The 56,394-nt window shown below is 53.0% G+C and carries 39 protein-coding genes and 18 pseudogenes (1 of these 57 cut by a window edge); 36 read left to right on the top strand and 21 right to left on the bottom strand.

What is annotated here, in order from left to right:
• Positions 1-746: 746 nt before the first annotated feature.
• The 4 genes from O3W44_RS25080 to O3W44_RS20470 all read left to right on the top strand — a co-directional run bounded on the left by O3W44_RS25080 (position 747) and on the right by O3W44_RS20470 (position 3,794).
• Complete coding sequence (locus O3W44_RS25080; RefSeq protein WP_442954676.1) at positions 747-869, top strand: tannase/feruloyl esterase family alpha/beta hydrolase; 123 nt, start codon at positions 747-749, stop codon at positions 867-869.
• A 527-nt stretch (positions 870-1,396) separates the two neighbouring features.
• Positions 1,397-1,660 (top strand): tannase/feruloyl esterase family alpha/beta hydrolase, encoded by a 264-nt coding sequence (locus O3W44_RS20480; protein WP_269294606.1) that lies wholly within the window; start codon positions 1,397-1,399, stop codon positions 1,658-1,660.
• A 758-nt stretch (positions 1,661-2,418) separates the two neighbouring features.
• Positions 2,419-2,568 (top strand): hypothetical protein, encoded by a 150-nt coding sequence (locus O3W44_RS20475; RefSeq protein WP_269294593.1) that lies wholly within the window; start codon positions 2,419-2,421, stop codon positions 2,566-2,568.
• Positions 2,569-3,500: 932 nt separating this feature from the next.
• Positions 3,501-3,794: a hypothetical protein gene (locus O3W44_RS20470; RefSeq protein WP_269294592.1), complete on the top strand. Its 294-nt coding sequence runs from the start codon at positions 3,501-3,503 to the stop codon at positions 3,792-3,794.
• A gap of 1,018 nt (positions 3,795-4,812) precedes the next feature.
• Here O3W44_RS20470 and O3W44_RS20465 read toward each other — a convergent pair.
• A complete protein-coding gene (locus tag O3W44_RS20465; RefSeq protein WP_269294591.1) occupies positions 4,813-4,983 on the bottom strand; it encodes a DUF4174 domain-containing protein in 171 nt (56 codons plus the stop codon).
• 438 nt (positions 4,984-5,421) lie between these two features.
• Between O3W44_RS20465 and O3W44_RS20460 the strand changes: the two are divergent.
• Together O3W44_RS20460 and O3W44_RS20455 are read left to right on the top strand one after the other, a co-directional pair.
• Positions 5,422-6,598: pseudogene (locus tag O3W44_RS20460) on the top strand (M20 aminoacylase family protein).
• Positions 6,599-6,610: 12 nt separating this feature from the next.
• Positions 6,611-7,386: pseudogene (locus O3W44_RS20455) on the top strand (transporter substrate-binding domain-containing protein).
• A 121-nt stretch (positions 7,387-7,507) separates the two neighbouring features.
• On the opposite strand, the pseudogene O3W44_RS20450 reads toward O3W44_RS20455, so the two are convergent.
• Positions 7,508-8,175, bottom strand: a pseudogene (locus O3W44_RS20450) (GntR family transcriptional regulator).
• 245 nt (positions 8,176-8,420) lie between these two features.
• On the opposite strand from O3W44_RS20450, the gene O3W44_RS20445 reads away from it, so the two are divergent.
• The 6 genes and pseudogenes from O3W44_RS20445 (at position 8,421) to O3W44_RS20420 (ending at position 12,251) form a co-directional block, all read left to right on the top strand.
• A complete protein-coding gene (locus O3W44_RS20445) occupies positions 8,421-8,768 on the top strand; it encodes a DUF2848 family protein (protein WP_269294590.1) in 348 nt (115 codons plus the stop codon).
• Entirely contained in the window at positions 8,726-8,977 is a 252-nt protein-coding gene (locus O3W44_RS20440) for a DUF2848 family protein (RefSeq protein WP_269294589.1), read from the top strand. Before O3W44_RS20445 ends, O3W44_RS20440 begins: the two co-directional genes overlap by 43 nt.
• Positions 8,974-9,300, top strand: a complete 327-nt coding sequence (locus O3W44_RS20435) for an amidase family protein (protein WP_269294588.1) — start codon at positions 8,974-8,976, stop codon at positions 9,298-9,300. Before O3W44_RS20440 ends, O3W44_RS20435 begins: the two co-directional genes overlap by 4 nt.
• Before the next feature lie 31 nt (positions 9,301-9,331).
• A pseudogene (locus tag O3W44_RS20430) lies at positions 9,332-10,312 on the top strand (amidase family protein).
• Positions 10,312-10,947, top strand: coding sequence for a DUF4286 family protein (locus tag O3W44_RS20425; protein WP_269294599.1), 636 nt, complete (start codon positions 10,312-10,314; stop codon positions 10,945-10,947). The pseudogene O3W44_RS20430 and the gene O3W44_RS20425 overlap by 1 nt, the downstream one beginning before the upstream one ends.
• Positions 10,940-12,251, top strand: a pseudogene (locus tag O3W44_RS20420) (MFS transporter). Before O3W44_RS20425 ends, O3W44_RS20420 begins: the two are co-directional and overlap by 8 nt.
• Positions 12,252-12,847: 596 nt before the next feature.
• On the opposite strand, the gene O3W44_RS20410 reads toward O3W44_RS20420, so the two are convergent.
• Positions 12,848-13,342 (bottom strand): hypothetical protein, encoded by a 495-nt coding sequence (locus O3W44_RS20410; RefSeq protein WP_269294510.1) that lies wholly within the window; start codon positions 13,340-13,342, stop codon positions 12,848-12,850.
• 865 nt (positions 13,343-14,207) lie between these two features.
• Positions 14,208-14,687 (bottom strand): annotated as a pseudogene (locus O3W44_RS20405) (DUF2913 family protein); the annotation flags it as partial.
• Positions 14,688-14,864: 177 nt separating this feature from the next.
• On the opposite strand from O3W44_RS20405, the pseudogene O3W44_RS20400 reads away from it, so the two are divergent.
• Positions 14,865-15,819, top strand: a pseudogene (locus O3W44_RS20400) (Rpn family recombination-promoting nuclease/putative transposase).
• Positions 15,820-15,872: 53 nt separating this feature from the next.
• On the top strand, positions 15,873-16,121 hold the full coding sequence (locus O3W44_RS20395; protein WP_269294508.1) for an AAA family ATPase: 249 nt from the start codon (positions 15,873-15,875) through the stop codon (positions 16,119-16,121).
• A gap of 307 nt (positions 16,122-16,428) precedes the next feature.
• On the opposite strand, the gene O3W44_RS20390 is transcribed toward O3W44_RS20395, so the two are convergent.
• The 5 genes and pseudogenes from O3W44_RS20390 to O3W44_RS20370 form a co-directional block, all read right to left on the bottom strand.
• Positions 16,429-16,728, bottom strand: coding sequence for an NAD(P)/FAD-dependent oxidoreductase (locus O3W44_RS20390; protein ID WP_269294605.1), 300 nt, complete (start codon positions 16,726-16,728; stop codon positions 16,429-16,431).
• 56 nt (positions 16,729-16,784) lie between these two features.
• Positions 16,785-17,545: pseudogene (locus tag O3W44_RS20385) on the bottom strand (NAD(P)/FAD-dependent oxidoreductase).
• Positions 17,440-17,721, bottom strand: coding sequence for an FAD-dependent oxidoreductase (locus O3W44_RS20380; RefSeq protein WP_269294587.1), 282 nt, complete (start codon positions 17,719-17,721; stop codon positions 17,440-17,442). Before O3W44_RS20380 ends, O3W44_RS20385 begins: the two are co-directional and overlap by 106 nt.
• Before the next feature lie 16 nt (positions 17,722-17,737).
• Positions 17,738-18,159: pseudogene (locus O3W44_RS20375) on the bottom strand (RidA family protein).
• Between the two features lie 24 nt (positions 18,160-18,183).
• A pseudogene (locus O3W44_RS20370) lies at positions 18,184-19,320 on the bottom strand (tyramine oxidase subunit B).
• Between the two features lie 227 nt (positions 19,321-19,547).
• Between O3W44_RS20370 and O3W44_RS20365 the strand changes: the two are divergent.
• Positions 19,548-20,378 (top strand): helix-turn-helix domain-containing protein, encoded by an 831-nt coding sequence (locus O3W44_RS20365; protein WP_269294505.1) that lies wholly within the window; start codon positions 19,548-19,550, stop codon positions 20,376-20,378.
• 149 nt (positions 20,379-20,527) lie between these two features.
• A pseudogene (locus O3W44_RS20360) lies at positions 20,528-21,921 on the top strand (APC family permease).
• A gap of 267 nt (positions 21,922-22,188) precedes the next feature.
• Here O3W44_RS20360 and O3W44_RS20355 read toward each other — a convergent pair.
• Positions 22,189-23,298, bottom strand: coding sequence for a class II histone deacetylase (locus tag O3W44_RS20355; RefSeq protein WP_269294503.1), 1,110 nt, complete (start codon positions 23,296-23,298; stop codon positions 22,189-22,191).
• Positions 23,299-23,535: 237 nt separating this feature from the next.
• Here O3W44_RS20355 and O3W44_RS20350 point away from each other — a divergent pair.
• Positions 23,536-25,019, top strand: a pseudogene (locus O3W44_RS20350) (aldehyde dehydrogenase family protein).
• A gap of 27 nt (positions 25,020-25,046) precedes the next feature.
• On the opposite strand, the gene O3W44_RS20345 reads toward O3W44_RS20350, so the two are convergent.
• Complete coding sequence (locus O3W44_RS20345; RefSeq protein WP_269294501.1) at positions 25,047-25,712, bottom strand: helix-turn-helix domain-containing protein; 666 nt, start codon at positions 25,710-25,712, stop codon at positions 25,047-25,049.
• A gap of 357 nt (positions 25,713-26,069) precedes the next feature.
• Complete coding sequence (gene hpaR, locus O3W44_RS20340) at positions 26,070-26,519, bottom strand: homoprotocatechuate degradation operon regulator HpaR (RefSeq protein ID WP_269294500.1); 450 nt, start codon at positions 26,517-26,519, stop codon at positions 26,070-26,072.
• A gap of 342 nt (positions 26,520-26,861) precedes the next feature.
• On the opposite strand from hpaR, the pseudogene O3W44_RS20335 reads away from it, so the two are divergent.
• The 16 genes and pseudogenes from O3W44_RS20335 (at position 26,862) to O3W44_RS20260 (ending at position 44,608) form a co-directional block, all read left to right on the top strand.
• Positions 26,862-28,146 (top strand): annotated as a pseudogene (locus tag O3W44_RS20335) (fumarylacetoacetate hydrolase family protein).
• Positions 28,143-29,597: a 5-carboxymethyl-2-hydroxymuconate semialdehyde dehydrogenase gene (hpaE, locus tag O3W44_RS20330; RefSeq protein WP_269294499.1), complete on the top strand. Its 1,455-nt coding sequence runs from the start codon at positions 28,143-28,145 to the stop codon at positions 29,595-29,597. Before O3W44_RS20335 ends, hpaE begins: the two are co-directional and overlap by 4 nt.
• Before the next feature lie 59 nt (positions 29,598-29,656).
• Positions 29,657-30,730 carry a 3,4-dihydroxyphenylacetate 2,3-dioxygenase gene (hpaD, locus tag O3W44_RS20325; protein WP_269294498.1) on the top strand — a complete coding sequence of 358 codons (1,074 nt, stop codon included), beginning with the start codon at positions 29,657-29,659 and terminating at the stop codon, positions 30,728-30,730.
• Between the two features lie 53 nt (positions 30,731-30,783).
• Positions 30,784-31,164, top strand: a complete 381-nt coding sequence (locus O3W44_RS20320) for a 5-carboxymethyl-2-hydroxymuconate Delta-isomerase (RefSeq protein ID WP_269294497.1) — start codon at positions 30,784-30,786, stop codon at positions 31,162-31,164.
• A 10-nt stretch (positions 31,165-31,174) separates the two neighbouring features.
• Positions 31,175-32,642 (top strand): annotated as a pseudogene (locus O3W44_RS20315) (NAD-dependent succinate-semialdehyde dehydrogenase).
• A gap of 2 nt (positions 32,643-32,644) precedes the next feature.
• Positions 32,645-33,448, top strand: a complete 804-nt coding sequence (gene hpaH / locus O3W44_RS20310; protein WP_269294586.1) for a 2-oxo-hept-4-ene-1,7-dioate hydratase — start codon at positions 32,645-32,647, stop codon at positions 33,446-33,448.
• A 9-nt stretch (positions 33,449-33,457) separates the two neighbouring features.
• Positions 33,458-34,258, top strand: a pseudogene (gene hpaI / locus O3W44_RS20305) (4-hydroxy-2-oxoheptanedioate aldolase).
• Between the two features lie 17 nt (positions 34,259-34,275).
• Positions 34,276-35,649, top strand: coding sequence for a 4-hydroxyphenylacetate permease (hpaX, locus tag O3W44_RS20300; RefSeq protein ID WP_269294585.1), 1,374 nt, complete (start codon positions 34,276-34,278; stop codon positions 35,647-35,649).
• A pseudogene (hpaA, locus tag O3W44_RS20295) lies at positions 35,646-36,516 on the top strand (4-hydroxyphenylacetate catabolism regulatory protein HpaA). Before hpaX ends, hpaA begins: the two are co-directional and overlap by 4 nt.
• A gap of 224 nt (positions 36,517-36,740) precedes the next feature.
• Positions 36,741-38,303 (top strand): 4-hydroxyphenylacetate 3-monooxygenase, oxygenase component, encoded by a 1,563-nt coding sequence (hpaB, locus tag O3W44_RS20290; protein WP_269294584.1) that lies wholly within the window; start codon positions 36,741-36,743, stop codon positions 38,301-38,303.
• Positions 38,304-38,314: 11 nt separating this feature from the next.
• Positions 38,315-38,833, top strand: coding sequence for a 4-hydroxyphenylacetate 3-monooxygenase, reductase component (gene hpaC, locus O3W44_RS20285; RefSeq protein WP_269294583.1), 519 nt, complete (start codon positions 38,315-38,317; stop codon positions 38,831-38,833).
• Positions 38,834-38,876: 43 nt separating this feature from the next.
• Positions 38,877-40,499, top strand: coding sequence for a phosphoenolpyruvate carboxykinase (ATP) (gene pckA, locus O3W44_RS20280; protein ID WP_269294582.1), 1,623 nt, complete (start codon positions 38,877-38,879; stop codon positions 40,497-40,499).
• Positions 40,500-40,656: 157 nt separating this feature from the next.
• Positions 40,657-41,958: an NAD(P)/FAD-dependent oxidoreductase gene (locus O3W44_RS20275; RefSeq protein ID WP_269294581.1), complete on the top strand. Its 1,302-nt coding sequence runs from the start codon at positions 40,657-40,659 to the stop codon at positions 41,956-41,958.
• Between the two features lie 15 nt (positions 41,959-41,973).
• Positions 41,974-42,342, top strand: a complete 369-nt coding sequence (locus tag O3W44_RS20270; RefSeq protein ID WP_269294580.1) for a cupin domain-containing protein — start codon at positions 41,974-41,976, stop codon at positions 42,340-42,342.
• A 249-nt stretch (positions 42,343-42,591) separates the two neighbouring features.
• A pseudogene (locus O3W44_RS20265) lies at positions 42,592-44,084 on the top strand (APC family permease).
• Positions 44,085-44,089: 5 nt separating this feature from the next.
• Positions 44,090-44,608, top strand: a complete 519-nt coding sequence (locus tag O3W44_RS20260) for a DUF3156 family protein (protein ID WP_269294579.1) — start codon at positions 44,090-44,092, stop codon at positions 44,606-44,608.
• A 56-nt stretch (positions 44,609-44,664) separates the two neighbouring features.
• Here the strand turns inward: O3W44_RS20260 and O3W44_RS20255 are convergent, their stop codons facing one another.
• Positions 44,665-45,039 (bottom strand): hypothetical protein, encoded by a 375-nt coding sequence (locus O3W44_RS20255; protein ID WP_269294578.1) that lies wholly within the window; start codon positions 45,037-45,039, stop codon positions 44,665-44,667.
• Positions 45,039-45,620, bottom strand: a complete 582-nt coding sequence (locus tag O3W44_RS20250) for a hypothetical protein (protein WP_269294577.1) — start codon at positions 45,618-45,620, stop codon at positions 45,039-45,041. The genes O3W44_RS20255 and O3W44_RS20250 overlap by 1 nt, the downstream gene beginning before the upstream one ends.
• Positions 45,621-45,638: 18 nt before the next feature.
• Here O3W44_RS20250 and O3W44_RS20245 point away from each other — a divergent pair, with 18 nt between their 5' ends.
• Positions 45,639-46,049 (top strand): LysR substrate-binding domain-containing protein, encoded by a 411-nt coding sequence (locus tag O3W44_RS20245; RefSeq protein ID WP_331283448.1) that lies wholly within the window; start codon positions 45,639-45,641, stop codon positions 46,047-46,049.
• Between the two features lie 420 nt (positions 46,050-46,469).
• Here O3W44_RS20245 and O3W44_RS20240 read toward each other — a convergent pair whose 3' ends face one another.
• Positions 46,470-47,459 (bottom strand): tyrosine-type recombinase/integrase, encoded by a 990-nt coding sequence (locus O3W44_RS20240; RefSeq protein ID WP_269294576.1) that lies wholly within the window; start codon positions 47,457-47,459, stop codon positions 46,470-46,472.
• Between the two features lie 695 nt (positions 47,460-48,154).
• Here O3W44_RS20240 and O3W44_RS20235 point away from each other — a divergent pair.
• A complete protein-coding gene (locus O3W44_RS20235; RefSeq protein ID WP_269294575.1) occupies positions 48,155-48,946 on the top strand; it encodes a hypothetical protein in 792 nt (263 codons plus the stop codon).
• A gap of 554 nt (positions 48,947-49,500) precedes the next feature.
• On the opposite strand, the gene O3W44_RS20230 is transcribed toward O3W44_RS20235, so the two are convergent.
• Genes O3W44_RS20230 through O3W44_RS20220 form a run of 3 tightly spaced genes read right to left on the bottom strand, consistent with a single transcriptional unit; the run spans position 49,501 to position 50,909 of the window.
• Positions 49,501-49,770: a hypothetical protein gene (locus tag O3W44_RS20230; protein WP_269294574.1), complete on the bottom strand. Its 270-nt coding sequence runs from the start codon at positions 49,768-49,770 to the stop codon at positions 49,501-49,503.
• Between the two features lie 53 nt (positions 49,771-49,823).
• A complete protein-coding gene (locus O3W44_RS20225; protein ID WP_269294573.1) occupies positions 49,824-50,363 on the bottom strand; it encodes a hypothetical protein in 540 nt (179 codons plus the stop codon).
• A 30-nt stretch (positions 50,364-50,393) separates the two neighbouring features.
• A complete protein-coding gene (locus tag O3W44_RS20220; protein WP_269294572.1) occupies positions 50,394-50,909 on the bottom strand; it encodes a DUF2913 family protein in 516 nt (171 codons plus the stop codon).
• 417 nt (positions 50,910-51,326) lie between these two features.
• On the opposite strand from O3W44_RS20220, the gene O3W44_RS20215 reads away from it, so the two are divergent.
• A complete protein-coding gene (locus O3W44_RS20215) occupies positions 51,327-51,602 on the top strand; it encodes a hypothetical protein (protein ID WP_269294571.1) in 276 nt (91 codons plus the stop codon).
• Between the two features lie 762 nt (positions 51,603-52,364).
• Here the strand turns inward: O3W44_RS20215 and O3W44_RS20210 are convergent.
• The 3 genes and pseudogenes from O3W44_RS20210 to O3W44_RS20200 form a co-directional block, all read right to left on the bottom strand.
• On the bottom strand, positions 52,365-52,856 hold the full coding sequence (locus O3W44_RS20210; RefSeq protein ID WP_269294570.1) for a helix-turn-helix domain-containing protein: 492 nt from the start codon (positions 52,854-52,856) through the stop codon (positions 52,365-52,367).
• A gap of 903 nt (positions 52,857-53,759) precedes the next feature.
• Positions 53,760-55,140, bottom strand: a pseudogene (locus O3W44_RS20205) (MFS transporter).
• 289 nt (positions 55,141-55,429) lie between these two features.
• Positions 55,430-56,394, bottom strand: the 3' portion of a protein-coding gene (locus O3W44_RS20200; protein WP_269294569.1) for a bifunctional sugar phosphate isomerase/epimerase/4-hydroxyphenylpyruvate dioxygenase family protein. It continues 928 nt past the right edge of the window; 965 of the gene's 1,893 nt are visible here — the last part of the coding sequence; its start codon lies off the right edge, out of view; it ends in the stop codon at positions 55,430-55,432.

Here is a 56,394-nt window from a genome sequence, read left to right as displayed (position 1 = left end):
ACAGCCGCTTCACTGATCAATGCTTTTTCTGCCTGCTCATGCAAGCGAAAGGGCCATAACAGCCGATCCCGCGCCCTACTGTGCATGATGATAGCCGGTTTAATAATCGGAACGGTTTTGCCAGTGAGCAGGCCACATATTTTTCTTACAGAAGCTTATCTGAACACCGACTTTCTCCACAAATAGATTTCGCAGTGAAAATACGCAGTAAATTTATACTTGTCACACCCGGAAATTCAGGAAACCCTATGAAGAACAAGCTTTTTACGGCCTGCAGTTGCCGTCACTGCTGGCGGCTTCAATACCGCCGGATGCGCATGCAGCCGATCTCGGCGATGCCGGAAGCCAGCCACCGGTTGCGACAGCCTGAAATCTACCGACCTGACTGATATCGGCGGTAAAGGCAGCCAGGTAGAGACTACCGCCGCGGGCACAACTGAATAATGCGCAGTGGTGCAAAGCCGAAGGCACGCTGGCCCCGGAGATTCGTTTTCGCCTTTATTACCTGCAAGATCGGCTGGAATCTGCGTTATATGCAGGTAGGCTGCGGCGGCTTGTGTGGCTCCATCAGGCCACAGCCAGGCGCAGCGGGCAGGTTGCGCGCCGCTTAACAGCAACGGCTTTGCCGTGGCGGGCAACAAATATGGGGCAACAGTGAAGAGAAACGACTGGGGAAACAAACGCCAGAAGCGCAGCGATTTTGCCTGGCGTGGGCAACATTTAACGGCACTGGCCGCGAAAACTCATTGCCGCACCATCAAAAACCGGCAGCATTTGCTTACTTTAACGGCTGCTCCGACGGGGGACGCGAAGCCCTGATGGAAGCAGCAGCGTTTCCCGCTGGATTTCAGACCGGCATCATTGCGTAGCCGCAGCCATGAATTTTCAGGTGCAGAACGCGATGTATCACGCCTGGTAGTGAGTAACCGGGACAAAGAGGGCAACTGCGCCACTGGACGTCGAAGGATCTACCATATTGATACATCAGGCGGTGCTGAACAGTGTGATGCGCTGGACGGACAGACAGATTGCCGGCTCCAATTGTTGTTGCTGTCGTCATCCCGACCTGGAGGCGCGCTGCGCTGCCACGCGGATCAGCAGGAGGGCAAAATGCCTGGAGCAAGGAGCAAACTACTGCGCTGAAGAAACTTTGCGACGGGCTCTGCGAGGCAAAACCGGTCGTAAACTGATTGTCAGTGGGCCGCAGTACGGCTCTGAGCTGGCCTGGCAGGGGGTGTGTTTATTCCTGAAGAAAAGCGCCAGCCAGTGATGAGCTCAATGATTTCGCTTTCGCTGCGCTACGTTAATTTTGTCACTAATCCGTCACCTTTCATTTACGCTCAGCGCGCTGGAAGTCCGATCAGAAAACGTTCGATGAGCTGAGCAACCGTACAGCCTGCATGATGCCACTAATCCTGATTTGCGCGCGTTTGCTCAGGCAGGCGGTAAGCTGATCATCTGGCACGGCTGGCCGATCCGCACATTTCCCTCTAATTCAATTGCGTATCACCATGCACTGGGTCAGGAGATGGGCGCATCACAGCGCCGCTTTGAACGTCTGTGTGTATTGCCCGGCGTTTATCACTGCTCAAATGGAGAAGGCCCGAGTCTGGCTGATTTCCTGACGCCAGATGAACTGCAGAAAAGGGCAGGCACCTGATGCTGTCACCACCTGCAGGCCTCACCGCAGCAGCATAACAGCTTCGGTCAGCCTGTCGGCGCGGGCGGTAAAGGTCCTGTAAAAACTGGCCCAGTACAGGCAGAAAGCCTTCGCTGAAAGAACACCCGGATATGAAGCTGGAAACCATCCCGTGCAACGCCGCATCACGTCCTGTGGATCCTCTACCCGCAATATGCGGTATGGAATGGCAAAGGTGATGTGAAACAGGCGGCTTTATTACAAAAAACATTATCCTGTAAATGCACACTATGACTGGGCAGGATCGGGTTTTTATCAACCTTATCAGTTCAGTAATAAAACGGGAAATAATGTAAAAGGCGTCGCGACTGCGGCGCTTTTTTATCTTAAAAAAGCGGACGGTTACCGCTACAGATGCATGCAGAAAATCTTTTGCAGACATTAACGCTTTATGGAAATGCAACGTTTGAGCCGTTTTATCAGGGTGAAAAAGGGGTGTACAGCAATTAAATTTTATATGCAGAGGTGAAGGTCATGATAAAGAAAACCTGCCTGAGTGAATAAATATTAATGACTGGCTTTTCCTTGTCCCTTAATTAATGAAATCGGTATTGTTTTAATCCTGTTATTTCACCTCGCGACAGCAATCACAAAGGCCGCGAAAAAGTACTGTTATTCATCTCCGCCAACCTGCTTCGTATGTCGTTAACTGATAATAAATAAGGTTGCCTGAAAAGGGTGGCTGACTTTTCATTTAGTATGCCAACGGCAGGCGGTAAATGAAAGCAGGATGGTACGCTGAACTCACCAGAAATGAAAAAGAACCTGGTGGATATGTCTTGGCGCATTTACGTCTGACTCAACTGGGCAACACAATTTATTCGTTAGTCATGCCAGTATTATTAAGTCTGGCCATTGATTCAGTCTGAAGCCGGAATATCAGGAGCGGCACTGTTCCGGCTGTTCTGGTGTGGTTTATTCGTCGCCTGGTACTGAGTCACCTGTTTTTTCAAATAGCGGGCAAAAGAAACAGCCTAAAAGAATAACTGAAATCTTTCAGGGCAAGCACCGACATATTACCGTTAACACAAATATCTTACCCAGCGGTATATTTGGTGCCTGCGTATATTATGATTACCTGACTGCACACCTGTTTGCGTGCAGGGAATTAGGTTCGCCGGTCGTGTCAATGCTGCGGGATATTTAGCAACATTTAGGGTTCGCTGGCGGGTCCCTCTCCTTACGGCCGGTTGCGATGTTTTCTTCCGCTGGAAAACCACTATTCTGTTTCTGCTGTGTCAGATGCTCGTTGTCAGTATCCGTATGTTCGCTGACGTCAGTCTGAATATGACGCCTGGATTGGGGTTTTCCCCGGTGCGTTACAGGGCGGTTTGGCTTCAGGCTTAACTCCCGCTTTTTCTGAACGCTGCGCCACCCCGTTGAGACGCACTCAGGCTCCCACTGCCACCGGAAACAGCTTGCGAATCAGGCGTTGCCTGTTCTTTTGCGCCTCCTCGTGTTATCGCTGTCACATTATAAACAAACTCATACCTCAAAGGTAAAACCCACTCTTTATTGGATGAAAGGCAGATAACTTACCTATGTTAAATAAACTGAGAATACGGGTACGCCTGCATAAATAGGGAAGGTCCTATGACAAATCAAATGACGGAACCCTGCCACGATATTGCCCATCTGGTATGTCGAGATTTACACTGACAAATTTGAGGAGAGTCTCGATTTCTTCTGTCAACGTCTATGGTCTTACCGTCTCCGCCCAGGATGAAAAGCATGCCTGGCTGCGTGCCTGGATGACTATGAATTTCATACTCTGGAAGCAACACGTCATCATACAACGGGTGTGGGGCACATCGCTTACCGTGCCAGCTCGGAAGCGGCGCTGATGCGACGTGTTGCGGCTATTGAGGCCAGCAACATGAGGTCATTGGCTGGGGATGACGACCAGGGACAGGGCCGCGCCTTCCGCTTTGCCGATCCTTTGGCCACATATTTGAAATTTACTACGATACCGTACGCTATCAGGCTGAAGCGGGTGAGCGCCCTCGTTAAAAAAAATCTGGCGCAACGTTACCATGGTCGTGGCGCTTCTCCCGCCGCCTCGATCACCTTAACCTGCTGGCAGCAGACGTTCTGAGTTTAAAATTTTATGGAAACCTGTCCGGTTCGCGTGTTACCGAGATGATCCTGTTGGATAACGGCCGTATTGGTGGCCGCTGGTTTACCATCAACAATAAAACCTATGACCCGGCTTGCACTGAAGAGCATGGCGGTGGCAGCGGACGTCTGCACCACGTGACCTGGCCACAGATACCCGTGAAGAGATCCTGCGCGCAGCCGATATTTCCTCGAAAATGGCGCACATTGAAACCGGCCCTTGTACAAGCATGCAATTCAGGGGACATTCTTTCTATGTCTGGGAGCCTGCGGGCAACCGCGTGGAGCTGGCAAACTCAGGCGCTCGCCTGATACCGGCACCGGACTGGCAAACTGTGGTGGACAGAAACCGAGCGAAAAAGGGCCAGGCGTGGGGATTAAAACCATCGATACGTTTCATACACACGGTACCCCACCGGTGCCAACGGATGGCACAGAATGATGAAAGCATTTGTCCAGGCAGGCGAGTGAAAAGCCCGGTATTTGCGGGTCATGGCGCAGCCTGCAGCCTCTGATCCGCTAAGCTTTTGACGATCACCTGTTCGCCGTTAATGAAGCATCAGGCGCGGCGTGTGATGGTCACGGGCTGGCGACACAGTCAGACCATTGCGCAACTGATTTACTGACCTGGGTGCCGGCCTGACATCGCGAATGGCAGGCCGCTGACACCGTAGCGCAAGGAAAGCGCGATCCCGTTGTCGTTATTTCCGTTGCCTTCAGGCATCAGTGATATCTGAAGGAGGGGATTGTCGGGCAGGAAGGCGGGCGGGTACGATGTGGTGAGCACCTTTATGTCATCGCTGATTATCCGCCTGACGGCTCAGTCCTGCTCGCCTTACGCATTGGCATGCTGTCAATAGGTAGAGAGCAACACCGCTGAACTTACCGGTGTTTGCTGTCTTAATTTCATCCCCCATCTTTACCAATCAGCACAACTTCAAAACCCTGGGGCTTAAGTTGAGCGCGGAGCTGTCCCTGAGCAGCAGGAGCGGTATCACTCAGACAATAATGTCGCGGTCAGCCAGCTCAGCTTCGGTCTTTTTCAGCATCGCCATCTGTTGAACATAATTAGCCTTGATCTCAGAAGGCGCAAAGATCACAACGGGGCGATAATGCCATTGGTATTGGTTCAGCGTGGCAGCATCAGGCGCTAAAGAACGAAATATCATGGTTGTCTGCCGCCTGAGCAGCAGGGCATAACAACAGACATAGTGCGAACAAGGGCGCAGGCAAAGCCAGCGTCAAGCCACGCTTATCATGGATTGTGCAGCTAAGCCTGAAGGGATATGCAGCATTGCGTTTATCTCCTGGCGTTCTGCGGCGCTTAACTGAAATGATGAACTGTTATGACGTTCGGTAAACAGGAGGACATCGTATCAAGGCTAGCGCAAGTTAACCGGTCTGACCGCCTGTTAACGCATATTTACGCCCAGGGCCGGATAGTGAGCGCGGTGGAATGAGTAAAGCCGTGGGGCAAAAATCAGGAGCAGGCTCCTCTTCTCTTTGTCATAGCATTTTCCAATATCACCGACTTTAAGATGTTGGCTGCAACAGGGTTGTGCTATTTGTGTCTGAAAACCTGACCGCTAATTTCTTAAGGAAAACAGATGCCCAACCTTGTTATCCCGGAAATCAAATCCCGGGAAGATGAGATGATGGCTATTCGTCGTCATCTTCACGCTCATCCGGAATTAAGCCTGGAAGAGTTCGAAACCAGCCAGCTGGCTGCAGAACTGCTGGAAAGTTATGGCTATCAGGTGACGCGGGCGATCGGCAGAACGGGCGTGGTGGGCTCTTCACCAAAGGACGCGGCGGTAGCAAATTGGGCTGCGGGCCGATATGGATGCCTTGCCCATTCATGAAACCACCGGCCTTGAGTGGGCCAGTAAACACCCGGGCAAAATGTATGCCTGTGGCCATGACGGCCATACGACACTTTTGCTGGCGGCCGCCCACTATATAGCTTCCGAAGCTTCGTCAGTTCAACGGCACGGTGCATCTGATTTTCCAGCCAGCGGAAGAGGCACTTGGCGGTGCCGATCTGATGATCAAAGAGGGATTATTCGACCGTTTTGCTCTGTGATTGTGTCTTTGCACTGCACAACATGCCGGGTATGCCAACGGGAAAACTGGGATTCTACAGCGGCAATTTTATGGCTTCCGCGGATACGGTGAAAATCACGATTAAAGGCTATGGCGGCCATGGGGCGCATCCCGATCGCACCATCGATCCTGTCGTCACTGCTGCCGCATTAATTATGTCGCTGCAAACCATCGTCTCCGCAATGTTACGCCAGGGGAAACGGCGATTGTGACGGTTGGCACGATACAGGCAGGCATTGCATCAAATGTTATTCCGGAAAGTGCTGTGATGGAGCTGACCGTGCGGGCAATGAAACCGGAGGTTCGTGAGCTGCTGATTCGTCGCATCCGGGAAACCGTTGAGCTGACTGCGCAAAGTTACGGCGCGCAAAGTGAAACAGAGGTTTATGACTCTATCCGGTACTGATAAACACAGATGAGCAAACCGCTTTCGCCCGCAATCTGGCCGTGCAATGTTTTGGTGAAGCGGCGGTGGGGAACGACGTTACCCCCACGACCGGCAGTGAAGATTTTGCCTTTATGCTGCAGCAAAAGGCCTGGCAGCTATTTTCTGCTGGGTAACGGTATGCCGGGGGAAAAAGGCGGCTGTATGGTGCATAACCCGGAATATGATTTCAACGATGCAATCATTGCGCCCGGCGCCTCTTTTTCGTCAAGCTGGTTGAAGCTTATTGTCGTTAATGAGTGAGGTTTATTACGAAAAGAACGCTAATTACGCTGCTTGTTCTGGCCTGCAGTTCCCCGGTGTTAACGGCAACGGCAAAAGAGATCCGCTTTGGCGTTGATCCCGGCTTCGCCCCTTATGAATCCAAAAACAGTGACGGCAGGCTGGTGGGATTTGATATCGATTTAGGTAATGCGATTTGTGCGCATCTTAAGGCAAAATGTGTCTGTTGAAGGCGGCTTTGATGCGCTGATCCTTCGCCGCAGGCACGCAACTTTGACGCTATTTTGTCGGCGATGAACATAACGGAAAACGTGAAAACAGGTATCCTTTACCAATAAACTGTACAACGGCCTGACTTTCCTTGTTGCCAGAAAAAAATACCTTTATCCTCCTCATTGCCGGAGGCGTTAAAAGGTAAAACCCTTTGGCGTTGAGCAAGGCTCTATTCAGGAAATGTATGCCCTGGAAACACTGGCAAGCGGCGGGCGTGCAAATTATTCCCTATCAGGGCACGCAAAATCTGCTGCAGGATCTTGAAGTGGGCCGCCTTGATGGCGCTGTGTTATCGGGGGTTATGGCAGATTACAGTCTGTTGCGTAAGCCGCAGGGGCAGACTTTGCTTTTGTTGGCAGCGCGCTTAAAGATGATGATCTTTTGCTGGCGGGTCGGCGATTGCGGTGCGTAAAAACGATGACGCGCTCAAAAACGAACTTAACGGCGCTATTGCCGCCATCCTTGCTGACGGCACCTATAAAAACTGGCCGGAAATTATTTCAGCTTCGATATCTATTCCGGTCAGTAAGCACAGCCCGATCAGCCATGCGTCATGCCTGCGTGGGGAGTACTGACCGCCTTTCAGCCGTAAAAGCGGTCGTCAGCAGCACAAGGTAATCCCCACGCCCGCCGGAGAATGACTCAGCGCATCAGGCCGAAAGCAAGGCGCGTTTAAACGAGTAGATGTGCGCACGTGCCGCGTCGGCAGCACGTCGAATCACCTGATTCCAGCGCCGCAATAATCTCGTTATGTTCCGCGATAACTTCATGCATATGGTCAGCATCAGACAGCGTTGTTGCCCAGAAGCGTTGGCCTGCGCGTGGATCACGCTGAGAATGTCGGAGAGCCGCCGGTTTCCTGCAATATCCGCCAGCATCTGATGAAACGCCCGATCCAGCAACATCATCTCCTCTCTGCTACGGGCCTGCTCGCACGGGCAATCTGTTGATTCAGCTTGCGCAGTTGATGAAGGTGCGGCTCACTGACCTTCTGGCTGGCAAGTTCGACACACAGCGTCTCGTTCACCAGCCGCACCTCGATTAATTCCAGTGCATCGTCTATCGACAGCGGGGCAACCATGACCCCTTTACGAGGAATAATTTGCAGCAGCCCTCCGTCGCCAGGCGGTGAATCGCCTGATTAACCGGGGTGCGGCCCATTTCCAGATCATTCATGACCTGAGCCGTATTTAAATATTCTCCGGTTTATACCGCAGCGTAATGAGCCTGTGTCTGAACGCCAGATAAGCTTGTTCATTCAGCGAAAGGTTTTTGCCGAACTGTCGGGGTTCACATTTTCAGTCATTGACTCACGCATTACGACGTTCCTTTTTGTCTGTGCGACATATTACACAAAAACTGGTATGAAAATCGCTAGATTGAAAACACTGTGAAATTTCACCGTGTTTTTTCAAGCGAGATTAACGCATGCACCTTCAGTTCACATCAGGCGACGCTGTCGCTACCACGCTAGACGTTGAGGTCACGCATTTCATTATTGCGGGCTGGGCAGGCCGATAAGGATGCCGTATTGCACCACATCAGGGGAACTTGAAGCGTTAGGTGTGCCTGCCCCGGTGCAGTGCCGCTTTTTACCGCGTCGCCACCAACCAGCTTACTCAAAAGCAGCGGCTGGAAGTCGTTGGCAGCGAAACATCGGGTGAAGCTGAACCCTTCGTATTTTGCCATCGTGGCGAGCTGTGGGTCTCTCTGACTTCCGATCACACCGATCGCCATCTGGAAACCTTCAGCGTCGCACTTTCTAAACAGGCGTGTATCGCCGGTTGCCCGCAGCGCGTGGCGCATGAGCGAAGTAGTGATCACTGGGATGCACTCGCGCTCACCTCATGGATAAAAGAGCAGGATGAATGGGTGGTTTATCAAAGCAAGGCACGCTGTCGTCACTTCTGACGCCGCAAGAGCTGCTCGGCCGCTATCTGAATGGCAGCACTGCCCAGGAGGGACTCGCCATGTCCTGCGGCACGCTGGGCGCCATCGGCGGCATTTGTCCTGCCAGCGCGTTTCGTATGGCGCTGCACGATCCCGTGCTGAATCGCACGCTTGAGCATCGCTTATTGCACCGGCACGTTGCCGGTGGTGGCATGAGGAGTTCTCAATGACAACACTTTGGCAGGCAAGTCAGCAGTTACAGACAGGCGAATCCGGACCTGAAGCATTCACAGCAGCGGCGCTACAGGCTGTACGCGATCGTGAAATAGCGGGCGAGTGCGTTTTCATAAACCGTTATGAAACGCAAGCCACACAACAGGCCCATAAGGCAGGTGTTCGCTGGAAAGCGCACCATCCGCTGAGTACGATTGACGGGCTTCCCATCAGCATTAAAGATCTGTTCGACGTTGAAGGCGAGGCGACGACAGCGGGTCCCGCCTGTTGTCGGATGCGCCGGTTGCCACGGCAAATGCCAGCGTGGTGGAGAGGCTGAACCGCAGGGGCTGCGATAGTCGGTAAGACCAATGACCGAATTCGCATTCTCAGGGCTGGGGCATCAATCCGCATTATGGAACACCTGCCAATCCTGGCAGCGTGCAGAGAAACGTATTCCCGGTGGCTCTTCATCTGGCGCGGCGGTGGCCGTGGCAGAGGGCATGTGCCTTGGCGCGATTGGCACTGATACCGGCGGCTCGGTTCGCATTCCTGCGGCGCTGTGCGGTCTGACCGGTTTTAAACCCACGGCAGACCGCATCAGCCAGGCGGGCACCTTGCCACTTTCCACCTCACTCGACAGCATCGGCGTCATCGCCCACGATGTGCGTAGCTGCTGGTTGCTTGACAGCGTCATCGCTGAACGACCGCTTCGCGTTAGAACACTATGATCTGTGCAGTGCGCGTTTTGCCATTCCGCAGAGCCGCGTTTTGGACGGGCTGGAACAGGACGTTGCGCAGGCCTGGACGCTGCCATTAAGGCCTTGCGCCATGCCGGTGCCACCCTTGTGGAGATCCCACTCAGTGAGCTGGATGAGCTGAACGCCATGAACGCCCGTGGCGGCATCACGGCTTATGAGGCGTGGCAGTGGCATCAACGCACTGCGCAGGCACAGCCCGATGCTTATGATCCGCACGTGCTGGCGCGTGTGCAGCGCGGCAGCCATCTTACTGAACAGGATGCGTCGGAACTCTGTCAGCAGCGTGAAGCCTGGCAGCAACGTGTTAATGCAGCACTGGCAGGATTTGATGCGTTGATCATGCCCACTGTTCCCTGCATCGCCCCAACCATTGCCTCACTGGATGATCCCCAGCGTTACCGGGAGATCAACGCGCTGATGCTGCGTAACACCAGTGTCATTAACATGCTGGATGGCTGCGCCATCTCGTTACCCTGTCAGCAAACTGGTCGCGCGCCGGTTGGTCTGAGCCTTGCTTCCGTTCATGGCGACGATGCCCGCTTAATCAGCTGGTCTCTCGCCGTGGAAACAGCCCTTAACTGGAGATCATGATGATGACTCAACCCCACGGTATGTTGTTTGTTGCGACCAGCGTTGGCGCTGAAGATGAAGCGGATTTTAACCAGTGGTATGACCATGAGCACGTAGAGGAGCGTGTGGCAATCACGGGATTCCTGCGCGGTACCCGATATCAGGCAATTCATGCCGAACGTAAATACCTTGGTTTGTATGAAACCGACTCGCTGGAGGCCTTTACCAGCGCGGATTACCACGCGGCGTTTACCCGTCAGACCGCATGGTCAGTGAAAAATTTACAAAAGATGATTAATCCCATGCGCCGGGTCAGTGCCGTCACGCATATCCATGGCAAAGGCACAGGTAATAACCTGGCGGTGGTGACGCTCAACGCTGTCGATTTTACTGCATTAACCGCATGGCAGCAGCAAGTCAGCCAAACGCCCGGCTATATCTCTTCCTGTCTGCTCACACCCGATACCGATCTCAGTTCGCCATTGCCGATGGAAAGCAAAGATAACCGCCAGATGTTACCGATGCTGCTTATCCATTGCAGTGACGCACAAGGTTGCGATCGGCTGGCTTCAGCCGCCGCCGAGAGGCTTACTGGCGATGTTCAACACTATGCCCTGAGCTGGCAGTTAACTAAACAGGAGCTGGCCCATGGCTAATACAGATTCTGCTCTGCATCAGACGGTAAGCGATAAGCGCACTAAATCAAAAACAGGTCGCCTGGCGGCGGCCAGTTCAATAGGCACGGCGCTGGAATGGTATGACTTCACCGTCTACAACATCATGGCTGCGCTGGTATTTAATCAGGTATTTTTCCCAGCTTCGATCCCTTAGTGGGAACAATTCTGGCATTTTCGACCTATGCGGTGGGTTATATTTCACGCCCGTCAGGGGGTTTTGTCTTTGGTCATCTCGGTGATGTTGCCGGTCGCAAGGCCGTGCTGATCATTACGCTGATGATTATGGGTATCACCACGGCACTAATGGGGCTGCTTCCTGGCTATGCCGTTTGGGGATCTGGAGTCCCGTTCTGCTGGTGGCGCTGCGCTTTGTGCAAGGCATTGCACTCGGCGGTGAATGGGCCGGCGCGGTTCTGCTGTCAATGGAGCACGGTGATGCCGACAAACGTGGCCGCAATGCCTCGTTTGCCCAGGTTGGCCCCTCTTGCGGAACGCTGATTGGTACTGGCTTTATTACCCTGGTAACGGTCGCAATGAGCGCCGATCAGTTTCAGGACTGGGGCTGGCGCATCCCGTTTCTGCTGAGTTTGTTACTGGTGATGTTTGGCCTGTGGCTGCGTCGTGGTGTGGAAGAGACCCCGACATTTGTTGCGATGCAGGCGGAAAAGAAAACCACACATACGCCGCTTAAAGAGGTGTTCTTTAACTATCCCAAACAACTGCTGATCGCCGGTGGATCGCGTATTGGCTCGGATGTGCTTTATGCGCTGGTCGTGGTCTTTACGCTGACGTATGTCACCACCGTGCTTCATCTGCCGCGCCCACTGGCGTTGATGGCGACTATGCTGGGAGCGGTTGGTAATGCTGTCACGGTGCCGATGTTTGGGGCGCTGTCAGACAAATGGGGACGCCGGCCGGTTTATATCACCGGCGCCCTCCTGGCTATTGTCTGGTCGTTTGTTTTCTTTGTACTTCTCGACAGCACACAACCCACACTGATCGTTCTGGCAGTCGCAGGCGGGCTGCTGATCCACGCGATGATGTACGGCCCACAGGCAGCATTTGTTACCGAGCAATTTCCCAGTCACGTGCGTTATGCCGGATCGTCGCTCGCCTACACGCTTGCCGGTATCGTCGGCGGCGGTTTTGCACCATTGATTATTACTTCTCTTTTTAAAGAGACGGGCAGCACGCTGTGGGTATCGCTGTATGTCAGCCTGGCACTGATGATTACGCTGGTTGCATTGTGGAAAGCAAAAGAAACGGCGCATCGGCCCCACTGAGAGAGATGATGGCAAAGGAGTGCCTGTACTCAGGGGGTTTCTGACCGTGCGCATTCTGCCAGGTGCCAGCGCCTGGCGGGCATAGTCCGCTGCATTAACCGAAGTGGCAGGCTGTTACGACCGGTGCGTTACAATTTGAAACACAACATAGTGCAGTTCTTTCCGCTGTGGTCGATACCTTTGTTACGCCAGCGGAGGAAGTGCGGCGAGCCAACACCAGGGCAAAACCGCCGCCTTCCCCGCACGGCATTCAGTGAAATCGGGAAGAGTCAGTCTATGGCAGTATGTTTTCTGTTGCGCTCCATGGATCTCCTTCTGAAACACTGGATTCAGAAAGTGCCTGGCCAACGTCGATGTATTATTTTAATTTTACCGGGATCGGCTTTTCGGTCTGCTGAAGGCGCTCTGTCTGTGTGTTTTTGATTCTGCTGATAAAGCTGTTCAGCATTTGCTCATGCAACTCAATCACTTCGTCTGCCAGGCCAGAAAGAAGAGAGGGGTGAATAATAATTCTGTATAATACCCGCTACGGCAGCAAAAAATCAGTGATTTCAGGGGTGTTTATCATCCCTGACGATAAAAGCTGAAAGTGTGAATCAACTCTTTGTAACGGCATCAACTGGACTTTTTTCAAACCAAAAGAACTTGTGCTCATTTGGTCTCTTTGGGTTTTCCATCTTTTTGAGCAGTACATAACGCTCGTTGCATGCTTCATAAATAGTCACAGATCCGGGAGAGGCTTTTACGGGTAAGTTAGAGCAATTAGCTAAAGCCTCAGCAAACCCCGTCCCACCTGCCCTGCAGGAAACAAGCCGAACGCTTGTAATATTGTTATCAAGAATTACTGGCTTGATTTTATTATGAAGCTCTTCAGGAGTTGACTGAACTTTGTTTATTAAACTAACAAAAGTGATCCCACCTTTGTCACCATGACCGATAATATTTATGCGGTTACCAGTTTTATTTTTAGGAACATCAAAAAAATACTGATAATCACTATTATGTCCTGTCTCTAATTTAGTGCTGTTTTGTTGCTTTCCTCTAAAACAATAATTTCGAAAATCTGCCAGCGAAACCCTGAACTGCCCCATTAAAATATCTCCTTACAAAGCCTGTACCATCAGGCTTTAGTGAAGAACAGTATACGAATTTTTATAATTTTTCCGTCAAAAACCGCCACTGAGACAGGGAGCGGGATTCAAATTTTCTGAATTACAGAAAATATTTACCAAATAAAATGGAGTGAGTTTTATTACTTTTGATAATGAAACCAGACAGGGTTTTCAGATAGTTTCCGGCGATGCAAGCCGGTGTTGGATAGCTCAAAAACAGTCTTAATTTCGATATCCAGGCAGGCCGTTAAATGGCGGGTATTAGAATGACGATGTTTATCGGTCAGAGGTAAGAATGCGTTTTCTACGGCCGTGCCCATCTCTCCTGTGCGTTTTGGGTTGAGACTTGCCCGGTTTTAGTGGATTAGTAGAGGCGGCCGCTTCGAAAATCCCTGAAAGAAGCGATATCGTTTAGCTTTGACAGTTTTTTATGACCATCGCCGTTCTTTGATAATCTGATATCAGCGACCAGGTATGATGCGGAGCGGTGGCCACTGGCCTGAGATTACAAACAGTATTTATGTCTGGCAGCACCGACCTGTCTGCATGCCGAGCAATTCTGGCTACAGGAGTCGTAGTGCGTCTGACCATAATATGCACTCCTATAGCTTCCAGGAAGTTACACCGTAACGTAAGGCGGATGCTTTATGCTGTCCCTTGGTGGCTTATCTCTTCGTAAAATACAATCCACTGTAATCAGTAAATGCCGTTTTACTGAGCAATTTTAAACATTATCCAGCACGCCCGTTTCTGTGGATGGATTGATTTATCCATTATTTTCAGCGGCTAGCGTAAAAAGGTTTTTGAAATCATCATTGCGTTCTGCAACAAGCTTCCATCCTCAGCGGTCAAAAAGCTGCTCAAGGCCAGCCACGCTCCCTGTCAGGCGCGCCATCAGTGGTTTTATCTGACGGCCTTCGGCGTCAAATCCTGTGGCCAGACTGGTTTGCGAGACACAGATGCTGTTCAGACCGGGATTCAGGTTTACGGCGTAACGTCCCGACCACTCCCTGTCAGTGAGCAACCGGTAAATCCAGCCCATATCTTTTGCGGCTTCCATTACAAAGGTAAGGCGACTGAGAGCATCCTGTCCGTAAGCGTCCCGGAACGGGATTGCCACAGATAGATAGTCCAGCTTGTCAGCCAGCTTCGCATTAACGCCATACTGCCGACCCTGTTTCAGCAACCAGTCAATATCGGGAGCGACATCACGAGAGAAGCGACGCTGCTTCTGAGCAAAAGCCAGCCAGCATGTGAGGAAAAGATTTTCCTGAGCGGCAGAACGTACTGTTCCGTCCTTTCGGGCAAATGCCAGTGCGATCAAGGCACATCAGGCCAGATGACCAGACTTTTCTGTCAATGACACTGCAGATTTTCCCCGTAAACGTACAGAGCGGTTATTTTAACGCAAACAGTTTCGAACATCTGATAAGAGTGGTTCCTCGCACAGCGTTTCTGCTCTCATGTTATTATGTTCGCGTCATTTAATGAGTCAGCACGGATGAAGAAGAAAAACAGCACGCCAACGCCTCACGACGCGACTTTCAGGCAGTTTCTCACGCAGCCGGAGATTGCCCGGGACTTTATGGAGCTTCACCTCCCGGCAGAGCTGCGTGCGCTCTGCGATCTCAGCACCCTGAAGCTGGAGTCTGGCTCTTTCGTAGAGGATGACCTGCGGCAGTACTTCAGCGACGTCATTTACAGTCTGAGGACTACCACCGGAGACGGCTACGTTCACGTACTCATCGAGCACCAGTCTTCCCCGGACCGGCATATGGCCTTTCGCCTGATGCGCTATGCGGTAGCTGCCATGCAACGCCATCTTGAGGCCGGTCATAAGAAGCTGCCGCTGGTGATACCCGTGCTGTTCTATACCGGAAAACGCAGCCCGTATCCGTACTCCACCCGCTGGCTGGATGAGTTCGACGATCCGGCAGTCGCAGAGAAGCTCTACGGCAGTGCTTTTCCCCCTGACAGACATTACCGTCATCCCGGATGATGACATCATGAATCATCGCAGCATGGCGGCACTCACGCTGCTGCAGAAGCACATCCACCAGCGCGATATGGCCACGCTGACCGACCGGCTGGCCACGCTGCTGATGGCGGACTATCTTTCTTCATCTCAGGTGACAGTGCTGATACACTATTTACTGCAGGCGGGAGAGTCGGCCGACTCCGAAGCCTTCGTTCGCGAACTGGCACAGCGTGTGCCGCAACACGGAGACGCACTCATGACCATCGCACAGCAGCTCGAGCAGAAGGGCATTGAGAAAGGACGCATGGAAGGACGCCAGGAGGGGATTCAGCTTGGCGAGCAGCGAGGTATTGAAAAGGGCGAGCGCGAAGCAACCCTGAAAATTGCACGAACCATGCTGCAGAATGGCCTTGACCAGAGTATCGTCATGCAGATGACCGGCCTGACAGAAGACGAGCTGGCGCAAATTCACCACTGAGCAGCTCAGCCATTTTCCTGAGTGCTCTTTCAGGTATTCAGATACGCCTTCTGATGCACCCGGTTCCTTTCGAGAGCAGATGTCTCAAAAATTTCAGAAAATGTTCTTCGCTGTCTTTTTCTTTCCAGCCTGGCAGGAATGTGATCATCGGCGATAACGAGTCCGGCAAGAGCAGTATGCTGCTGGCGCTGGACCTGGTACTGAGCGACAGCCGACATCGGGTTGAATCGCTGGGCATAAAGGCATTTCTTTCTCAGCAAGCATATCCAAGCCAATCCTCTGCATTTAGCTATTATATGTAAAGTTCGCTTAATGCTATTTATGTTAAATTAAGCGTATTAAACTCTGTTTGAAAGAAACTTCAGTATTTTTTCTTACGCTTATCATTCCCATGCCAGCAATACGGTTTATATAACCAAAAAAATCTCAAGCCGGACCATCAATAAATCCCGCTATTCCAGTTTTACATAGAGAAAAATGGGGTTACGGGCGGATGCGCATAAAATAATACCCCACCTAGCGATTTATGAATGCGTCGAGTAAGGGCATGTCAACCAGACATCAGGCGCTTGAATTAAATATACAGTCCAGGCGGCTTATGAACTGCCATTACAGCAGGCGCGCAAACCTGTAAGGAGCTGGATCAACCACAGGAGGATGGTTAGTCACCAAATCCGCAGCTAGCTGTCCAGCGGCAGGTGAAGTACCAAAGCCATGGCCAGAGAAGCCTGTCGCCAGGGTTAATCCCGGTATGGCATCCACCGGGCCAATCACTGGGTTAGAATCTGGCGTGACATCAATCACTCCTGCCCATGATTCGGCCATTTCGGCTTGTTGAAAGACTGGCCAGGCCGCACGTAAATTACGCATTGCTTCATTATTCAATGCCGGATTGGCTTGTGGATCCAGCGTGCGGATTTGCTCAAAGGGCGAACGCCGATCGCTTCGCCAGCGACGCGCCAGGGCTAAATCTTTGCGAAATATTTGCCCAAAGAAATCCGCAAATTGTCTCGCGCGTGACGTAACTGCGGTAGATAGCGCGTCCCGATCAAGAGATGATCGAGCGTCAAGGGCGCATCCAGCGCACCTCGTTGGGTAATAATAAAGCCCCCATCCTGATGTTTGCGGAACGAAAAATCAGGAGCGCCGATTGCGGTATTGGCAGGACCCTGTAACGGTTTAGTGCGCATTACTGAGCAAATAAGCGGTAGTGTTGGCAAGTCGATGCCGTGATTACCTAAGAAGCGACGTGACCAGGCACCGGCTGCCAGTAGAACCTGATCGCATCGAATTTCACCTCGTTCTGTCACCACGCCGCTGACTTTACCATTGCTGGTAGCTAACGCGCGCACAGCGCACCCTCTATAACGTACGCGCCCTTAGCGATAGCGGCTTTCGCAATAGCACTTGCCGCCAGCGTAGGTTCTGCCCGTCCGTCAGATGCGGTAAAAATGCCTCCCGCCCATTTTTCTGCGCCGCCAGGTGCATGCGCTGCAATTTCGGCATTGCTGAGCAGTCGGGTGTCCAGCCCAGCGGTATTGACGCTCTTGAGCCACTTTTCATGCATTGCCATCTGCATCTCATTGCGAGCGATAAACATAATACCCGCCTGACGATAGCCTACATCATAGCCCACACGCGTTGCCATCTCTGCCCACAGGCGATCGGCTGCCTGCGCCAGCGGAATATCATCCAGCGCGCGGCTAGTTTTACGGATCCAGCCCAAATTTCGTGACGACTGTTCCCCGCGATGCGCCCTTTCTCCAGGACGACTACCGGAATATTGCGCTCAGCGAGCGTCAGAGCGGCCGTTAACCCTACAATGCCGCCACCGATGATCACCACAGTGGTAGCATCCGGCATAACATGTGAGGTTGTGACTGGCGTAATAACTGGTGCCATAGCGCATCTCCCGCCCTTACAGAGCTACATTAATTTCCTGAATTTGGGCTTTGCCTGCTCCGCGGTAAGCGGTCACTTCCAGCTCTACTTTATAAACAGTGGATCCCAGCGGTGGACAGGTTACGGTTGATGCCGGATTGATACCGCGAAACTTCTCGCCGATGATAGCCATCACGGCGGGGACATCATCCGGGTCTTGAATAAATACACGCGAGCACACCACATCCTGCAATGTGGCATCAATAGCGGCCAATGCTGTTTCAATATTGGCAAAACCTGCAGCGTCTGTTCGCGCAAATCTGTGGGGATCTCTTTAGTCTGCGGGTTACGACCGGCGGTATTTGACACATAAATCCAGTTATCCACCGCGACAAGACGTGAGTAGCTCGCTTGCTCTTCAAATTTCGAACCGGTTTTAACTTTAATGATGGTAGTCATGATTTTTCTCTTTTAATAAACTGATTAACGTAAAACCGGTGATTCCCACAGGTTGAGTTTTATGCCGATACCTCTCTCGATAGCATTGCGATACAACACTGTGCCCCAGGCCACATCTTCTACCGGCATACCGCCAACCGACATAATGATGATCTCCTCATCGTTTTGGCGTCCAGGCGCATCACCGGCAACGATCTTGCCAATGTCTTCCAGCTGCTCCGCTTGCAGTTTTCCTTCAGCCAACATGTCCATAAAACGCACACCAATAATTGGAATGTAGCGATGCGCGGGTTTAGGCACTTCATCGAACCAGGCGTGATACAGGCCGGTATTATCTAGCACTTTGCGAATGTCAGGCTGCTCCATGCCTGCATCGATATTGCACAAGGCGGGCATTGCCAAAAAGCTCCTCCTTTTACCCACTCACGTTTCACAACTGGATATGTAGCTGGATCCCCACTTCGCCTGAGCTGCAATAGGTGACAATATCACTGTCGCGTACCACCTCTTCCAGCGTATCGACAATCTCTACCTGCTTGATCTGCGGATAGGTTTCCTGCACCCACGTAAGGAAGTTATCAAGGCTAGGCTGCCCTCGCCCTTTCACTTTGATGGTGTCGATACGCGGACACACAGCAATAAACGCTGCAACAGCGGTTTTGCCCATCACACCTGGTCCGAGCAAACCAATCACCCGTGAATCCTTGCGTGCCAGATGACGCGCCCCCACACCGGGCACTGCGCCAGTACGGTAGGCCGACAGCAGGTTGGCAGACATGTGCGCCAAAGGCGCGCCGGTATCGGCATCATTCAGGGTGAACATCAGAATTGAGCGCGGCAGCCCTTTTTCGCGGTTAGCGATATTTGAGCCATACCACTTCACGCCTGCCGTGCAAAACTGCCGCCTAAATAAGCAGGCATGGCCATCATGCGCCGGTCAGCGGTGGGTTTTGGCATTGTAGGGAACGGCGAGTTTTCTGGAAAAGTCACCATGGCACCATGCGAATCATTATTTGCGCCTGCCATGCGATAGTCGCCGTGATACAGCAGGCCAAACATCTCTTCCATGGTATCCACACAGGCGGCCATGTCGGTCACGCCAGCTCGAATCATGTCTTGCTCTGACAAGTAAATAAAATCGATGCGGGTTGAATCATTCATAGGTCGCCTCTTCAATCACTCTTATGGTCTATTTCCTGCTGTATCAATGAATGTCATAAACAGAAATTTCACTGGCTTTTGCCACTTATCGGACAAGGGGCATTTGCTGTGTGAAACAGGAATAGCGCGTCAGATGTCCAGCTGTATTGAATATTTGCGACATGGCGAAAAGCAGGCGTGGCATAAGCTTGCATTCTTGAGACTAAATAGCCCAAGCGGAGCTTGCCATGACCTCACTACCCTTATATCGCCACCGAGGATTTCAACCTGAGCAGCCATGGTTTGTGATGAATGCAGCTCAGCATTACTCGTTGATAGCCTCAGATAATCCTGCGATATCGCATTTCTATAGTTTTGAAGTTGCGCAAAATGCCAGTATGACGTTGGCTATTCCTGACGGCTGCGTGGATATCCTCTTTGATTGTCATGCAGAAAATCCTCAGGCACGCGTGTGTGGCACCACGCTTGAAGCGCGTGGCGCAGATATGCAGCATAATCATCGCTATTTCGGCGTAAGATTTGCGCCGGGCGTAATTCCTGACTTTCTTGACGTGATGGCAGAAGAGATACCCGATCGCGAATTCAGTTTTCTCGATGTAGTACCCGATGCGCGTTTAGCGTTTGAACAGATCGTGCAGGCACAGGATTTTTCCCGGCAAATTATGCTGTTTAATGCTTACTTTACGTCGCGCTTGATGCGTAAAGCCTCGGCGGTGACGTCGGTAATTATTCAGACAATTCGCCGGCTGAATGGCAATATCCGCGTTGATCAACTGGAGGCCTTGACGGGATATACCTGCCGTACCATTCAACGCCAGTTCCGCCATGATACGGGTATGTCGCCTAAGGCTTTTAGCCGCATTCTGCGCTGCCAGTCGGCCATCAACACTATTCACTTACGAGAGGAGTTGTCATTCAGCGATCTGGCATTTGATCTTGGATTCAGTGACCAGTCCCACTTCCTGCGCGAGTTTAAAAAATTTGTCAGCACCACGCCGTGTGACTATCAGCGTCTTATCAGGCATGAAGATTATTTCCATCGCCTTCATTTTCACTGAGCACTAAAAGAGTGCAGCGTTGCACTGTGACGCTGTCCGATTTTTTCTATCTGCCAGCCTCAATGCTGAGAAATGATGCCGCTACCTTATCTGCCTCAGGCTGTCACTCCTGCCTGAGAAAATTCACTTAGCTGTTGAGGGCACTGGCGATGAATACGGATTCCGGCTTACGCAAGAATACGTTGGGTTTGTTTTCCTTAGTCTTTTTGTCGTCGCGGCAGCATCGCCACTGACTGGTGTAGTAGGCGGTTTACCGGTAGCGATTATTTCTGGTAACGGCGGCGGCATTCCAGTTTTTTATATTCTCTCCTGCATTATTTTGATGTTTTTTGCGGTCGGTTTCATCGCTATGAGCCGCCACGTGAACAATGCAGGTGCGTTTTATACTTATATCTCCAAAGGTATGGGCGAAAACTGGGGTGCATCAGCATCTGTATTGGCAGTCATGGCTTATATCTCTATCCAGATTGCCATTGTGGCTATGCTTGGCTTCTTTACAAAATTATTTATTGAAGAACATTTTTCCCTCCATATCCCCTGGTGGGGGTTAAGTATGATCTTTGTTTTAATATGCTGGATGTTAAGTATCAAACGCGTTGAAGTAGGCGGAAAAGTTCTCGGTGTGTTGATGCTGGCTGAAGTAGCCATAGTGTTGTTAACCGATGTGATGCTGTTAAGTAAAAAAGACGGCCCTTATACTTTCGAGTCTTTTGAGCCTTCGGTATTTATGCAGGGTAATCTGGGTATTGCGTTTATTTTCACTATTGCGGCATTTATCGGCTTTGAATCCACTGCTATTTATGCCGAAGAGTGTCGCGATCCGCAGAAAACCGTTCCACGGGCTACCGTCTGCGCCCTGCTACTGATTACCGGTTTCTTCTGCTTCACCAGTTGGTCGCTGGTGCAGGCCTATGGTTTTGACCAGATTGTGGCCATTGCCAGCAAAGATCCCGGTAACTTTGTATTCAACATCACCCGGCAATATGTTGGCCAGTGGGCAGTTGAAACCATGTCGGTACTATTAATCACCAGCCTGTTTGCCGCAGCGTTAGCTTTTCATAACAACATATCGCGCTACCTGTTCAGTATCAGCCGTGATGGATTAATCTGGAAAGAACTAAGTAAAATTCACCCAACAAACGGCACGCCGCATAATGCAAGCCATGCGCATAGTGCCATCATGTTAATGCTGCTGGCGGGCATGGGGAGTGCGGGACTCGATCCGATGGTCCATATCTTTGCAATTGGTTCTGCCGTGGCGACCTTATGCATTCTTATTCTGCAGTTAGGCGTGTCCGCTTCCGTCGTTCTGTTCTTCCAGCGTCTTGACAGCAATCATAGTCGGTTTACGGTGTTTTGGGCTCCGTTACTGTCCATGCTGTGTATGGCCATTACCATTATTCTTGTAGTAAACAATCTGCAATCGCTGAGCGGGAGTGATTCCAGTGCAGTGAAATGGATACCATGGTTTATTGTGGGATGCGCGCTGGCAGGATATGGCATGTCGTTTAAACGCGGTATGAAAGCCGCATATAAAAAATAATTTTTTGCCGGAGGCCTGGACAGAAATTCAAACTCTTTCTGGGCTCTCCATCCCAACAGGTTTACAGAATGATTAGTTAGTCAGTGATGATAAGCCCTTATTACGTTGCTGTCAGACCCTGCCTGGTGAAACGTATATCAGCCACTCAGAATAAAAATCAAGACATAGCATATTTTATTAAGATAGCACCTCACCTGTCCGTTTTTGTCACAAGTAACAGAGCGGGCGTTAGCGTTTCAGCTAGCTTTAGTGAGGCGCTCCTGATAATTACAACTGCAAATTACGCGCATACTCATCTATTAACGCATATTGCACGCGGTTAAAGGTGTCGCGCGGCTGCTGCTGTTCGATAAACGCAAGAAGCGGATCGGCGACATCAGTTTTAATGCCGCTCAACTGCTCCATAACGGCCAGCCCGCAAAACGGCACATAGGCTTCGGAGTATCCGCCTTCATGTACCATTACCAGTCGGCCTGAGCAAAGCGCGCGGGCGGCCTGTTGGACCTTGCGGGTCATGCTACGATAGCTTTCGCTGTGCAACAGCATCCGTCCCAGAGGATCAATGGCGCTGGCGTCATAACCACAGGCGACAATAATGAGGTCAGGCTTGAAGCGTGCCAGTGCAGGCAGTACGATGCGATCCATCGCATAAAGCCAGGCCTCATTACCCGCGCCCGCCATCAGCGGAATATTGATATTAGCACCAGCGCCTTCACCGCATCCCGTATCCATTTCTCCACCGTAACCCGCTGGGAAGCAGCCATCCTGATGAAGCGAAATGGTCAGCACATCGCCGCGCTGATAATAAATATGCTGCGTTCCGTTGCCGTGATGAACGTCCCAGTCAATAACAGCGACCTTACCCACACCCTGGAGCGCTTTGGCGCGTTCGATTGCGATCGGAATGTTGGCCAGAAAACAGAAACCCATTGAAGCGTCCGGCAGGCAGTGATGCCCTGGCGGACGGCTCAGGGCATAGGCCTGGTCGCACTCCCCGTTCAGAACCGCCTCGATGGCGGCGCAGGCAAGACCGGCGGAAAGACTGGCTATCTCGTAGCTTCCCGGCCCCAGCGGCGCCTCGTCACCCAGTAGCCCGCCGCCATGATCGCTGAGATATTTGAAGCGCGTGAGATAGTGAGGCTCATGGACGCGTAAAAGATCGGTTTCGCTGGCCGGCGCGGCCGACATATTGCGTAGATGAGATGACAAACCTGAGACGTCCAGAAGGTTTTTAAACCGTCGTTTAGTTTCAGGGTTTTCGGCATGCGCCGCACCCGACGGCGGCTGAACCCAGCCGCCGACTGGAAGCGTAACAACATGCAGGCCAGTACTGTGCCAGAAACAGCGTTCATCATAAAAGAAGCCGGTTTTATTCATTTTTATCTCCATAAGTCCACTTCCAGTAGCGGCTTTGGCCGCGCTGAAAACTACTACTCATATCGCACTGACGATCCTGTTGTCATCGCCCTAAAGAACTACACGCATTGCCGCCTCAGAGAAAGAACAAAGCTGCTCCGCCTCGTTCTTTTGGCTGATAGGTCTGAGCGCCGTCTCGTGCTGTGATAACCCTGAATGCGCATTGCGCGCCTGGTCTGCTTTTAAAGAGGGTTTTCTATGCCGCAGATTCCATTACTGGCTGAGGTAACGGCATTTCTTGCCCGTGATCATGGAAGTTACATAGAGGGCAAAGCCGTTTTGGGGACGGATGCACCCTTCGACGTTATCAATCCCGCTACAGGCGAGCCGCTGGTTACCCTGCATAGCGCCAGCCTGGCACAGGCGGATGCCGCAATGCGCAGCGCACAGCAGGCGTTTATCAACTGGCGTGATATGCCAACACTACAGCGCGGTACGCTGTTATTGAAGCTGGCTGATAAACTGGCTGAAAAGCGTGAGGAACTTGCGCAGATCGAAACGATTTGTTCAGGCAAAACTATCCAGCTGGCGCGTATGCTTGAACTGGATCAGTCTGTCGCCTTCTTACGTTATTTCGCTGGATGGGCTGGTAAAATTAACGGTGAGACGCTGGATGTCTCATTGCCCTCTTTTGCTGGCGAAAAATATACCGCCTTCACCCGCCGTCAGCCGCTGGGTGTGGTAGTGGCAATTGTGCCGTGGAACTTTTCCATCATGATTGCAGTATGGAAAATCGCGGCGGCGCTGGTGTGCGGCTGTACCGTTGTAGTGAAACCCAGCGAATATACGCCGCTGACGCTGCTGCGGCTGGCGGAGCTGGCAAGTGAGTGCGGATTTCCGCCAGGCGTAATAAATGTGGTTAACGGCCCCGGCGGCGAGCTGGGGCCAGCGCTGATCAGTCATGAAGCCTGCGCCAAAGTGAGCTTTACTGGTTCGGTTGCCACGGGGAATGCAGTCAGCCGCGCCGCCAATGCTCAGGGTAAGCGCGTCACGCTGGAACTGGGCGGCAAAATGCCGCGCTGTTTCTGGGCGACCTCTCGGTGACAGAAATGGTCAATGGCATTCTGGAGGCCGGGTATCTTAATCAGGGGCAAATTTGTGCTGCGGCAGAATGCTTCTGGCTTCCCGTCGACAAGATAGATGCGGTACTGGAAGAACTAAAATTCCGTCTTAACAGCACCGTCATCGGTTCGCCGCTGGATGAGACGACGGCGATGGGCCCGCTGGCAAACCGCGCTCAGCTGGAGAAAATTTCAAGTTTGCTAGCCACTGCGCGCCGCGAGGGTGACGAGATAGTCTGCGGCGGTGAGGCGATAGCTGGAGGCGGATACTTTCTGCAGCCCACTGCCGTACGCGTGGCATCCGCCAGCAGTACGCTGATGAAAGAGGAAACGTTTGGACCGGTAGGCAGTTTTATCGCTTATGAAGACCCAGAGCAGGCGCTGAAAACCATTAATGCCTCTCCCTTTGGTCTGGCGGCAAGCGTCTGGTCACGTAATATCAGTCAGGCGCTGCGTTTCAGCGAGCGCCTGGAAGCAGGCATTGTCTGGATCAATATGCATACCTTCCTCGATCCGGCGGTCCCCTTTGGCGGCATCAAAGGATCCGGCTCAGGACGCGAATTCGGTAGCGCGTTTATCGATGATTACACCGAACTAAAATCGATAATGGTGCGCTACTGAGCCGCTGCGGCGAGCCTCGGCTCGCCGTTAACTTGCCCGCTCGACATACCAGCTGGCATTGACGTTACGCAGCAGCTCTGTGCGGTTGCTGGCGTGCGTTTTGCTAAAGATATTGCGCAGATGGGTTTTTACGGTGGAGAGCGAAATATCCAGCTGACTAGCGATGCGTTTGTTGCAGGCTCCTTCGCGGATCATATCCACAATGAGTTGCTCTTTTGGCGTCAGTCGTTGCTCTCCGCTATGCGGCATCAGCTCGTCGGTCGCGACCTCTACCAGCGACAGCATAGCGCGCAGACGCATTCGCTCCTGCAGGCTATAGACTTTATCGCGCATCAGAGAGAGCCCCGCCACGATTTTGCGGTTCTTGCGCACATAGACTTCAATGGAATCACCCATCGCGTTGGGCTTCATAAACTGGCGATAGTAGGCCGTTTTGCGCGATGCGTCATCCATACCAGCGAAGCTGACCGGCTGAGCCGCATAGCGCTGAGGATGAAAAGGATCGAGAGCGATAAAGTCTCGCATATAGGCCTGATGCGTCTCGTCAGAAATGCCAAAGCGCACATGCTGATAAGGCATCATCTGTTCATTGACCAGATAAAACACACCGATCGAACCGGGAATAAGTTGAGTAAAGTTTTCCAGGCAGCGACAGATAAAGGCATCAGCCTGAATGGAGGCAATCTCCGCCATGTTATGTTCCTCATCATTGCAATCTCTGCTACACCGCTACGCGTAACGCCCTGAGGGTTTGCGCATAAAAGCAGTGAAACAACATTAAATTAACATTTCTATACATACCGCTTTTTTACAGTTGCGCCAGCGCCCTCTTTTCTGAAACCGGAGCTTGATCAGAATTTTTAATTCTGCCCGACTCTGCGTTAAATTAATATAAACAGAATAAATTCAATAAGTTGTAAAGCATACTGGTACTTTTCCCTCAACCTTAAGGACGATAACTCTCGCGCAGCCGGTGCGGTATACACAGGGGCAGGCAATCTACATACCCGGTGGCAGGTGAAAGAGATGTTAAAGAAAATAAGGGCGGGCTTAGCCCGTCAATTCCTGTTCCTCCCTCTCAGAGGCATCGCCCTGCAGCGTGTTGAACTCCTGCAGCAGAATTTTCAGCTGTGCCATCTTAAGCTCGCCAAACTGCGCCTCGATTTGTTGGTAGCCGGCATCAATCTCACGGCTCGCCTGCTGAAAAATTTCGACGCCGCGCGGCGTCAGCGAGGCAAACAGCTTGCGCTGGTCGTTCAGCGGCTTCAGGCGAAAGACCAGCCCATCGCGCTCCAGGCGAGTCAGGATGCCCGTCAGGCTGGGCCGAAGAATGCAGGCCTGCCGAGCCAGCGCATGGAAATCCAGCGAACGATGCTCCGCCAGGATGCGGATAATGCGCCACTGCTGCTCGGTCAACGCATAACGGTTAAGAACAGGCCGGAAAAAACCCATCGCTGTTTCGCGCGCCTGCAGCAAGGCAATGGTCAGAGAATCATGCATATCACGTCACTTTGTCATCGAATGGCTTAAGTGGAAGTCAGTATAGGGACAGCCACAGATGCTGCACAGGATTAAAGAATAACACTGCCAAAATAAGTTAAAACATTAACTAGTTAATAAAGTGATCGCTATCACGAAAGATGAAACAATTATTTAACAATCATAGGTGCCGCCATTAATTAACTAATTGATTAATTTTAAATTATTTTATTATCGTGTGAATTTTATAAAAATATCATTCGCTTACACCCTCTTGATCTCATCAGCTATCACGATCTAATAATTGATCATTAACATATTAACAACTGAATGATGCAGTCCGAACTGCCTGAAGGAAATATGATGAAAAGGTCCGTCTTTGCCGTTGCGTTAAATCATCGCTCTCAGACCGAAAAAATGGGACGAGGTATTCCATCAGTCCCCTTACAAAACCCCGCCGAAAACGCCCGTATGGTTTATCAAACCGCGTAATACACAGCGTCAGTCTGGCGACACTATCGCTTTGCCTGTTAAGCAACAAACCTTTAGCGGCGGCACGCTGGCGGTAGTAATAGGCGAAACAGCGCGTAAGGTCTCTGTGGTTGATGCGCCGCGCTATATCGCCGGTTACGCGCTGGCCAATGAGCTGAGCCTCGCGGAAGAAAGCTTTTATCGTCCGGCCATCAAAGCGAAATGCCGAGATGGATTTTGTCCGATTGGTGAAGTCGTCCCTCTGGCCGACGTCAGCGCGCTGGATATCCTGACTGAAGTAAATGGCGTCGTTAAGCAGAGCTGGTCTACCGCCGAGCTGCATCGCAACGCGGCGGAGTTGATTGCGGCGCTGAGCGATTTCGCCACGCTGCAGGTGGGTGATGTCATTTTGCTTGGCACTCCGCAGCAACGTATTCCAGTCATCGCGGGCGATACTGTGACCATAAAAGCGCAGGGCCTGCCCCCATTACTTAACCAGTTCACTGACAGCCAGCCCGTGCAGATCCAGCCAGATAACCATCCCACGCTGTTTGCCCTTGGGCTCAATTACGCTGACCATGCCGCCGAGCTGGCATTTAAGGCGCCGGAAGAGCCGCTGATTTTCATTAAAGCCACCAACACTCTGACGGGCGACAACAGCGTGAGCGTGCGTCCGGACAACCTCGAATATATGCATTACGAAGCTGAACTGGTGGTAGTGATCGGTAAAACCGCGCGCAACGTTAAACGCGCCGACGCCCTCGACTATGTCGCGGGCTACACGGTGTGCAACGACTATGCGGTGCGCGATTACCTTGAAAATTACTACCGCCCCAACCTGCGCGTAAAAAGCCGCGACACCCTGACGCCATTGCTGGCGCATGTTACCCCACGCGACGCTGTTCCCGACGTGCAGAACCTGCAGCTGAAAACCTGGGTCAACGGCGAACTGAAGCAGTTCGGCACCACGAGCGACATGGTGTTCGATGTCCCCTTTCTGATCGAATACCTGAGCGAATTTATGACGCTGCAACCAGGGGACATGATCGCCACTGGTACGCCGAAAGGGCTGGCTGACGTAAAGCCGGGCGATGAAGTAGTAGTGGAGGTGGAAGGCGTGGGCCGTTTAACCAACCGCATTGTGAGCGAGCGTGAATTTGAGGAGAGCCGGAAATGAAAACTATTAATCACTGGATAAACGGAAAAAGCATTGCCAGCAACGACTACTTTACCACCCTAAACCCGGCCACTGGCGAGGTGCTGGCTGAAGTGGCATCAGGCGGCGAGCAGGAAATCCATCAGGCGGTAGAGGCGGCAAAAAATGCCTTCCCAAAATGGGCCAATACGCCAATGAAAGAGCGTGCGCGCCTGATGCGTCGTCTCGGCGAGCTTATTGATGAAAATGTGCCTGAGATTGCGGCGATGGAAACGGCGGATACCGGACTGCCGATTCATCAGACCAAAAACGTACTGATCCCGCGCGCGTCGCATAACTTTGAGTTTTTTGCCGAAATCTGTCAGCAGATGAATGGTCGCACCTATCCGGTTGACGACAAAATGATGAACTACACGCTGATCCAGCCGGTTGGCGCCTGCGCTCTGGTGTCACCGTGGAACGTTCCCTTTATGACGGCCACCTGGAAAACCGCGCCCTGTCTGGCGTTGGGCAATACAGCGGTGCTGAAAATGTCTGAACTGTCGCCACTGACTGCCGATCGCCTTGGCGAGCTGGCGCTGGAGGCAGGCATTCCGGCAGGCGTGCTGAACGTCGTGCAAGGTTACGGCAATACCGCCGGCGATGCGCTGGTGCGTCATCACGATGTGCGCGCTATCTCCTTTACCGGCGGCACCGCCACCGGCCGCAAAATCATGCAAACCGCCGGACTGAAAAAGTATTCAATGGAGCTGGGCGGCAAGTCGCCTGTTCTGGTATTTGAAGATGCCGATATCGAACGCGCGCTGGACGCTGCGCTGTTCACCATTTTCTCCATCAACGGCGAACGCTGTACTGCGGGCTCCCGCATCTTTATCCAGCAAAGCATCTATCCGGAATTCGTTAAACGCTTTGCCGAACGCGCTAACAGACTGCGTGTCGGCGATCCGACCGACCCTACCACCCAGGTGGGCGCACTGATTAGCCAGCAGCACTGGGAAAAAGTTTCCGGTTATATCCGTCTCGGCATTGAAGAAGGCGCCACATTGCTGGCAGGCGGCCCGGACAAGCCTGAAGGGCTGAGCCATGGCAATTTTCTACGCCCTACCGTTTTTGCCGACGTCGACAATCGTATGCGCATCGCGCAGGAAGAGATATTCGGGCCTGTCGCCTGCCTGCTGCCGTTCAAAGATGAAGCTGAAGGCTTGCGTCTGGCGAATGACGTTGAGTATGGCCTCGCTTCCTATATCTGGACGCAAGATGTCAGCAAAGTGCTGCGCCTGGCGCGCAACATCGAAGCCGGCATGGTGTTCGTCAATACCCAAAACGTACGAGATTTGCGTCAGCCGTTTGGCGGCGTGAAGGCGTCGGGCACCGGCCGCGAAGGCGGCGAATACAGCTTTGAAGTCTTTGCTGAGATGAAGAACGTCTGCATTTCATTTGGCGATCATCCCATTCCGAAATGGGGCGTGTAATCGGTCAGCGCCGCTCTGCCGCGCAGAGCGGACATTTCTTACCCTGAGAGAAGATAACAATGACGACGAAAAAATTAACCGCCACCCTGCCCGCGCCGGATGTTTTGCGCTGCGCCTATATGGAAATTCAGGTCACCGATCTGAAAGCCTCTCGTGAGTTTTATGTCGATATCCTCGGCCTACACGTCACGGCTGAGGATGACAAAACGCTTTATCTGCGTTCGCTGGAGGAATTTATCCACCACAATGTGGTGCTGCGCGAAGGCCCCGTGGCCGCCGTAGCCGCCTTCGCTTTTCGCGTGCGCAGCCCGGAAGATGTCGATCGCGCTGAGGCTTATTACAAGGCGCTCGGCTGCAAAACCGAACGCCGTGTCAACGGCTTCGTTAAAGGCATCGGCGACGCGGTGCGCGTCGAAGATCCGCTCGGCTTCCCTTATGAATTCTTTTATGACGTGCAGCACGTCGAACGCCTGGCCTGGCGTTACGAACTTTATACTCCGGGCGCGCTGGTACGTCTCGACCACTTCAACCAGATTACGCCGGACGTGCCGCGCGCGGTGGAGTATATCGAAGGACTGGGCTTCCGCGTTACGGAAGATATTCGCGATGATCAGGGCACCGTTTACGCTGCCTGGATGCGTCGTAAATCGACCGTGCACGATACCGCTATGACCGGCGGCGCAGGTCCGCGCATGCACCATATCGCTTTCGCGACCCATGAAAAGCACAACATTCTGGCAATCTGCGACAAGCTGGGCGCGCTGCGTAAGTCTGACATGATCGAGCGCGGCCCGGGTCGTCACGGCGTATCGAACGCGTTCTACCTCTACATTCGCGATCCTGACGGGCACCGCATCGAGATTTATACCCAGGACTATTACACCGGAGATCCTGATAACCCGGTGGTGAGCTGGGACGTGCACGATAACCAGCGCCGCGACTGGTGGGGCACGCCAGTAGTTCCGAGCTGGTACACCGACGGTTCACTGGTGCTGGGTCTGGATGGCCAGCCGCAGCCGGTGCGCGAGCGTGAGCAGGCCAGCGAAATGGCAGTCACCATCGGCGCAGACGGTTTTTCTTACACCCGCAAGGGTGATGAACAGGCGGGCTATAAGCTCGGCAATACCCTGTAATCCGCAGGCTGCGGCTCTGGCTGCCGCAGCCGCGTTTTCTTCCGGAGCCTCCCATGCCCCACTTTATCGCCGAATGTACGGAAAACATCCGTGAACAGGCCGATCTGCCAGGCCTGTTTACTCGCGTTAATCGCCACCTTGCCGACAGCGGCATCTTTCCACTGGGCGGTATCCGCAGCCGCGCGCACTGGATTGACACCTGGCAGATGGCTGACGGCAGTCAGGATTTTGCCTTTGTGCATATGACCCTGAAGATCGGCCAGGGTCGCGCGCTGGAGGAACTGCAGCCGGTGATGGCGGCGCTGTTCGAGCTAATCAAAGCGCATTTCGCCGCGCTCAGCGGCGAACGCTATCTCGCGCTGTCGCTGGCGGTGGAAGAGCTGCACCCGGTGCTGAATTTTAAACAAAATAATGTTCACGCGCTGTTCCGCTGAGGAAGCTGTGATGAAAAATGAAATTAATCTGCGTCGTCAGCAGGCCTTTATCAATGGCGAATGGTGTGACGCGCACAGCGGCAACACCTTTGCGGTGCACAATCCGGCTAACGGCGAGGCGATTGCGCAGGTAGCGGATCTCGGTACCGCAGAAACGCGTCAGGCGGTCGACGCGGCGGCACGCGCGCTAGTGACATGGCGCGCCGCGACGGCGCATGAGCGCAGCGCAATCCTCAAACGCTGGTTCAAGCTGATTACATTGCATCAGCGGGAGCTGGCACAGCTGCTCAGCCTGGAACAGGGTAAGCCGCTGAGCGAGGCGCTGGGTGAAATCAGCTATGGTGCCAGCTTTATCGAATGGTTCGCCGAAGAGGGCAAGCGCATCTATGGCGAAACCATTCCGTCGCCGTCGGCGCAGCGTCGTCTGGTTACTGTCAAACAGCCGGTCGGCGTGGTGGCGGCGATCACGCCATGGAATTTTCCCTGCGCAATGATCACCCGTAAGGTTGGACCCGCACTCGCCGCAGGCTGCACCGTTGTGCTGAAACCCGCGGCTGAGACTCCGCTTACGGCGCTGGCGCTGGCGGTGCTGGCCGAGGAGGCGGGTTTGCCGCCAGGCGTGCTTAACGTTATCACCTCAAGTGATGCGGCAGCGGTAGGCGCGACGCTTACCGCCAGCCATATAGTGCGCAAGCTCTCGTTTACCGGTTCTACCCGCATCGGCAAGTTGCTGATGGCACAAAGCGCCGACACGGTAAAAAAACTGTCCCTTGAACTGGGCGGCAACGCGCCGCTGATTGTGTTTGACGATGCCGATCTCGACAGCGCCGTTGCCGGTGCGCTGGCGGCGAAATTCCGTAACAGCGGGCAAACCTGCGTTTGTGCTAACCGCATCCTGGTGCAGGACGGCATTTATGACACCTTCGCCGAACATTTTGCCGCCGCAGTCTCCGCGCTCAAAGTCGGCCCTGCCAGCGATACGCAGTCGCAACAGGGTCCGCTTATCTCCCAGGCGGCCTGCCGCAAGGTAGAGGAACATATCGACGACGCGCTGCGTCATGGTGCCAGGCTGCTGACCGGCGGTCAGGCGCACAGCCTCGGCGGCCAGTTCTGGCAGCCCACGGTGCTGACGGACGTCACACCCGCCATGCGTATCGCCCAGGAAGAGACGTTCGGTCCGGTCGCCCCACTATTCCGTTTTCACAGCGAGGAAGAAGCTATTTCACTGGCGAATGACAGCGAAAGCGGCCTGGCCGCTTACTTCTGGACGCAGAACGTGCAGCGCTGCTGGCGCGTTGCCGAAGCCGCTGGAGAGCGGCATGGTTGGCATCAACGAGGGGTTAATTTCCAGCGAAGTGGTGCCTTTTGGCGGCATCAAACAGTCCGGGCTGGGACGCGAAGGCTCGCGCTACGGAATTGAAGACTATCTGGAAGTGAAATATCTCTGCTTCGGCGGGATTAACGAGACGGGAGTATAGAGATGTTAGATCAACAAACTATTAAAAATCTGGCGCGTGAGCTCCACCAGGCGGAGCAAAGCCGCGAGCAGACGCGCCAGCTCTCGCTGCGTCACAGCGCCATGACCATTGACGACGCTTACGCCATTCAACGCGAATGGGTAGCGACCAAAATAGCCGAAGGCCGTGTACTGAAAGGTCACAAGATTGGCCTGACCTCTAAAGCGATGCAGGCCAGCTCGCAGATCAGCGAGCCTGACTACGGCGCGCTGCTCGATGATATGTTCTTTGATGACGGTAGCGACATTCCAGCCGATCGCTTTATCGTGCCGCGCGTGGAGGTCGAGCTGGCGTTTGTGCTGGCGAAACCCCTTCGTGGCCCGAACTGTACGCTATTCGATGTTTATAACGCTACGGACTACATCATTCCGGCGCTGGAAATCATCGATGCGCGTTGTCACGGCATCGATCCGGAGTCGCAGCGCCCTCGCAAGGTGTTTGACACCATATCCGACAATGCCGCGAACGCAGGTGTGGTGTTGGGCGGACGGCCGATTAAACCGGACGCGCTGGATCTGCGCTGGATCTCAGCGCTGATGTATCGCAACGGTGTGATAGAGGAGTCCGGCGTTGCGGCAGCAGTACTCAACCATCCGGCCAACGGTGTCGCCTGGCTGGCGAACAAGCTGGCACCTCATGACGTCGGGCTTGAGGCCGGACAGATCATCCTTGGCGGCTCCTTTACCCGTCCGGTCGCAGCACGCAAAGGCGATACCTTTCATGTCGATTACGGCGTGATGGGCGCCATTAGCTGCCGTTTCGTCTGAGGAGAACACATGCTGATTAATACCTTCAAACAGGCGCTGGCCGCGAAGCAGCCGCAGATTGGGCTATGGCTTGGGCTGGCGAACAGCTATAGCGCTGAAGTCGTAGCGGGCGCGGGTTTCCACTGGCTGCTGATTGACGGCGAACATGCGCCAAACGACGTACGCTCCGTACTTGGCCAGCTGCAGGCGGTGGCACCTTATCCCAGCCATCCCATTGTGCGTCCGCCGTGGAATGACGCGGTAATTATCAAACAGTTGCTGGATACCGGTACGCAGACTCTGCTGGTGCCGATGGTGCAGAGTGCCGACGACGCGCGCAGCGCAGTCAAAGCCTGCCGCTACCCGCCACGCGGCATACGTGGAGTAGGCAGCGCCCTGGCGCGCGCCTCGCGCTGGAATCGCGTTCCCGACTATCTGAAACAGGCCGATGAGCAGATCTGTCTGCTGGTGCAGATTGAAACGCGCCAGGGCGTAGCGAACCTGGCGGAAATTCTGGCAGTCGAGGGCGTTGATGGCGTGTTTATCGGGCCGGCCGATCTCAGCGCCGACATGGGCTATATGGGCAATCCTGCACATCCAGAGGTGCAGGCGGTCATCGACCAGTGTATTGAGCAGATCCTCGCAGCCGGCAAAGCGCCTGGCATTCTGATGGCGAACGAATCGCTGGCGCAGCGCTATCTACAACGGGGGCGCTGTTCGTTGCGGTCGGCGTCGACACCACGTTACTGGCGCGTAGCGCCGAAGCCGCTTGCCGCTCGATTCACTTCCAGTCTTCAGCAATCAGCAGGCGGCGAACAGAGCGTATATTAAGCCGCCGGGAGAAAACCATGACGACCACCACGCAACAGAATGATGAAAAACGCCTTTCCGATACGGAACAGCGCGTAATGAAGAAACTCTTCAGGCGTCTGATTGTTTTCCTGTTCGTCCTGTTTGTTTTCTCCTTTCTTGACCGTATCAACATTGGTTTCGCCGGACTGACCATGGGCAAAGATCTTGGTCTGACTTCGACGATGTTCGGTCTGGCGGCCACGCTTTTTTATGTCACCTATGTACTGTGCGGCATCCCGAGCAACATTATGTTAGGTATCGTCGGCGCGCGGCGCTGGATCGCCAGCATTATGGTACTGTGGGGCATTGCCTCAACCTGCACGCTGTTCGCCACCAGCGCGCAAACGTTGTACCTGCTGCGCATGCTGGTCGGCATCGCCGAAGCGGGTTTTTTGCCGGGGATTCTGGTCTATCTCACCTGGTGGTTTCCAGCCCACTACCGTGCGCGCGCCAACGCGCTATTTATGATCGCCATGCCGGTGACCATGATGCTTGGCTCCATATTGTCAGGCTATATTCTGGCACTTGACGGCTTCTTTAACCTCAAAGGCTGGCAGTGGTTGTTCCTGCTGGAAGGGCTGCCTTCAGTGATTCTCGGCGTGGTCACCTGGTTTTTTCTCGACGATCGCCCTGCGCAGGCGCGCTGGCTGGACGACGACGAAAAGCGCGCGCTGACGGCGATGCTGGATCGCGAGCGTGAAATTCCAAAACCAGATTTCGCTGCGCGCAAACCGCTGTGGCGTGAGGTGCTAACGCCTGTCGTGCTGCTCTATACCCTGGCTTACTTTTGCCTGACCAATACGCTGAGCGCTATCAATATCTGGACACCGCAGATCCTCAAAAGCTTTAACGAAAGCAGTAGCAATATCGTTATCGGCCTGCTGGCCGCAATCCCGCAGGCCTGCACTATTCTGGCAATGGTGTGGTGGAGTCGTCGCTCGGACCGCCTGCAGGAGCGTAAGCGCCATACTATCCTGCCCTATTTGACCGCGGCGCTTGGCTGGCTGCTTGCCTCTGCCAGCGATCATCCACTGCTGCAGCTGTCGGGTATTATTATCGCCTCGTCTGCCGCCTTTACCGCAATGGCGATTTTCTGGACCACGCCGGATCAGGCGATCAGTTTCGCCGCGCGCGCAGTTGCACTGGCGGTCATTAACGCGGTGGGCAACGTCGGTTCAGCAGTCAGCCCGCTGCTGATAGGTATTTTGCGCGACGTGACCGGTAGCTTTAGCGCAGGGTTATGGTTCGTAGCTGGCCTGCTGATGCTGGGCGCATTAGTGCTGACACGTATTCCAATGGGCGAAAGTGGCAGAGCCAAGCCGCAGGTTAGTCCAGCGGCGACGCACGGCGTGCGGCGGGAGACGCCATGAGCGGCTTTGAAAATATCGACATCGGCAAGGTATATGATGCGCGCTACGCTGGCGAAGATGTGCATTATGAGACCTTCGCGCGGCTGGCCAGCTTTTTTGGCCGCGACATGCATCCGCACTGGCATGACCGCTCTTTTCAGCTGCATATGCTGGTGACCGGCAAAATCACCCTGCAGCTGGACGACCATTTTTACGCGCTAAAGGCACCCTTATTTGTTTTGACGCCGCCCTCGGTGCCGCATGCTTTTATCACCGAATCGGACAGCGACGGCCATGTGCTGACGGTGCGCCAGGAGCTGATCTGGCCGCTGGTGGAGTCGCTGTGGCCCGGCAAGGCCGAAGCAATTAACCGCACCGGCATCTGCCTGTCGCTTGAATCTTCACCCGCTGCGCTGGAGGCGCTGCATCACTATTGGGCGCTGATAGCGGAAGAATTTCGACACCGCGCGCCGGGCAGAGAGCAACTGCTGGTGTCGCTGGCGCAGGCCGTCTTCACCCAGGTGCTGCGCGAAGCGCCACCGGATGAACTGTCAGCTACCAGCGTGCGCGGGGAGATGCGTCAGTTTCAGCGGCTTTAACCGCATGATTGACGCCTGTTTTCGTCAGCATCTGACAGTGCCAGATTATGCTCGCGAGCTTGGCATCAGCGAGTCGCGACTGACCGAGATGTGTCGCCGCTTCGCCAACCAGTCGCCCAAGAAGCTTATTTTCGAGCGCGTGCTGCGCGAGGCCAAGCGCCAGCTGCTGTTCAGCAGCGCCAGCGTTAACCAGATTTCCTATGCGCTGGGCTACAAGGATCCCGCCTATTTTGCGCGTTTTTTCCATCGAATGGCGGGCTGTTCACCGAGCCAGTTCCGTAACCGGTAAGTCCCCTGCGCGATCAGGCGATGAGGAAAAACCTCATCGCCTTTTTAATTCCATTTGATCCTGCTCTCACTTTGTCTGCCCGTGGTGAAAAGTACCAGTAATCCCCTGAAAGTTCTCTTCCGGCCCCGCGCTTCAGGCGCTTAAATCGGTTAACACAAAGCAAACATTTAAATAACAACCCTCGGCGTTTGTACCCGAAGCGTCCCATTTGTGAGGTAAACACTATGAAACCTGAAGATCATCGCGCAGCCACTAACCGTCCTTTTACCGGGGAAGAGTTCCTGAAAAGCCTGCAGGATGGACGCGAGATTTACATCTATGGCGAACGCGTAAAGGATGTGACGACGCATCCGGCTTTTCGCAATGCCGCTGGCTCGGTTTCTACGCTATACGATGCACTGCATGCGCCTGAGTCGCACGACAAACTCTGCTGGCAGACCGATACCGGCAACGGCGGCTATACCCATCGTACTTTCCGCTTCGCCCGCTCTGCTGATGAAATTCGACAGCAACGCGACGCTATTGCCGACTGGTCGCGTCTGACCTATGGCTGGATGGGCCGTACGCCGGATTACAAAGCCGCGTTCGGCTGCTCGCTGGGCGCTAACCCGGAGTTTTATGGCGAGTATGCCGATAATGCGCGCCGCTGGTATAAGCGCATTCAGGAAGCAGGCCTTTATTTCAACCATGCGATTGTTAACCCGCCTATTGACCGTCACAAGCCGGCAGACGAAGTAAAAGATGTTTATATCAAGGTCGAGAAAGAGACAGACGCTGGCATTATCGTCAGCGGTGCCAAAGTGGTTGCCACCAACTCGGCGCTGACCCACTACAACTTTATCGGCTTCGGCTCTGCCCAGGTCATGGGCGACGATCCCAGCTTCGCCCTGATGTTCGTCGCGCCGATGGATGCCGATGGCGTGAAGCTTATCTCCCGTGCCTCCTATGAACTGGTTGCGGGCGCGACGGGCGCACCGTTCGACTATCCGCTCTCCAGCCGCTTTGATGAGAACGACGCAATCCTGGTAATGGATAAGGTACTTATCCCGTGGGAAAACGTCTTGATTTATCGCGATTTCGACCGCTGCCGCCGCTGGAGTATCGAAGCCGGCTTCGCTCGTCTCTACCCGATGCAGGCCTGCGTGCGACTGGCGGTAAAGCTCGACTTCGTGACCGCACTGCTGCAAAAAAGCCTTGAGTGCTCTGGTGTGCTGGAGTTTCGCGGTGTACAGGCGGCGCTGGGAGAGGTCGTGGCGTGGCGCAACCTGTTCTGGTCGCTGAGCGATGCGATGGCAGCAGAGGCGCAGCCGTGGAAAAACGGCGCGTGGCTGCCTGATATGCAGGCGATGCAGACCTATCGCGTAATGGCGCCGATGGCCTACGCAAAAATCAAAAACATCATCGAGAGCAATGTGACCAGCAGCCTGATCTACCTGCCTTCAAGCGTGCGCGACCTGAACAATCCGGAAATTGACCGCTACCTGGCGCAGTACGTGCGCGGCTCCAACGGCATGGATCATGAGCAGCGTATCAAGATCCTGAAGCTAATGTGGGACGCCATTGGCAGCGAATTCGGCGGCCGCCATGAGCTGTATGAGATTAACTACGCTGGCAGCCAGGATGAAGTGCGTTTGCAGTGTCTGCGCCATGCGCAGGGCTCCGGCAATATGAAAAGCATGATGGAGATGGTGGATCGCTGCCTGGCTGACTATGACCGCAACGGCTGGACCGTACCGCATCTGCATAACAACACCGACATCAATCAACTTGATCGTCTGCTGAAGTAAGCGAGGTAATTATGTCCAGAGAAGAAGAGCATCGTCTGAAATTCCGCGACGCGATGGCCAGCCTGCCCGCAGCCGTGAATATTGTCACTACGCAGGGCAGCGCCGGACGCTGCGGCATCACCGCCACCGCCGTTTGTTCGGTTACCGATACGCCGCCCACCTTGCTGGTCTGCATTAACAATCGCAGCGCCATGGTACCGGTGTTTGAGCAGAACGGTAAAATGTGTGTCAACGTGCTTAACCACCAGCAGGAGGACATGGCGCGTCATTTTGCCGGAATGACCGAGTTGAGTATGGAGCAGCGCTTTACGCTGGAGGGCTGGCGGGAAGGCGCGCTGCAGCAGCCGATCCTGCAACAGGCACTGGCCAGTCTTGAGGGGGAAATCCAGCAGATACAGAGCATCGGCACCCATCGGGTCTATCTGCTTGAGATTAAAAATATCACGCTGGCCAGCGAAGGCCAGGGCCTGATCTATTTCAAGCGTCAGTTCCATGCCACGCCGCAACACCAGCATGAAGTGACGGCCTGATCTTTCGGGGCGCTTGCGCCCCTTTTCCTGATGGAGAATGCAGATGGAGATCTCAGCAGCGCTGCTCGCCTCGCTGGAACACCTTGGCCTGCGCCAGATAGCGGAAATTATCTATAACCCTGATTACGCTACGCTGTTTACAGAAGAGACGCGTCCGACGCTTACCGGCTACGAGAAGGCCGCAGTGACGACCTCCGGTGCCGTCGCCGTCGACACTGGAGAATTCACCGGCCGCTCGCCGAAAGATAAATATATTGTGCGCGATGATGCCAGTCGCGACCAACTGTGGTGGGCCGACGCCGGGCTGGGCAAGAATGATAACCAGCCCATAACGCCAGCCGTGTGGCAGTCGCTAAAAGCCTGTGTCACGGAGCAGCTTTCCGGCAAGCGCCTCTTTGTGGTAGATGCATGGTGCGGTGCTAATCCCGAAACGCGGCTCGGCGTACGCTTTATCATGGAAGTTGCCTGGCAGGCGCACTTTGTCACCAATATGTTTATCCGTCCTACAGCCGATGAGCTACGCAACTTTCCAGTCGATTTTGTGGTCATGAACGGCGCGAAGTGTACCAATCCGCACTGGCGGGAACAGGGACTCAACTCCGAGAATTTTGTGGCCTTTAACCTGACGGAAAAGATGCAGCTGATCGGTGGCACATGGTACGGCGGGGAAATGAAAAAAGGACTGTTCTCGATCATGAATACGCTGATGCCGCCGCGCGGTGTCGCATCGATGCACTGCTCCGCCAACGTTGGCGCTAAGGGCGACGTCGCGTTGTTCTTCGGCTTGTCGGGAACGGGGAAAACCACTCTTTCTACCGATCCGCGGCGTCAGCTGATTGGCGATGATGAACATGGCTGGGACGATGACGGCGTGTTTAACTATGAGGGCGGCTGCTACGCTAAAACAATCAATCTTTCGCCCGATGCCGAGCCGGAAATTTTTCAGGCGATCCGGCGTGACGCACTGCTGGAGAACGTGGTAGTGAACGCCCGTGGCGAGACTGACTACGCCGACGGCAGTAAAACGGAAAACACTCGCGTTTCCTACCCTCTTTCACATATCGCTAACCGCGTCAGGCCGGTCTCTGCCGCCGGGCACGCGCAGAAGATTATTTTTCTTACGGCCGACGCCTTTGGCGTATTTCCGCCCGTTAGCCAGTTAACTGGCGATCAGGTAGCCTGGTACTTCCTTTCAGGTTTTACCTCTAAGCTGGCTGGAACCGAGCGCGGTATCAGCGCGCCTACGCCAACCTTCTCAGCCTGTTTTGGCGCGGCGTTCCTGACGCTGCATCCAAATGATTATGCCGACGTGCTGCTGAAACGCATCGAACAGTCACAGGCGCAGGTATGGATGGTGAATACTGGCTGGAATGGTCGAGGCGAACGCATCTCTATCAAAGACACGCGCGCGATTATTAATGCGATTCTGGAGGACAAGCTGGATGATGTACCGCGAGCTACTTTGCCCGTCTTTAACCTCTCAATGCCCCTGCGGCTGCCAGATGTCAATCGCCAGCTGCTCGACCCGCGTAACGGCTGGGAAAACCCCGACCAGTGGACACGCAAAGCCCGCGAACTGGCGACCATGTTCCATGATAATTTCGCTAAATTCAGTAATACGGAGCGTGGCAAGGCGATTGCTGCCGCTGGCCCAGACCGTCTTTAAATAGGCGCTTTTTTTTACCCGGCTCCGCCGGGTTTTTTGTGGGCTGGCCCACATAACCTGCTCACGGCGATTCCGCCTCCTTCTTATGGGCGATAGTACCTGCTCTGGGCAACGTGGTGTTATTTCATCCGGTCAGACCTTAAGACAGGGCACGAGGATGAACATCAAAATTGATGCGCTGAACTACTACAGCGCCACGAAAAAGTATCATCTGCACTTTCCAGCATTGACTGAGGATATCGACGCGGATGTCGTGATCATTGGCGGCGGCTTTTCTGGCGTCAATACCGCGCTGGAACTGGCAGAGCAAGGCATTGCCCGCGTCGTTATTCTGGAAGCACGCCACCTGGGCTACGGCGGTACGGGCCGCAATGGCGGCCAGGTGATGGCAGGCATCGGCCATGATATCGAGGCGGTAAAGAAGCACGTCGGCAAGGAAGGAATGGCGTCGCTGTTCGCGATGGCAAATATGGGCGCGGGTATTATCCGCGAGCGTATCCAGAAGTACCAGATCGATGCGGATTTTGTACCTGGCTATGGCTATCTCGCTTACAACAAGCGGCAGGAAAAGACGTTGCGCCAGTGGGAAAAGGAGTTTAAAGCCGCAGAGCCTAGCCAGGATATTGCGCTTTATACCGGAAGCGACGTTCAGAAGGTAGTGGGCTCGGACGTCTACTGCGCGGCCCTTAAGCATATGGGCGGCGGTCAGATTCATTCACTTAATATGCTGCTGGGATCGGCCCAGGCCGCGACCTCACTGGGTGTGAAAATTTATGAATCTTCGCCCGTAGTGGAGGTGGAGTACGGCAAACAGGTACGGGTCCGCACAGCGATGGGTAGCGTACGCGCCGCTAAACTGCTGTGGGCGTGCGACAGCTTCCTCAATAATCTTGAACCGGAAATCCATAACAAAACGCTGGTGACGTACTCTTATCAGATTGCCACCGAGCCGCTTTCCGATGAGCTGGTGGAACGCCTCAGCCCTATCCGCGGCGCATTCAGCGATATTCGTCCCGTAATCAACTATTACCGTCTGACCCGCGAAAACCGCCTGCTGTTTGGCAGTGCTACACGCTTCGTTGAGTACACGCCGCGCGATTTTTCAGCCTGGAACCGCACGCTAATGCTGGAGGTTTTCCCTTATCTTCGCGACGTAAAGATCGATTTCGCCTGGGGCGGTCCGATGGCGTGCAGCGCCAATCTGTTCCCGCAAATCGGCACCCTGAGTCAGCATAACAACGTGTTCTATGTGCAGGGCTACTCCGGTTTTGGTGTTACGCCGTCGCATATCGTTTGCAAAGTGCTCGCGGAGGGCATAAATGGCGGTTCTGCACGCTACGACCTGATGAGCAAAATTCCGCACGCCCGTATTCACGGCCGCGACAGCATGCGTCTGATGCTGGTGACGGCTGGCAAGTTATTACATCAAACCGCTGGCTACTGGAAAGGCCGTAGCTAACCGACTGGAGAAAAAATGAAATCGATAAAGTTAAACGATCCCATCCCCGACCTGCATCCGATTGGCAGCGTCAGCCTGCTTGGTGCCACACCGATAGAGGGCGATCCGCAGGTGGCGGGCCTGATGATTTATGGCGAACCGCAGGATGCCTTCTCCTGTGGCCTGTTCTCGTCAACGCAAGGCAGTTTCAGCATGACCTATCCATTCACTGAACAGGCCACTGTGCTGGAGGGAGAAGTAGAGCTAACGGTCGAAGCCACCGGAGAAACCACGCGCTACCAGAAAGGCGATACCTGGTTTGCCGAACAGGGCACTGCAGTCCTGTGGAAAGTGTTGACGCCGCGCTTTGTTAAGTGCTACCTCGCCAACGTTGAATCACGCTAGTTCACTGGGCGGCTCCCGAGCCGCCGTCTCCCCTTTACTCTGCTTTAGCCTGCGCTTAAAAACGCGTAGAAGATCACGTTCATGTGAAAAACAGATGACAGAACAAAACTTAAGTAACACTCTGATAACAAAACATTAAGCCCTGTCTGATCGTTCGAATCTCATTCCTTCGGACGATATTCCCCTGTACCCAAGCCTGCTTTTAATGAGCCTGAGCGTATCACCGTTAATCATGTTTCCGGGGTAAGTATGAACAATAACAAACTTAGGTCGCTTCTTGAGCGCGGCGTAGTAGGTTTTCCAACAACCTTAGCCAGTTCGGTGGGGTTGATTATGGCCAGCCCGGTAATCCTGACCGTTACCAGCGGCTTCGGCATGGGCGGTGACACCTTCGCGCTTGCGGTACTGATCGCTTTTATTATGATGCAGGCGCAAATCACAACGTTCTCCGAAGCGGCCACGCTGATGCCGACCACTGGATCGGTCTACGACTATATCTCCTGCGGCATGGGCCGTTTCTTCGCCATTGTCGGCGCGCTATGCGCCTATCTGATCGTACATATTTTTGCCGGAACGGCGGAAACCATTCTTTCGGGAATTATGGCGCTGGTGAACTTCGAATCGATTAATGCGCATCTTGATGCTCACCACAGCACCTGGCTGGTAGGTGTTGGCCTGGTTATTCTGTTTGGCCTTCTTAACGCGCTCGGCGTTGAGATTTTCGGCAAGGTTGAAGTGGTACTGACGTTTGTGATGTGGGCCACGCTGGCCATTTTCGGCCTTTGTGGCGTGCTGATGGTGCCAGCAACGCACCATTCAGGGTGGTTCGGCAACGCGCTGGATCTGCATGACATTTCCGGACTGTTCGGCTATATCGGCATGGCTATGTTTATGTTTGTCGGCTGCGAACTGGTGACTCCTATGGCACCGGAAATCAAACAGGCGCATCGCACTATTCCGCGCGCCATGGCGCTCGGCCTGTGCGGCGTCGCCTCCTGCATGTTTTTGTACGGCGCGGCGATCAATCGCCAGGTTGAAAACGTGGTGGTCGACGCCGCCAGCGGCGTGCATCTGCTCGACACGCCGCTGGCGATCCCGCCTTCGCCCATCGCGTAATGGGCGACTTTGGTCAATACTGGCTGGGCTTCGGTCTGCTAATGGCGGGCGCGGCCACGATTAATACGCTAATGGCCGCCGTGCCGCGCATTCTCTATGGTATGGCACTGGATGGCGCGCTGCCGCGCGTGCTTACCTGGCTTCACCCGCGCTTTAAAACGCCGCTGGTAGCGATCGCGGTCGCGGTTGCAATTCCCTGCCTGCATGCGTGGTATCTTCAGGGCAATCTCGACCGTATAGTGCCGCTGATCCTCGCGGCGGTATGCGCCTGGGGCGTCGCTTATCTGCTGGTGACATTGTCGGTGGTGCTGCTGCGCCTGCGCCGCCCGGATCTGCCACGCGCCTATCGTTCGCCACTGTTTCCGCTACCGCAAATCATCTCCAGCGCGGGCATTATCATCGCCATTCTGAATATTACGCCGCCGGGAATGAACAAGAGCGATATCCTCATCCCGTTCGGCATTATGCTGGCGGTGACCGCAGGCTACGCGCTTGTGTGGACGGTGCTGGTGCAGCGCGTGAACCCCTTTAGACCGGTGGCGGTTGAAGAGGTGCTGGATCGCGCATTTGCGCGCCACGGCGACCCTGCGCCAGCGGTGCCTGACGTGCTGCGTTCGCTGGTGTAACTGCCATGCTGACAGCCCTTGCACGCGATCTTGCTGGCTGGCCGCTGAGCCAACAAAACGATGGTTTTCACCTGCAGCTGGGCGCAAAACAACAGGTGATGATCGGGCTGCGCACCCGACGGCTGTTTATGGCCTCGATTATCAGCAGCCACTTTAGCTGCCGAGGCGAAGCGCCACAGACAACGCACTGCCGCATTGAGGTGCATCAGCCGGGGTGGCTGCGTCGGCGACCGGTGCGGTTCCGCTCGCGACAGCCCGCGGGACAAATGCTGGCTGCCTGGCTGAACGGCTTTCCACGGCTGTGTGAAACGCTGGCCGAGCTCGATTATCGCAGCATTACACTGACGGTTGATGCGCAGCAATGGTCTTGCGTTATCGAGCCGTGGGCGGCGAGCGAAGTTATTTGCCGTATGCCGCCGCTGCGGCGCTATTTACGCCTTGAGCAGTCGCAGCGTGTGCTTTTGCTGAGTAGTCTGAAGATGATAAGCGAGGCTTTTGATATGTTGGTAGAGTCAGCGCACTAGTTGCTCTGGCTCTTTTGCGCTACAGGCCGTATTACCTGGCTGACTGTAATACCTCGCTAGAAGGGTCCCCAGTTGACAGCCACACCGATTAAAAGCGTTACCACACAAATAACAAACCAGATCGCCACCACCGGCGCGACAAATTTAATCCATTTGCCGAAGGAGATATTTGCGGTTGCCAGCGCAGCCATCAAAACGCCCGAAGTAGGACTGATAGAATTAACAATCCCTTCGCCTAACAGTACCGTTTGCACGGTCACCTGACGCGTCAGCCCCAGGTTATCGCCCAGCGGTGAAAAAACAGAAATCAGTAGCGCAGACTTGCCCGATCCCGATGAAATACCGAAATGCATCAGGGCTGCGCTAATAAACATGCCTACGGCGGCTATGGCCGGATGAACAGGAGCCAGCAGAACGGACAAAAATCCCACTATCGGATCCAGTATATTACCTTGCTGCAGTACGACAGAAATTGCCCCGCCATACCGACGATAAATCCCCCTTTTACCAGCTGGGAGCATCCGGCAAGAAATGTGTTAGCAATTGCTGAGCCTGACATGCTTCCAGTTATCCCGACAATAATCGACAGAATAATGAACATCGCCGACATTTCATTGGTCGCCCAGTGCAGCTGTACAGTGCCGACCATAAATGTCAGAAGTGTTACCGCGCAGGTAATCAGGATCAGTTTATGACGGCCGGTAATGGCCAGATTGTTATCGCTTTGCATGCTTTGCTCTGTCCGAACCTGACCATCAGCACGCATGCGCTTCACTTTAATGATGAGATAAAACATCACCGTCATGACAAACAGTAAACAGGTTATGCCGCGCAGCAGCATGCCTGAGAAGAGCGGCAGTTGCGCCAGATGCTGGGTCAGGCCGGTAGTTGCGGGCCCTAAGACAGAAACGTTGAACCCGGCCGCACATGTCAGGTAAACCAGAGCCGTGCCGATTAGCGGGGATAAGCCAAGGGAACGGGCGACGAGCAGGCCGGTGGGAACAAATGCCACAGCTTTAACCGTGGACCCATATGCGCGATTGTCCGGAACGATCATCCCGTCGCCTTCAGGGAGCAGGTTGACGTCGCCGATCTCCCCCGATATCCGCTTATTGGTATGAATAAGGATTTCGGGATCCAGAGCTATATGAATGTCATGTTTAACCAGGAGAGGCTGGTATTAAGTCCGGCATACAGCTGTAACCTTTTTAGCAGCGCAATCGCTTTAAGTCAGGCGGGAATGGGCATCGCATTTATGACCGCAAAAGTAGTTGAGGAGGCGTTAACATTACGACATCTGGTTGCCGTGCCTGTTCGGCATCGCATCGCGCGCGAAAGGCAATGTCACCTGTTACGCAGCGCCGATCATCGTTTTACGCCTGCTGCACAGCATCTCTGGCAGTTGCTGGTGCAATTTTTTGAGAAAAGTACGGCGGCTTAGCCTGCATGCCGGCGCGCATGCAGCCTAGGCGCTGAGCATCGCGTCACCGGAAGTTTCGCCATTTGATAAAGCCTGAATCTGCGTCTCCAGCGGGGAGGCTGTACGATTAGGGTGGCAGTGTAACTATATGACTGGCATTGACAGGTGTCACCGGGACGGTATTTACGCTTCCCGACTGTTCCGCCAGAACAAAGGCGCGAGGAAAATGTTAAGGTGCCGCAATGAAGAACAGGCAGCGCACCTACAATCTCTGAAACTAGAAACTGATTACACCCAAAAATTAACGCGTTGTTTTAATTTGATAATATTTTTATCCACAGAAAATGGGGATAGCCTGTGCATGGTTAAGTATAAAGGCTGGTGGGTGTTTATATACCAGCGCTATCTGCAACCCGCATCAGAATTCTGCTTTTACCACTCTTAAAACTTCATTCTGTCCGCCGCCTTACGCAGACGCTCATCTCCGCGACGGTCATATTTCTGCGTGGTGGTGACGCTGGCATGCCCCATTGCATCCCGGACGGTAATCAGGTCTTCCCCGTTATCCAGCATCATTGAGGCAAAGGTGCGGCGTAAGTCATGCGGCGCGCACTCACCGATACCGCTTTCCACCCGGCGCTGGCCAAGGATGTGATAAACCGCCTGCGGCGTCAGGCGCTGAAAAGTGACATCGTCACCGCTACGTATGCGGGTAAAAAGCGGTCCCTCCTGTTCGCCCCGGATGGTGTCGGTCCAGATATGAATGCGTTGCCAGACCCTGTCCGGCATAAATGCCAGACGCTCTTTGTTGCCCTTCCCTTGCACGAGCAGCGCCTGCTCCTGATGAAGAATGCTGGCGTAGTCCAGAGTGATTACTTCTGAACGGCGCAGGCCGCAGCCAAGCATGACCGCCAGCATGGCAGCATCGCGCGGCCCTTTGCAGCCGGCGTCCTGTTCACAGCTGCGAAAAAGAGCGTGAATTTCTTCCGGTGCCAGCGCACGTCCGCGCGTCAGTCGGCTTCCACGTACTGCGCGCACCGCCAGAATCTGCTGCCAGCTCTCCGTATCCATCTGCTTCATCATCCAGGCTTCGCGGGCGGTGCCTTTCAGGGCTGACAGATAGGTGTTGATGGTGGCTGGCGCTCGCCCGCTGACCTGCAGCATTTCCAGCAGCCCCCGGATATGGTGTCGGCGCAGGCTGCCCCAGGCGCAGCTCTGCAGGGAGGTAAAGCCGAGCATGCCCGCCACGATATTCAGAAAGGATTTCATCGTCTGCCGGCTCGCCGGAGAAGAAAGACCTATCAGGTAGGCCTGTGCCGGATTCAGTGAGGGGCTGCTGTTGATAGCAGTCAGGGCAAAGGCATCCTGCGCTTCTGCTGGCGCAAGGGACAGGCCGGGTAAAAGAAAGCTGTCATCGACAGAGTCGGTCATGTTGGTCCTGAGTCTGATGGGGTGAGCCGCATGGCCACACGCTGAAATCTGGCAGATTATCCCCTGCAGAATGCGTGTCGGTAAAGCTACTTTTTCAAACGGACATTTTAATAAGTAGCGGGCTATAAGCTCTGCCGAGACATACTCTCCTTGATAATATCGGGTCGGGATAATAACGCTACGTCCTCAGAGAAGGCGCTTCAGAGGGGATAGCCTGCTTCCATAAATACATCGGCAGTCCGGTTACAATACTTATGCCCTGATTTATTATTCCTGTCATTGATTTCCATTGCATCATCATGAAAAACTCAACTAATGAGTTAACGTACACTATAAAGAGATGTCATGAATTTAAAACGCATATCCGTCATAACCAGTATCATATCCATTATCGCCCCGTTGTTTATGCTGAGGGCGTATCTGGGATATTTTGATAATGCAAGTTTGCTGACGGAAGATATGGCAAACACCAGCATACTCAACGGGATATCTTTTTTCATCTCATTAAGTGTTATTGCGTTTTCAGCTATAATTTTTCTGCCATCTATTGCCTACGGATTTATGGTCCCCCAAAAAAACAGCTATATGTGGAACTATGATGTAATAAAATCAGCATCCGGACTCAGTATTTTCCTGAACGCATTTTACTCATCTCTGCTGTTTTTTTCATCGCCTACTTGTCAGATAAATATAAGATGGATGGCCGATGGACTGCTTCATTGGCCTGTTTTTTGTTTATTTTTGGTGTATCGTTAATTAATTTTTTCGTTTTACGTAAACCCGTGAATCGTGTCGCGGATTACAAAGATAAGAAGACAAAATTTAAAATTCAAAGCCTCTATTTTTTTGCATATCCGGCAGGCGGCATGTTCATGCTCCTGCTCAACTGCTATGGGCTGGTACTGCTGCTTAACTCAGTAAACCATGACAAAATCACAGACAGTTTTGAAGATTTTGTTAGAGTCGCATCCGCAATGATATTTCTGTGCATTATAAATATCTCTCCCGGCATCATATTTTCGCTCCTTCACAACCGCACCTCCCTTATCCGCGCCGGCTACGGTGCGCTGGCATCGGCTGTGTGCGCACTGTTATTACTGTCGTCAGTCCTGACCTCAATTGTTCCTCTGATTATTAACCGGACCATGACGTTTACCGGCATTGCAGACTGGAAGGTCAGAAGTTACGTCATTGATGGCTCTTCCTTTCCAGAAAAAATCTTCAGTGAAAAAGACTGGCATACTGTGGAGTCAGGCATAAAGGATAAATTTATTGTGCAGGGGATCATGGTTTATTCCCTGAACAAAACAAGATTGCTTTGTCCGCAAAAAATTAAACCTGTCTATAAAAACCGCTTACATTTTGTTCCCTGGAACAGCCGTTACGATAAGGACATAGCCGCCGAGCTGGAAAATGTGTCTGCAGCCTGTCAGCCGTTTACTGCGGGCGGCGTCAGTCGTCTCTCTGAAAACGAGCAAGCGAAATGACGCCCGGCAGCCCGCGATATCTCCTGAAGCGTAAACAAATGTGATCGTGACGAGATTGAGTGTATGAAGACAAATAAGTGTCAACAAGCCAGTGCCATCACACCCGATGCCATAAATTGACCATAAGGACGAAGCATTCAGAACGGTCAGTTCAAGAGTTGGGTGATGTTCTTAGATCTCACAGAGGCGGCTGCTGATGGAGCCGTACGGCAGGGCCTCATCAAAAGCAAGTGTCAGCTTAGCCTAGTCAACCAGTGAAATTGAGTCAGCTCTGAGCTATAACTCACGGGCCTGGCGAAGCAGCTCCTTCGCCTCACGAAACATGACCTGTCCTATGTGAGTCAGTGTTGAACGGTCAAACATGAGTTACTTATTATAAAATAGGGTAACACCAACGAATAACAGAGTGCATCAAATGATAGTTATGTTAAATTATGTTTACAGCACTCCTTAATATTAAGCCTGACGCCCCCTGCTATCTACGCAGATCTCTTTTTATCATCTATTAGTCAAATGGATTTGAATATTCCATAACCTTATTAGGGACGTTGTATTTAATTCTGTATATATATTTTATCCGTGGGAATTGTCAATTTTGTGGTATTCATATTTTTGTTACTGAAGCGTAATAATGTGTTTTTACCTGGCCCGGTATAAAGCACATCAACTTTTTCGAATTTTAGATACTCTTTACCCATAGGGCTGGCTTCTCCATTAACACCTGCTTCCACCACAAAGTTGGTATAAGGGGTTGCTATGTGTACGGTCACATTATCCTGTCTGATTTGCATAAGTCGCATTGCTCCCGTCGACATTGTTGGCATTATTCCTCCTATAAATATAGGAGAAAACAAAAGTACTGAAAGATAGATTGTTTTTAGTCTTTTTTGTTAACGCTTAACGGGGCGGGGTTTGAAAATTTCTCCTCTCTTATTTCCCAATATGAGCTAACGCTGTGCGCGCAAAGCCATGCTAAGAATGTTAAAATTATAAATGATGTAATCGTATTCAATAAGTTATCAGTGAGCGAGATTTTTAAAATATAAAGCCATCCTAATAGAGCAGGAATCCAAATTACTCCTTCAGTCTTCTTTGGAATCAAAGTAAACTGGTCATCGTCTGATTTGTTTTCTTTTCTGAGTTTTGTATATATTTTTTTTGCAACTAACAGCAACCCTCTCAACTTAAATCCTACACAGCTGAAAAGAGTGGTGATAAGTATGTCGATGAAGCCAAAAGTGATGGCTACCCCAATGAACAGCAATCCATCACCAATGCTCAGATCATAAGGAAAAAAACCAATCGTATAATAATAGGACATCATAACTAAGCCTCCTATTATTAAACTAATTCTAAATGTCATTTTGAAAAGTTCATTAATCTTCTCAAGATCATCTTTTGAAATAGTGCCCAGCATTATTTTCCTTGAAATTATATTGTGGATAGGCTACTTGGTTGTTATCTGCTTCTCTGCATCAGACATGCAAGGCTTACCGTTTGCAAGTAAACAGTGATTAGTGGATGGATCTTCTCCACTCTCTCGAATCCATCCTGCACGGGTTAAAACTCCGTCAACAGTGGATAAATTAGCGGTAATGCGTACAGCCAGAGCTTTTATTTGTTTACCTTCACTGTTAAATGCTGAATCTAGGTCTGATTTCCGAAAATAAATCCCCTGCGCTGTTTCACTTATCTTGACGGCGTGTTTACCCTTCCATTCCGTCTCCGTCAGTACGCCATAGTTAATGCCGGTGAGTTTGATGGCGTGAATAACATGTTGTAAGCGGAACAGGTCATTTTGCTCAAGTAAATCACCCCTGCTAGCTCTCCATAGATACTCAAGTTTGCCTGGAAGGTCGGCCCTGAGGCCCTTTTCACGCCCTTCAGTAAGCAACCACTTGATATCTGATGCCAGTTCCTTCCGAAACAGGCGTTTTTTTCCGCAATCGCGAGCCAGCGGCATAAAAACAGATTTTCCTGCGCAGGTGAGCTTACAACTCGATCCCTACAGGCCATGCGGAGTGCTACAAGCCCACACCACGCTAGATGATCGACGTAAAGGTTTTGCGAACTCATGAATTTTTACCAGTAGCTTTTGTAATCAACGCCCAATATTGTGCACTTAATTATCAGTGAGTTACAAGGGATGACTTAGCTCATTTACTCATTAAAAATCGGCCACTCGATGTTTAATCTCGAATAATGAGCAGGGTTCAGTTAGTGGAGGCGCGGGTGCCGGCAATTTTTTCTGAAAATTTTGAGCGTTGGGAAAGATAACTTATCGGATACTCCATCCGACAAAGGCTCAGAGGGACCCCGGGGGATTGTACAAACCCTGGATAATCTCTCCTGAAATTTAATTTTTTAAATGAGTAAAAATATGAAAAGTGCAATTAATATGGCAAAACTATCGGAAAAAAATATGGGAAACAATGTGTTAGAACAAATTAAGTTGCAGGTATCGAAAGACACCATTAAGCTCATCGAATCTGATATACAGGTGGCTGCCAGCCTTGGCATGAAGAACTGTGAACGTCACATCCATGGATCAGTCCACGAAACCGTCATTCAGGAAATTCGTGACAATGGGTACACCGTCCAGATAATCGGTATTGATCCTGCCGCTGGCAGCGCACACATTAAACTTTCCTGGTAACGGGATCCTCAGGGTTTCTTTCCCAGCACAGTGGTGAATGTCTGATTGGTCATTAACCATTGTGCTGTAACCGGGCATCTTAGCATGACCAGATCGACAATTTTCTGGTAGTCCATCAGCAGATTTCGGTTAAAAATAGGCTCATGGTGGGCTATGCGGTTGCGCAGTTCCCGTATTGCATCCAGCTCATCATGTATATGGATCCTTTTCTGCTGGTTTGGCTGCTGCGCGTCCAGGTTTGGGAAAATACGTTGAATATGAGGATCCCATATACGGCCAAAGTGCCTGTTTGAGAACATGTTTTGCCAGAAAAAAACGTAAGATCCGGGATTACCTTTCCCGTATTCGGATGTCTGTTTCTTGTGGTAATGAGCTCATTTTTTCGCTGTTGAGGCAGGCTTCGCTCAAAGGAAGGGTTCCATGGCCAGTTCTGCTGATAAACTGTAGTGAGTGCATCAGAAACCGCATTGCGTATAACGATTTCGCAGAGGTGAAGCGGCCCCAGAAGCGCGCCTGAGATTTCTGCATTCCACGCATATAAATCGAGCGCAGACTTACCACCCGCAACTACCGCGAGGTCGTAAGTGGACATGCGAGCGGTTGAAAGCGCGTCCCGAATTCTCTGGATGTCTTGGGGAGTCATGTTTGACACGTATTTTCCTTAGGTATACCATAGTTCCTGAGTGCCACGGGTCTAGCGGGCGAAAGCCTCCCCCGGGACAAAAGAATGCAGTAATAATTAAACCCGCCTCGCGGGTTTTTTTATGCCCTGGTTTTGGTCAAACCGCCTTTACGGGTCACCTTCTTCTTCATTTCGCTTGCCTCAATAATTTCTGGCGCCAGCTTTTTCAGTTTTTCGACTAAACCAGACAGATCGTATTCATTACTGAGCTTTCCCTTATGCTCAGCCTGCCGGTAGATACGCTGAATCAGACCTGCCTCTTCGAGCTCTGCGATGTACCGCTGAACCTGTCTGGGGCTGATACCCAGCCTTTCGCTGAGCAGTTGTTTACTCGGGTAAGGCTTCCTCTCTGCGCTCCACCAGAAATCGGCTAACTGCAGGAGCACGGCAAGCTGTGTAGGGTTGAGGCCGATTCGTTGCTGACAGCGAAGCAAAATAGAAGGGATCAGGCAAAACCCTGCCTTCATGACGGTTGCCCCCCACTTTGCATCAGCTATGCGCGCAGAGCTTCTTGCCGCTTTTGATACAGGGGCTTCATCATCACTTTCAGTTGCAGCGGCGGTGGTCGTCATCGGAAATCTCTGCCAGTTTCAATATCACTAATTTATACCTAATTCTCTGGGTGTTGCAATCAAATGCATAAGTCATATTTGTCACCAGGTGACAGGACAGTTTCACCCTCTTCCCTCCGGTCTCAGATGTCCTCTAAATAATAATAACCTCCAACCAGTACAACCCGAATGATACCAACGAGGATAATTCTGTACCGGTCGTGGATGTCCACAGGGCATGTTAATAATTCCTAGTTTCCCTCTCTTAGTCAGTAATCAGAAAATGCTTTTATCTTCTGGGGTTATCTCTGATGCGATGAATCCCGTAACTCTTGCCAGATGCCCTTTAAAGCCCAACGGCGCTCACAACGCACGACAGGAGCGGGTAAGACGCCTTTTCACCCCATCCGGACGTATCCCTGCCAGACGCAGTTTAAGCAGCGGCCTGTCAGGCGCACTGAAGCCAGACGGTCGCAGACGAAAGAAAGCATCCGCGGCACTACCCACAGCGACTCCATACAATTAGTTACAGCACCCATTTATCAGCCACTGCAGTTCCGACCCTGCGGGCCGGGCGGCCGGGGCTGGTCAGGGGAGCAACCGGGCTACAGGTCCGCTCTTGGTTTTGTTGGAGAGGGGCTCTTTATTACAGGTCCAGCTCGAACCGGGTTTAAGCGAAACCCGTAAAAGAATGATGTAACTACACTACTTTACCCGGCGCTTGCCGCCGGGCGTTGTTTTGCCGTTATGAATGAATTACGGATGATAAAGCGCCGTTGTCAGCACATTAGCTGATAGCCATCGTTGACAGGCTGGCGGGACAGTTTGCGAATGGGCCAGAAGGCGATGCGGTGAATCCCGATACGTGCCAAAGCCGCTACCTGTTTTGCAGACCTCCTGGTCTGATATCAGCAACGGTCCGTTTCATCCCACCCTGCGATTGCCCAGGCTGATGCGCCAGCGAGACGTCACCCCTTGCCTGCGGCTTGCCGCTGCTGATAGCGTCCTTTGGCGGTAATCATCGCTACCGCCAACAGGGCCGGGATCGCCAGCACAGCAAAAATCGTGGTAAATCCCCATCCCAGCGCCAGCATCTCTGCGCCAGCCAGCGCGCTCAGAATCGCGCCAATGCGCCCTACGCCATGCATCCAGCTGGAGCCGGTGGCCCGCGCCTCGGTGGGATAAAAGTTGGCTGACAGCGCATTCATCCCGGTGTTCGCGCCACCAATGCAAAAGCCAATCATCACGGTGCAGATACCCAGCAGTACCGGATGCGCCGTCGCAAGCCCCATACCCAAGGTAAACAGCCCTCCCACCCCGTAGATCAGAGACAACGCGCGGTGTGACTCAATTCGATCCATCAGCCAGCCCGAAAACAGCGATCCGCAGGTGCCGCTCGCCTGAAACAACGCCGAAATGAAGGCCGCCTGCGCCACGTTAAAGCCATTCTCTTTAATCAGCATCGGAAGCCAGTTGCTCAAGGCGTAAAACAGGAACAGAGCGGTAAAATAGGTGCCCCACAGCATCAAACTGCCGAAGCGATACTGGGCATTGAGGACGACTTTTATCGGTTGTGCGTTCGCCTTGCTGACGGGCGGAAGCTCGACAGTGCAGTTCTGTAGATCCAAATCCGGGGCCAGCTTAGCCAGTATGCGGTGAATTTTTTTGCTGGCGGCTCGCTTTACCACCAGAAAGCAGACCGACTCCGGCAGCGCCCAAAGCAGTAACGGGATGAACAGGAGTGGCAGAATGCCGCCCAGTATCAGCACGTATTGCCAGCCAAAGTACGGCATCAGCCATGAGGCGGCGAAACCGCCCAGCGCGGCGCCAAACGTAAAACCACAAAAAACTACTGTGATCAAAAACGAGCGCCGTTTAGCGGGGGCAAACTCCGCTATCAGCGTGCCGACGTTCGGCATCGCCGCGCCCAATCCCAGACCCGTCAGAAAGCGAAACAGGATCATCTGCTCCATGTTCTGTGAAAATGCGGTAATCAGCGTCCAGGCGCCAAAAAAGAAAACGCTGTTGATAATGACGACCTTGCGTCCCAGCTTGTCCGACAGCGGGCCAGAAAGCATTGCCCCCAGCGCCAGCCCAATCAGCGCCGCGCTAATGATCAGTCCAAGCTCGCGATTGGTGATCCCCAGTCCGCTTTTAATTCAGGGGCAATAAATCCCATGATGGCGATATCAAACCCATCAAGGGCAATGATGCAGAAGCCAAACAGCACTACCATTTTTTGCCACATACCCAGCGGGCGGCTGTCGATTAACGCCCGAACATCAATTGTTTTGCTTTCCGCCACGGTGACTCTCCGGTGAAATAAGTAATGTGGAATCATTATATGCAGGCACTGAAAGGCAAGAAACGGCGATAATCGAATATTTGTGCGTTTATCGCACAACAGAGAATTCTATAGCGATCGGAGTTCGGTTAACAACCTGTTAAAAATAAGGAAATTTCTGGAAAGAAGGTTGACGCCATCCGCTAAGGATTGTGAGCGCGATCGGCGTGTTTTCAGCGGGATAAGCGGAAAAAAGTGGGATAAATATACGACTTCAAAATAACGGGCCAGAGCGTCTGGCCCGTCCGGCTTAACGCATAGCGGTCATTCGTACAGGGGCGTTTATCGCGCCAAAGCCGTGATAGCGGCCACGGCGCTCGAGGATTTCAAAGAAAAAACGTCCTTTTTCATAGGGTTCCGTATAGACATGCAGTAGCTCTCCGCCCTGCTCATCGCGATCGTACATCACATCATAGCGTTGTAGCTGCGCAAGAAAATCCGCATCAAGATCGAAGCGCGCCAGCAGATCCTGATAGTAGTTATCGGGAATACGTAGGGTTTTTAAACCGCGCTTGCGGGCGGCCTGAACCGCGCTAAACAGATCGTCACAGCCAAAGGCAACGTGCTGTAATCCTGCGCCCTGATAGGTCGTCAACGCGCGAGCAATCTGCGTTTCCCGGCTGACGGACATATTCAGCGGCAGGCGAATGGCATCATTGGGGCTGCGCAACACGCGGCTGCGCACCAGCCCAAGCGGATCGGGCAGTTCCCACTCGGTATCCTGTACAAAGCCCGGCACGCTGCGCAGGAACATAATCCAGTTATCACGCGTCTCATCCGGCAGAGCGATCGCCATGTGATCGAGCGTCTGCATCGCCGGCTGAGGCGCGCTGCAGTGCGCCAGATTGAAATCACTGCGGTAGCCGTCCTGGCCTGCGGGCTCATCTTCCACCAGATAGATCAGGCTGCCATCCGGTGCGCATAACGCCGGTATCTGACGTTCATTCGGGCCGGTTTCGCCCTGCCAGGTGGCGTAACCATAATCCTGCGCACGCTGAATCAGGCTCCCGACGCCACGCACGCGCCAGGCCACCGCACACAGAGAGATACCATGCTGATGGTAATAACCGCTTGCCTGGCTCTCGGGCTGAGCATTCAGGATCACGTGCACCTTACCATTGCGGTAGAGCGAGACCTGTTTGGAACGGTGATCGCCTGCGTGCACCAGACCGAGCTGGATCAGCCACTGGCCCAGCGCCAGCGCATCGTTATGGC

Origin of the sequence: Pantoea sp. LMR881, from assembly GCF_027157825.1 — a bacterium.
Lineage (GTDB): Bacteria > Pseudomonadota > Gammaproteobacteria > Enterobacterales > Enterobacteriaceae > Pantoea > Pantoea haifensis.
The sequence above is the reverse complement of the archived record's forward strand: the minus strand, read 5'-3'. Positions and strand labels throughout refer to the sequence as shown.

Excerpts from the sequence above, each read along its gene's own strand:
- O3W44_RS20475 (WP_269294593.1), top strand. The coding sequence starts at position 2,419 with ATGAAAGCAGGATGGTACGCTGAACTCACCAGAAATGAAAAAGAACCT.
- O3W44_RS20465 (WP_269294591.1), bottom strand. The coding sequence starts at position 4,983 with ATGATATTTCGTTCTTTAGCGCCTGATGCTGCCACGCTGAACCAATAC.
- O3W44_RS20440 (WP_269294589.1), top strand. The coding sequence starts at position 8,726 with ATGGGTGGTTTATCAAAGCAAGGCACGCTGTCGTCACTTCTGACGCCG.
- O3W44_RS20435 (WP_269294588.1), top strand. The coding sequence starts at position 8,974 with ATGACAACACTTTGGCAGGCAAGTCAGCAGTTACAGACAGGCGAATCC.
- O3W44_RS20425 (WP_269294599.1), top strand. The coding sequence starts at position 10,312 with ATGATGACTCAACCCCACGGTATGTTGTTTGTTGCGACCAGCGTTGGC.
- O3W44_RS20410 (WP_269294510.1), bottom strand. The coding sequence starts at position 13,342 with ATGGGGCAGTTCAGGGTTTCGCTGGCAGATTTTCGAAATTATTGTTTT.
- O3W44_RS20395 (WP_269294508.1), top strand. The coding sequence starts at position 15,873 with ATGCACCCGGTTCCTTTCGAGAGCAGATGTCTCAAAAATTTCAGAAAA.
- O3W44_RS20380 (WP_269294587.1), bottom strand. The coding sequence starts at position 17,721 with ATGGCACCAGTTATTACGCCAGTCACAACCTCACATGTTATGCCGGAT.
- O3W44_RS20365 (WP_269294505.1), top strand. The coding sequence starts at position 19,548 with ATGACCTCACTACCCTTATATCGCCACCGAGGATTTCAACCTGAGCAG.
- O3W44_RS20355 (WP_269294503.1), bottom strand. The coding sequence starts at position 23,298 with ATGAATAAAACCGGCTTCTTTTATGATGAACGCTGTTTCTGGCACAGT.
- O3W44_RS20345 (WP_269294501.1), bottom strand. The coding sequence starts at position 25,712 with ATGGCGGAGATTGCCTCCATTCAGGCTGATGCCTTTATCTGTCGCTGC.
- hpaR (WP_269294500.1), bottom strand. The coding sequence starts at position 26,519 with ATGCATGATTCTCTGACCATTGCCTTGCTGCAGGCGCGCGAAACAGCG.
- hpaE (WP_269294499.1), top strand. The coding sequence starts at position 28,143 with ATGAAAACTATTAATCACTGGATAAACGGAAAAAGCATTGCCAGCAAC.
- hpaD (WP_269294498.1), top strand. The coding sequence starts at position 29,657 with ATGACGACGAAAAAATTAACCGCCACCCTGCCCGCGCCGGATGTTTTG.
- O3W44_RS20320 (WP_269294497.1), top strand. The coding sequence starts at position 30,784 with ATGCCCCACTTTATCGCCGAATGTACGGAAAACATCCGTGAACAGGCC.
- hpaH (WP_269294586.1), top strand. The coding sequence starts at position 32,645 with ATGTTAGATCAACAAACTATTAAAAATCTGGCGCGTGAGCTCCACCAG.
- hpaX (WP_269294585.1), top strand. The coding sequence starts at position 34,276 with ATGACGACCACCACGCAACAGAATGATGAAAAACGCCTTTCCGATACG.
- hpaB (WP_269294584.1), top strand. The coding sequence starts at position 36,741 with ATGAAACCTGAAGATCATCGCGCAGCCACTAACCGTCCTTTTACCGGG.
- hpaC (WP_269294583.1), top strand. The coding sequence starts at position 38,315 with ATGTCCAGAGAAGAAGAGCATCGTCTGAAATTCCGCGACGCGATGGCC.
- pckA (WP_269294582.1), top strand. The coding sequence starts at position 38,877 with ATGGAGATCTCAGCAGCGCTGCTCGCCTCGCTGGAACACCTTGGCCTG.
- O3W44_RS20275 (WP_269294581.1), top strand. The coding sequence starts at position 40,657 with ATGAACATCAAAATTGATGCGCTGAACTACTACAGCGCCACGAAAAAG.
- O3W44_RS20270 (WP_269294580.1), top strand. The coding sequence starts at position 41,974 with ATGAAATCGATAAAGTTAAACGATCCCATCCCCGACCTGCATCCGATT.
- O3W44_RS20260 (WP_269294579.1), top strand. The coding sequence starts at position 44,090 with ATGCTGACAGCCCTTGCACGCGATCTTGCTGGCTGGCCGCTGAGCCAA.
- O3W44_RS20240 (WP_269294576.1), bottom strand. The coding sequence starts at position 47,459 with ATGACCGACTCTGTCGATGACAGCTTTCTTTTACCCGGCCTGTCCCTT.
- O3W44_RS20235 (WP_269294575.1), top strand. The coding sequence starts at position 48,155 with ATGGATGGCCGATGGACTGCTTCATTGGCCTGTTTTTTGTTTATTTTT.
- O3W44_RS20230 (WP_269294574.1), bottom strand. The coding sequence starts at position 49,770 with ATGCCAACAATGTCGACGGGAGCAATGCGACTTATGCAAATCAGACAG.
- O3W44_RS20225 (WP_269294573.1), bottom strand. The coding sequence starts at position 50,363 with ATGCTGGGCACTATTTCAAAAGATGATCTTGAGAAGATTAATGAACTT.
- O3W44_RS20220 (WP_269294572.1), bottom strand. The coding sequence starts at position 50,909 with ATGCCGCTGGCTCGCGATTGCGGAAAAAAACGCCTGTTTCGGAAGGAA.
- O3W44_RS20215 (WP_269294571.1), top strand. The coding sequence starts at position 51,327 with ATGAAAAGTGCAATTAATATGGCAAAACTATCGGAAAAAAATATGGGA.
- O3W44_RS20210 (WP_269294570.1), bottom strand. The coding sequence starts at position 52,856 with ATGACGACCACCGCCGCTGCAACTGAAAGTGATGATGAAGCCCCTGTA.